General features: G+C 58.8%; 56 protein-coding genes and 1 pseudogene (1 of these 57 only partly in view). 23 read left to right on the top strand and 34 right to left on the bottom strand.

The features are described from left to right. Positions 1 to 29: 29 nt before the first annotated feature. Positions 30 to 725, bottom strand: coding sequence for an MgtC/SapB family protein (locus ACF8GB_RS03675; protein WP_058604574.1), 696 nt, complete (start codon positions 723 to 725; stop codon positions 30 to 32). A gap of 399 nt (positions 726 to 1,124) precedes the next feature. On the opposite strand from ACF8GB_RS03675, the gene ACF8GB_RS03680 reads away from it, so the two are divergent. The 10 genes from ACF8GB_RS03680 (at position 1,125) to ACF8GB_RS03725 (ending at position 9,477) form a co-directional block, all read left to right on the top strand. After that, entirely contained in the window at positions 1,125 to 1,595 is a 471-nt protein-coding gene (locus tag ACF8GB_RS03680) for a sterol desaturase family protein (protein WP_392526568.1), read from the top strand. A gap of 125 nt (positions 1,596 to 1,720) precedes the next feature. Continuing rightward, positions 1,721 to 2,608, top strand: a complete 888-nt coding sequence (locus tag ACF8GB_RS03685; RefSeq protein ID WP_392526569.1) for a Dyp-type peroxidase — start codon at positions 1,721 to 1,723, stop codon at positions 2,606 to 2,608. 81 nt (positions 2,609 to 2,689) lie between these two features. Then, positions 2,690 to 3,598: an aldo/keto reductase gene (locus ACF8GB_RS03690; RefSeq protein ID WP_392474800.1), complete on the top strand. Its 909-nt coding sequence runs from the start codon at positions 2,690 to 2,692 to the stop codon at positions 3,596 to 3,598. A gap of 4 nt (positions 3,599 to 3,602) precedes the next feature. Further along, on the top strand, positions 3,603 to 4,886 hold the full coding sequence (locus tag ACF8GB_RS03695) for an NTP/NDP exchange transporter (RefSeq protein ID WP_392515732.1): 1,284 nt from the start codon (positions 3,603 to 3,605) through the stop codon (positions 4,884 to 4,886). Between the two features lie 147 nt (positions 4,887 to 5,033). Continuing rightward, positions 5,034 to 5,201 (top strand): general stress protein, encoded by a 168-nt coding sequence (locus ACF8GB_RS03700; RefSeq protein ID WP_058604579.1) that lies wholly within the window; start codon positions 5,034 to 5,036, stop codon positions 5,199 to 5,201. A 60-nt stretch (positions 5,202 to 5,261) separates the two neighbouring features. Further along, on the top strand, positions 5,262 to 5,459 hold the full coding sequence (locus ACF8GB_RS03705) for a hypothetical protein (protein ID WP_058639267.1): 198 nt from the start codon (positions 5,262 to 5,264) through the stop codon (positions 5,457 to 5,459). Between the two features lie 21 nt (positions 5,460 to 5,480). Then, the gene (locus ACF8GB_RS03710; protein WP_392526570.1) at positions 5,481 to 6,827 is read left to right on the top strand and encodes an iron-containing redox enzyme family protein; all 1,347 of its coding nucleotides are present in this window, start codon (positions 5,481 to 5,483) and stop codon (positions 6,825 to 6,827) included. Next, entirely contained in the window at positions 6,827 to 7,780 is a 954-nt protein-coding gene (locus tag ACF8GB_RS03715) for a class I SAM-dependent methyltransferase (protein WP_196185907.1), read from the top strand. The genes ACF8GB_RS03710 and ACF8GB_RS03715 overlap by 1 nt, the downstream gene beginning before the upstream one ends. Positions 7,781 to 7,925: 145 nt before the next feature. Beyond that, on the top strand, positions 7,926 to 8,513 hold the full coding sequence (locus ACF8GB_RS03720; RefSeq protein ID WP_196185906.1) for a nucleosidase: 588 nt from the start codon (positions 7,926 to 7,928) through the stop codon (positions 8,511 to 8,513). A 103-nt stretch (positions 8,514 to 8,616) separates the two neighbouring features. Further along, positions 8,617 to 9,477, top strand: a complete 861-nt coding sequence (locus tag ACF8GB_RS03725; protein ID WP_078478626.1) for a Ku protein — start codon at positions 8,617 to 8,619, stop codon at positions 9,475 to 9,477. A 15-nt stretch (positions 9,478 to 9,492) separates the two neighbouring features. Here the strand turns inward: ACF8GB_RS03725 and ACF8GB_RS03730 are convergent, their stop codons facing one another. Genes ACF8GB_RS03730 through ligD form a run of 5 tightly spaced genes read right to left on the bottom strand, consistent with a single transcriptional unit; the run spans position 9,493 to position 15,097 of the window. Next, positions 9,493 to 10,158 carry a glycosyltransferase family 2 protein gene (locus ACF8GB_RS03730; protein ID WP_196125561.1) on the bottom strand — a complete coding sequence of 222 codons (666 nt, stop codon included), beginning with the start codon at positions 10,156 to 10,158 and terminating at the stop codon, positions 9,493 to 9,495. Then, positions 10,155 to 10,754 (bottom strand): bifunctional 2-polyprenyl-6-hydroxyphenol methylase/3-demethylubiquinol 3-O-methyltransferase UbiG, encoded by a 600-nt coding sequence (locus ACF8GB_RS03735; RefSeq protein WP_144965838.1) that lies wholly within the window; start codon positions 10,752 to 10,754, stop codon positions 10,155 to 10,157. The genes ACF8GB_RS03730 and ACF8GB_RS03735 overlap by 4 nt, the downstream gene beginning before the upstream one ends. An 11-nt stretch (positions 10,755 to 10,765) precedes the next feature. Next, positions 10,766 to 11,521 (bottom strand): PIG-L deacetylase family protein, encoded by a 756-nt coding sequence (locus ACF8GB_RS03740; protein ID WP_145254441.1) that lies wholly within the window; start codon positions 11,519 to 11,521, stop codon positions 10,766 to 10,768. Then, positions 11,518 to 12,561 (bottom strand): acyl-CoA dehydrogenase family protein, encoded by a 1,044-nt coding sequence (locus tag ACF8GB_RS03745; protein ID WP_197844470.1) that lies wholly within the window; start codon positions 12,559 to 12,561, stop codon positions 11,518 to 11,520. Before ACF8GB_RS03745 ends, ACF8GB_RS03740 begins: the two co-directional genes overlap by 4 nt. Positions 12,562 to 12,595: 34 nt before the next feature. After that, the gene (gene ligD / locus ACF8GB_RS03750; RefSeq protein ID WP_392526572.1) at positions 12,596 to 15,097 is read right to left on the bottom strand and encodes a DNA ligase D; all 2,502 of its coding nucleotides are present in this window, start codon (positions 15,095 to 15,097) and stop codon (positions 12,596 to 12,598) included. A 148-nt stretch (positions 15,098 to 15,245) separates the two neighbouring features. Between ligD and ACF8GB_RS03755 the strand changes: the two genes are divergently transcribed. Together ACF8GB_RS03755 and ACF8GB_RS03760 are read left to right on the top strand one after the other, a co-directional pair. Next, the gene (locus ACF8GB_RS03755) at positions 15,246 to 15,704 is read left to right on the top strand and encodes a phosphotransferase system, HPr-related protein (protein ID WP_392515737.1); all 459 of its coding nucleotides are present in this window, start codon (positions 15,246 to 15,248) and stop codon (positions 15,702 to 15,704) included. 2 nt (positions 15,705 to 15,706) lie between these two features. Beyond that, entirely contained in the window at positions 15,707 to 15,931 is a 225-nt protein-coding gene (locus ACF8GB_RS03760) for a metallothionein (protein WP_027915593.1), read from the top strand. Between the two features lie 172 nt (positions 15,932 to 16,103). On the opposite strand, the gene ACF8GB_RS03765 is transcribed toward ACF8GB_RS03760, so the two are convergent. Genes ACF8GB_RS03765 through ACF8GB_RS03780 form a run of 4 tightly spaced genes read right to left on the bottom strand, consistent with a single transcriptional unit; the run spans position 16,104 to position 19,955 of the window. Next, complete coding sequence (locus ACF8GB_RS03765) at positions 16,104 to 17,057, bottom strand: lysylphosphatidylglycerol synthase domain-containing protein (protein WP_078478622.1); 954 nt, start codon at positions 17,055 to 17,057, stop codon at positions 16,104 to 16,106. Beyond that, a complete protein-coding gene (gene clsB, locus ACF8GB_RS03770; protein WP_078478621.1) occupies positions 17,057 to 18,259 on the bottom strand; it encodes a cardiolipin synthase ClsB in 1,203 nt (400 codons plus the stop codon). Before clsB ends, ACF8GB_RS03765 begins: the two co-directional genes overlap by 1 nt. After that, the gene (locus ACF8GB_RS03775) at positions 18,256 to 19,041 is read right to left on the bottom strand and encodes an endonuclease/exonuclease/phosphatase family protein (protein ID WP_145254428.1); all 786 of its coding nucleotides are present in this window, start codon (positions 19,039 to 19,041) and stop codon (positions 18,256 to 18,258) included. The genes clsB and ACF8GB_RS03775 overlap by 4 nt, the downstream gene beginning before the upstream one ends. Further along, positions 19,038 to 19,955, bottom strand: coding sequence for a DUF72 domain-containing protein (locus ACF8GB_RS03780; protein WP_058639280.1), 918 nt, complete (start codon positions 19,953 to 19,955; stop codon positions 19,038 to 19,040). Before ACF8GB_RS03780 ends, ACF8GB_RS03775 begins: the two co-directional genes overlap by 4 nt. Before the next feature lie 186 nt (positions 19,956 to 20,141). Here ACF8GB_RS03780 and ACF8GB_RS03785 point away from each other — a divergent pair, with 186 nt between their 5' ends. Then, positions 20,142 to 20,693, top strand: a complete 552-nt coding sequence (locus ACF8GB_RS03785) for an ATP-dependent Clp protease proteolytic subunit (protein WP_392526574.1) — start codon at positions 20,142 to 20,144, stop codon at positions 20,691 to 20,693. Between the two features lie 43 nt (positions 20,694 to 20,736). Here ACF8GB_RS03785 and ACF8GB_RS03790 read toward each other — a convergent pair whose 3' ends face one another. After that, entirely contained in the window at positions 20,737 to 21,135 is a 399-nt protein-coding gene (locus ACF8GB_RS03790) for an NUDIX hydrolase (protein ID WP_058639282.1), read from the bottom strand. Between the two features lie 90 nt (positions 21,136 to 21,225). Continuing rightward, the gene (locus tag ACF8GB_RS03795) at positions 21,226 to 25,365 is read right to left on the bottom strand and encodes a CheR family methyltransferase (RefSeq protein ID WP_392526575.1); all 4,140 of its coding nucleotides are present in this window, start codon (positions 25,363 to 25,365) and stop codon (positions 21,226 to 21,228) included. A gap of 319 nt (positions 25,366 to 25,684) precedes the next feature. Between ACF8GB_RS03795 and ACF8GB_RS03800 the strand changes: the two are divergent. Both ACF8GB_RS03800 and ACF8GB_RS03805 read left to right on the top strand, forming a co-directional pair. Continuing rightward, positions 25,685 to 25,858 (top strand): annotated as a pseudogene (locus ACF8GB_RS03800) (general stress protein); the annotation flags it as partial. Positions 25,859 to 25,988: 130 nt separating this feature from the next. Next, positions 25,989 to 26,258, top strand: coding sequence for a DUF6555 family protein (locus ACF8GB_RS03805; RefSeq protein ID WP_058639285.1), 270 nt, complete (start codon positions 25,989 to 25,991; stop codon positions 26,256 to 26,258). Between the two features lie 25 nt (positions 26,259 to 26,283). Here the strand turns inward: ACF8GB_RS03805 and ACF8GB_RS03810 are convergent, their stop codons facing one another. Together ACF8GB_RS03810 and ACF8GB_RS03815 are read right to left on the bottom strand one after the other, a co-directional pair. Then, positions 26,284 to 26,454 (bottom strand): hypothetical protein, encoded by a 171-nt coding sequence (locus tag ACF8GB_RS03810; RefSeq protein WP_153302504.1) that lies wholly within the window; start codon positions 26,452 to 26,454, stop codon positions 26,284 to 26,286. A gap of 155 nt (positions 26,455 to 26,609) precedes the next feature. Continuing rightward, complete coding sequence (locus ACF8GB_RS03815) at positions 26,610 to 27,224, bottom strand: response regulator transcription factor (RefSeq protein ID WP_058639286.1); 615 nt, start codon at positions 27,222 to 27,224, stop codon at positions 26,610 to 26,612. A 115-nt stretch (positions 27,225 to 27,339) separates the two neighbouring features. On the opposite strand from ACF8GB_RS03815, the gene ACF8GB_RS03820 reads away from it, so the two are divergent. Next, positions 27,340 to 28,962, top strand: coding sequence for a hybrid sensor histidine kinase/response regulator (locus tag ACF8GB_RS03820; RefSeq protein WP_392526576.1), 1,623 nt, complete (start codon positions 27,340 to 27,342; stop codon positions 28,960 to 28,962). 18 nt (positions 28,963 to 28,980) lie between these two features. Here ACF8GB_RS03820 and ACF8GB_RS03825 read toward each other — a convergent pair whose 3' ends face one another. Beyond that, positions 28,981 to 29,277, bottom strand: coding sequence for a hypothetical protein (locus ACF8GB_RS03825; RefSeq protein WP_196185892.1), 297 nt, complete (start codon positions 29,275 to 29,277; stop codon positions 28,981 to 28,983). 248 nt (positions 29,278 to 29,525) lie between these two features. On the opposite strand from ACF8GB_RS03825, the gene ACF8GB_RS03830 reads away from it, so the two are divergent. Then, complete coding sequence (locus ACF8GB_RS03830; RefSeq protein WP_078478616.1) at positions 29,526 to 29,870, top strand: transcriptional regulator; 345 nt, start codon at positions 29,526 to 29,528, stop codon at positions 29,868 to 29,870. Continuing rightward, positions 29,870 to 30,106 carry a hypothetical protein gene (locus tag ACF8GB_RS03835; protein WP_230384416.1) on the top strand — a complete coding sequence of 79 codons (237 nt, stop codon included), beginning with the start codon at positions 29,870 to 29,872 and terminating at the stop codon, positions 30,104 to 30,106. The genes ACF8GB_RS03830 and ACF8GB_RS03835 overlap by 1 nt, the downstream gene beginning before the upstream one ends. Before the next feature lie 41 nt (positions 30,107 to 30,147). Here ACF8GB_RS03835 and ACF8GB_RS03840 read toward each other — a convergent pair whose 3' ends face one another. The 3 genes from ACF8GB_RS03840 to ACF8GB_RS03850 form a co-directional block, all read right to left on the bottom strand. Continuing rightward, positions 30,148 to 31,401 (bottom strand): arsenic transporter, encoded by a 1,254-nt coding sequence (locus tag ACF8GB_RS03840; RefSeq protein ID WP_326383468.1) that lies wholly within the window; start codon positions 31,399 to 31,401, stop codon positions 30,148 to 30,150. A gap of 7 nt (positions 31,402 to 31,408) precedes the next feature. Beyond that, complete coding sequence (locus tag ACF8GB_RS03845) at positions 31,409 to 32,659, bottom strand: MFS transporter (protein ID WP_392474811.1); 1,251 nt, start codon at positions 32,657 to 32,659, stop codon at positions 31,409 to 31,411. A gap of 311 nt (positions 32,660 to 32,970) precedes the next feature. Continuing rightward, on the bottom strand, positions 32,971 to 33,582 hold the full coding sequence (locus ACF8GB_RS03850; protein ID WP_058639291.1) for a trans-aconitate 2-methyltransferase: 612 nt from the start codon (positions 33,580 to 33,582) through the stop codon (positions 32,971 to 32,973). Positions 33,583 to 34,611: 1,029 nt separating this feature from the next. Here ACF8GB_RS03850 and ACF8GB_RS03855 point away from each other — a divergent pair. Next, entirely contained in the window at positions 34,612 to 34,932 is a 321-nt protein-coding gene (locus ACF8GB_RS03855) for a hypothetical protein (protein ID WP_392475260.1), read from the top strand. Next, the gene (locus tag ACF8GB_RS03860) at positions 34,925 to 35,368 is read left to right on the top strand and encodes a hypothetical protein (RefSeq protein WP_392475261.1); all 444 of its coding nucleotides are present in this window, start codon (positions 34,925 to 34,927) and stop codon (positions 35,366 to 35,368) included. The genes ACF8GB_RS03855 and ACF8GB_RS03860 overlap by 8 nt, the downstream gene beginning before the upstream one ends. 94 nt (positions 35,369 to 35,462) lie before the next feature. On the opposite strand, the gene ACF8GB_RS03865 is transcribed toward ACF8GB_RS03860, so the two are convergent. From ACF8GB_RS03865 to ACF8GB_RS03900, 8 genes are all read right to left on the bottom strand, one after another. Continuing rightward, entirely contained in the window at positions 35,463 to 36,710 is a 1,248-nt protein-coding gene (locus tag ACF8GB_RS03865) for a TerD family protein (protein WP_196185889.1), read from the bottom strand. Between the two features lie 303 nt (positions 36,711 to 37,013). Then, on the bottom strand, positions 37,014 to 38,156 hold the full coding sequence (locus ACF8GB_RS03870) for a glycerate kinase (protein WP_196185888.1): 1,143 nt from the start codon (positions 38,154 to 38,156) through the stop codon (positions 37,014 to 37,016). A gap of 885 nt (positions 38,157 to 39,041) precedes the next feature. Further along, positions 39,042 to 40,238: a hypothetical protein gene (locus ACF8GB_RS03875; protein ID WP_196185887.1), complete on the bottom strand. Its 1,197-nt coding sequence runs from the start codon at positions 40,236 to 40,238 to the stop codon at positions 39,042 to 39,044. A gap of 9 nt (positions 40,239 to 40,247) precedes the next feature. Beyond that, positions 40,248 to 41,450, bottom strand: coding sequence for a hypothetical protein (locus ACF8GB_RS03880; protein ID WP_196185886.1), 1,203 nt, complete (start codon positions 41,448 to 41,450; stop codon positions 40,248 to 40,250). Positions 41,451 to 41,458: 8 nt separating this feature from the next. Beyond that, positions 41,459 to 42,310: an SH3 domain-containing protein gene (locus tag ACF8GB_RS03885; RefSeq protein WP_196185885.1), complete on the bottom strand. Its 852-nt coding sequence runs from the start codon at positions 42,308 to 42,310 to the stop codon at positions 41,459 to 41,461. Between the two features lie 24 nt (positions 42,311 to 42,334). Next, positions 42,335 to 43,603 (bottom strand): hypothetical protein, encoded by a 1,269-nt coding sequence (locus ACF8GB_RS03890; RefSeq protein WP_196185884.1) that lies wholly within the window; start codon positions 43,601 to 43,603, stop codon positions 42,335 to 42,337. 601 nt (positions 43,604 to 44,204) lie between these two features. After that, on the bottom strand, positions 44,205 to 45,392 hold the full coding sequence (locus ACF8GB_RS03895) for a GNAT family N-acetyltransferase (RefSeq protein WP_197844479.1): 1,188 nt from the start codon (positions 45,390 to 45,392) through the stop codon (positions 44,205 to 44,207). 96 nt (positions 45,393 to 45,488) lie between these two features. Continuing rightward, entirely contained in the window at positions 45,489 to 46,022 is a 534-nt protein-coding gene (locus ACF8GB_RS03900; RefSeq protein WP_196185882.1) for a hypothetical protein, read from the bottom strand. 324 nt (positions 46,023 to 46,346) lie between these two features. Between ACF8GB_RS03900 and ACF8GB_RS03905 the strand changes: the two genes are divergently transcribed. The 3 genes from ACF8GB_RS03905 (at position 46,347) to ACF8GB_RS03915 (ending at position 49,564) form a co-directional block, all read left to right on the top strand. After that, positions 46,347 to 47,435, top strand: coding sequence for a lysozyme inhibitor LprI family protein (locus ACF8GB_RS03905; RefSeq protein ID WP_196185881.1), 1,089 nt, complete (start codon positions 46,347 to 46,349; stop codon positions 47,433 to 47,435). A gap of 206 nt (positions 47,436 to 47,641) precedes the next feature. Then, a complete protein-coding gene (locus ACF8GB_RS03910) occupies positions 47,642 to 48,190 on the top strand; it encodes a DUF1523 family protein (RefSeq protein WP_197844493.1) in 549 nt (182 codons plus the stop codon). Positions 48,191 to 48,295: 105 nt separating this feature from the next. Beyond that, positions 48,296 to 49,564 (top strand): VWA domain-containing protein, encoded by a 1,269-nt coding sequence (locus tag ACF8GB_RS03915; protein ID WP_196185879.1) that lies wholly within the window; start codon positions 48,296 to 48,298, stop codon positions 49,562 to 49,564. A 42-nt stretch (positions 49,565 to 49,606) separates the two neighbouring features. Here ACF8GB_RS03915 and ACF8GB_RS03920 read toward each other — a convergent pair whose 3' ends face one another. The 8 genes from ACF8GB_RS03920 to ACF8GB_RS03955 form a co-directional block, all read right to left on the bottom strand. Beyond that, positions 49,607 to 50,791 (bottom strand): DUF4236 domain-containing protein, encoded by a 1,185-nt coding sequence (locus ACF8GB_RS03920; RefSeq protein ID WP_196185878.1) that lies wholly within the window; start codon positions 50,789 to 50,791, stop codon positions 49,607 to 49,609. Between the two features lie 113 nt (positions 50,792 to 50,904). Further along, positions 50,905 to 51,960, bottom strand: a complete 1,056-nt coding sequence (locus ACF8GB_RS03925) for a hypothetical protein (RefSeq protein ID WP_196185877.1) — start codon at positions 51,958 to 51,960, stop codon at positions 50,905 to 50,907. A gap of 118 nt (positions 51,961 to 52,078) precedes the next feature. Next, positions 52,079 to 52,657 (bottom strand): TerD family protein, encoded by a 579-nt coding sequence (locus tag ACF8GB_RS03930; protein ID WP_197844480.1) that lies wholly within the window; start codon positions 52,655 to 52,657, stop codon positions 52,079 to 52,081. A 69-nt stretch (positions 52,658 to 52,726) separates the two neighbouring features. Next, positions 52,727 to 53,302: a TerD family protein gene (locus ACF8GB_RS03935; RefSeq protein ID WP_014753722.1), complete on the bottom strand. Its 576-nt coding sequence runs from the start codon at positions 53,300 to 53,302 to the stop codon at positions 52,727 to 52,729. A 31-nt stretch (positions 53,303 to 53,333) separates the two neighbouring features. Further along, complete coding sequence (locus ACF8GB_RS03940) at positions 53,334 to 54,368, bottom strand: TerC/Alx family metal homeostasis membrane protein (RefSeq protein ID WP_196185875.1); 1,035 nt, start codon at positions 54,366 to 54,368, stop codon at positions 53,334 to 53,336. A 10-nt stretch (positions 54,369 to 54,378) separates the two neighbouring features. After that, positions 54,379 to 54,828, bottom strand: a complete 450-nt coding sequence (locus tag ACF8GB_RS03945) for a tellurite resistance TerB family protein (RefSeq protein WP_196185874.1) — start codon at positions 54,826 to 54,828, stop codon at positions 54,379 to 54,381. 47 nt (positions 54,829 to 54,875) lie between these two features. Next, the gene (locus ACF8GB_RS03950; RefSeq protein ID WP_197844481.1) at positions 54,876 to 56,060 is read right to left on the bottom strand and encodes a TerD family protein; all 1,185 of its coding nucleotides are present in this window, start codon (positions 56,058 to 56,060) and stop codon (positions 54,876 to 54,878) included. Continuing rightward, on the bottom strand, positions 56,057 to 56,342 hold the final stretch of the coding sequence (locus ACF8GB_RS03955; protein ID WP_014753726.1) for a TerD family protein. The gene runs 308 nt beyond the window's last position; the window shows 286 of its 594 coding nt (coding positions 309-594); its start codon lies beyond the right edge, outside the window; it ends in the stop codon at positions 56,057 to 56,059. Before ACF8GB_RS03955 ends, ACF8GB_RS03950 begins: the two co-directional genes overlap by 4 nt.

Raw genomic sequence — 56,342 nt, forward strand, 5'->3', positions numbered from 1 at the left:
AGCCCGCCTAGCCCTGGCGGGCATCGACTTCATGCCTGAAGTTGCCAACGTACCGAACTGACGCCCTTCTCCAGGCTGACCCGGCTGACCAGCCGCTCCAACTGGGCGGGCGCCTGTGAGGTACCCAGCAACTGGGCACGCACTTCCAGGCGGGCCGGGTCTGGCAAGTCCTCGCTGTGCAAGGACTGCAGGCGCAGTTCAGGCTCGCCGAGGCTATGCAGCATCAAGCTGCGTACCTGAATCTCATCCTGGGCTCGACAGACAATACGCACCTCGAACTGCTGTTCTACCTCCGTGGCGGGCACCACCTCCTGGCGGTCCAGGCGTTGGGCGATATCCCTTAGCAAGATGTTGGCGCACAGCACGACCACCGCGCCCAGGGCTGCTTCGAGCAGCAGCCCCAGGCTGCACAGCACGCCGATGGCAGCGGTGCACCACAGCGTTGCCGCGGTGTTCAGCCCCCGCACATTGAAGCCGTCACGCATGATGACGCCGCCGCCCAGGAAACCGATACCCGACACCACATAGGCCGCCACCCGGGAGGCGTCGGTAGGCGCCATGCCTGGAACCGCCTGGGTCATCAGTACAAACAGACAGGCACCCGTGCTGACCAGGCCGTTGGTGCGCAGGCCAGTCAAGCGCTGACGCAATTGGCGTTCGGCGCCGATCAAAGCCCCCAGCAGCAGGGCGGTGCTGACACGCAGCAGAAATACTTTCCAATCCATTATGAACCTCTTCCACGGGCACAGGCCCGCTCTAACGCCATCACTCAAGAAAGCGCGGTGGTAAAAACCAGAGATGCGAAAGGACCACGGGGGGGGGAAGGAGGGGGCGATGCTGTGCATCGGCTGCCTCGGCAACTCGGCCAGGCAGCGTGGGAGACTGCCGGGCTAGCGCGCCGCGTGGGCCTGTCGCAAGCGACTGGGGCTAGTGTCCAATGCAGGGCTCCTATTGGTGAATGCAAAAGTGCGGCGCGGACGATAAGCCCGACCCTCGATCAGGTCAAGGGTAAAAACATGACAATGGCTTCATCCGCAAATGCCTGACAAGCCTGCCGGTACGATGGAAAAATTCACGGCCAATGGTTAACCTTTTGCCTTTTCTGAACCGTTGCGGGCTGATCCATGCTGTTCAATATCCTCGTCCTGCTTGGCACACTGGTGGCCATGGAGGGTGTCGGCACCTTGGCGCACAAGTACATCATGCATGGCTGGGGCTGGTGGCTGCATCGCTCGCACCACGAACCCCACCTGGGCGTGCTCGAAACCAACGACGTGTACCTGCTGGCACTGGCGGTGATTTCGCTGGCACTGGTGGCGGTCGGCAAAGCCGGGCATGCGCCATTGCAGTGGGTCGGAGGCGGGGTGGCGGCTTACGGCGCGCTGTACGTGATTGCGCATGATGGCTTTTTTCACCGTCACTGGCCCCGCACGGTGCGCCCGGTGGGGCGCTACCTGACGCGCCTGCACCGCGCGCATCGGCTGCACCACGCCGTCAAAGAGCGCAAGGGTAGCGTGTCGTTCGGTTTTTTCTACGCGCCCCCGTTAAAGCGGCTGGTGCGCGAGCTGCGGCGCAACAGGGGCTCTGGTCTCTGAGGTCTCAAGCGCACAGACGCCTTTGCTGATCGGGTTGCCTCCACCACCCTGCCTGCCCGGCATACATTGCACTGTCTAGACCTGCGCAGTAGCATGCGCGCTTTTCAGCCCAGGACTCGCCCTTCATGCCGTATCAGCAAGGTCTGCTTGCCACGCCCGTGCCGGTGCACGCGCGTCACCTGTTCTTCTCTATCGAGTCAACCGAGGCGGTGCCTGCGGCCCTCGATGCCTTGCTGGGCCATGTCGACGGCCTGCGTGTGACACTGGGTGTGGGCGCCCCTTTGGCAAAAGCCCTGAACGCCCAGATCCAAGGCCTGACCTCGTTCCCGCTGCTGGACGCCGTGGTCGAGAACCCCAGTACCCAGCATGCGCTGTGGCTGTGGTTGCGGGGAGACGAACGCGGGGACCTGTATCTGCAGGCCCAGGCGCTGGAGCGTCTATTGAGCCCAGCCTTTGCGCTGGTTGATCACGTCGATGGCTTCCTCCACCAAGGCGGCCGGGATCTGACGGGCTACGAAGACGGCACGGAAAACCCCAGCGGCGACGACGCCATCGAAGCCGCCATCCTGAGTGAGGGCGCGCCTGGCTTGCAGGGGTCGAGCTTCGCCGCGTTCCAGCTGTGGAAGCACGACATGCACTACTTCAAATCGCTGCCACAGCAGGTGCAGGACAACATCATCGGCCGGCGCCTGAGCGATAACGAGGAACTGGAGGATGCGCCTGAGTCCGCCCATGTGAAGCGTACTGCCCAGGAAAGCTATGCACCGGAGGCTTTCATGGTGCGTCGCTCGGTTTCCTGGGCTGATACCCGCGGTGCAGGGCTGGCGTTCGTGGCGCTGGGTACGTCTTTCACCTCGTTCGAGGTTCAGCTGCGCCGCATGAGCGGGCTGGAGGACGGTGTGATCGATGCCCTGTATCAGTTCACACGCCCGCTGACCGGGGGCTACTACTGGTGCCCGCCGATGGCGCAGGGTTCGCTGGACTTGCGCCTGTTGTTGCAGCCCGAGGCTTAAACATCCAGATACACAAGATGATCGCAAGACAGCTTCCACGAACTAGCATTGGATATTTCCGCTCTGTTACGGAGATTTCCTATGTATGGACGTCGGGATGTCCTACGTGCGGGCGCTGCGATCGGTCTGCTGGCCACCAGCCCCTGGCTGAGCGCAGCTGCAATGGCGAGCCTGCTCTCGCGGCCGATTCCGTCAACGGGTGAGCTACTGCCGGTGATCGGCGCCGGCACGTCAGGCAGCTTCGAAGTCGAGGCCGGCTCAGCGGACTACCGGCAGCTGTATCAGGTGCTTGAAGCCTTCTTCAAAGGTGGCGGTCGGGTCATCGACACCTCTCCCAACTACGGCGGCGCCGACAGCATCCTGGGTCAACTGCTCGCCGAAGGCGGGTGGCACCGCCAGTGCTTCATTGCCACCAAGATCGCCGCCAACAGCCGCGCAGATGCGCAGGCCCAATGGGACGGCACGCTGCGCAGCCTGCGCACGGACAAGGTGGACCTGCTACAAGTGCACAATTTGCGTGACTGGCAACAGCAGTTGCCCTATGCACGTGAACTCAAGCAACAGGGCAAGACACGCTATGTGGGCATCACCCACTATCTGGACTCGGGACACGACCAGGTGGCCGCGATCGTGCGCAGCCAGGCTCTGGACTTCATCCAGATCAATTACGCAGTCAATGCCCCTGGCGCTGCGCGTGAGCTTCTTCCCTTGTGCCGTGACAAGGGCGTGGCGGTGCTGATCAACCGCGCCTTCGATGACGGTCGTCTGTTCGCGGCGGTCAAGGATCGCGCCCTTCCAGAATGGGCACAGGAACAGGGCGTCGGTAGCTGGGCCCAGTTGTTCCTGAAGTTCGCACTCAGCCACCCGGCAGTCACCGCCGTGATACCGGCCACTGGCCGACTGGATCGTCAGTTGGACCAACTCAAGGCAGGGCAGGGTCCGATGCTTACCCAGGCGCAGCAGCAAGCGCTGATCAAACAGTTCGCCTGACACCATGGTGACGCGGCGACAGCGCCTACAGCAGATGCTGGACATGCGGCCCGGGGAAGCGCCAGCGGTTCTGGCAGGCAGCCTACTGTTCTTCATGCTGTTCACGGGGTATTTCATGCTCCGGCCCGTGCGAGAAACCATGGGCGTTGCCGGTGGCGTCGAAAACCTGCAATGGCTGTTCACCGGTACCTTCATCGCCACGTTGGTTTGCCTGCCTGTGTTTGGTTGGATGGCCTCCCGTGTACGGCGCCGGCACATATTGCCTTGGACCTATGGCTTCTTCATCTGCAACCTGCTCGCCTTTGCCGCGCTATTGGCACGCCATCCCGACGGGCCTTGGGTGGCGCGGGCGTTCTATATCTGGTTGTCGGTATTCAATCTGCTGAGTATCTCGTTGGCCTGGAGCGTACTTGCCGACCTGTTCAGCACCGAGCAAGGCAAGCGCCTGTTCGGCGTACTGGCAGCAGGGGCGAGTGTGGGCGGATTGTGCGGGCCGCTGCTCGGCACGCTGCTGGTTGCGCCCCTCGGACACCCCGGTTTGTTGACGCTCGCGGCCGTGTTGCTGCTGGTCAGCGTACTGGCCGCCTGGGTGTTGCAGCGTTGGCGCACGAATAATCCACTCCCGACCCGCGATCCCACTTGCGAGGGCCGCGCACTGGGCGGCAATCCGTTTTCCGGTGCAACGGCGGTAATACGCACGCCGTACCTGCTCGGTATTGCTCTGTTCGTCGTGCTGCTGGCCAGTGTCAGCACATTCCTCTATTTCGAACAGGCTCGCATTGTCAGTGAAACCTTCACCGACCGTACTCGGCAGACGCAGGTGTTCGGCGCAATAGATGCAGTCGTTCAGGCACTGGCCATTCTCACGCAGCTGTTTTTCACCGGTCGGCTCGCTCGACGCCTGGGGGTGCGGGTGTTGCTGGTGGCAGTGCCGCTGGCCATGGCTGCCGGGTTCATGTGCCTGGCCTTGTCGCCTGTCTTCGCCCTGTTCGTCATCGTGATGGTCGTACGGCGGGCCGGCGAGTATGCCCTGGTTCGGCCTGGCCGCGAGATGCTGTTCACCGTGGTCAGCGCCGAAGACAAGTACAAGGCCAAGAACTTCATCGACACCGTGGTCTACCGAGGCGGGGATGCGGTCAGCGGCTGGATAAAGCGGGCCCTGGACCTGATGGGGGATCATCCACAGGTGGCCATGCTAATCGGAGCGCTACTTGCCGTCTGCTGGGCCGCAACCGGTCATTGGCTCGGTGGCCAGCAAGGTCGACGCGACGAAAGCCATCGCCGCTGACAGGTACGCCAACTATTGGTCTGACCCTTCTTTAACGCCGTTTGTCAGAAGCCTTCTCGATAATACGAATCCTCGCGCACGGGTGTACTCCCAAGTCATGTACGGCATTGGCGCCGTGCATTCCGAAGTCATAAGAGGTTTCAGATCATGGCCACTAAAGACAACAGCCGTAGCGGTAACCAGCAGGGCAGCCAGGGCGGTAGCAAAAATTCGGGCAACTTCGCCAATGACCGTGAAAAGGCTTCCGAAGCCGGCAAAAAAGGGGGGCAAGCAAGCCACTCCAGCGAGTCGGGCCGCAAAGGCGGCAAGTCGTAAGTGAAGCCTTGCAGTGCCAGGCTAGCCTGGCACTGCGATTCTTCGAATAAGGAGCCAGCCATGCGCACATTCCCACTGATCACTCTCATGGGCGCCTTGACTCTCGTCGGCGGTTGTTTTGACCGCGACAACAATCACCCCGGCAAGGACTCCGATGCCAGCAAGCCGTCCTTGCAGATGCAAAAACCTGACGAACAAACCGCACCCCGTTCTGCGCCAGCCCCTGAGCCAATGCCAGGGCAGAAAGCCAACCAATAATACGCGCACGAGGAATACGCCATGACGGTCATGACCCGCCAGACCGCCGCGATGGTCCAAGCCCCATCTATCGCTCCCAGCCTGAAAGATCGCTATCACGCCCTGCTCGAGGGCCAGGACACCAGTAGCCGGGCCTGGCTCGATAGCCAGTTGGCTCAGGCCCGGAGCATGCCTGACGACCTGCCGGATGACCCAGCGCAACTCGACGCCTGGAGCTTGCAGCACGCTGCCGGTGTGGCCGAGGGATACAAGGCGTACCTGGAGCAGCGCAAGCAGGGCGGCCCGCGGCGCTATTTCGCCAACCGCGCCCAGGCGTTGTGGTTCCTGCAGCAAGTCGAACCCACCAAGGTTGTGGACGGCGCGTGGTTGTTCAGTGCCCTGCGTCAATGGCGAGATCCACGCTACCACGGCCTGATCCGTACCTACCTCGAGGAGCTGGGCAGCGGTGACCCTCGCTGCAACCACGTGCTGATCTACCAGCGCCTGATGAGCCGGCTCGGCTGCCTGGAGCGTCCGGACCTGGACGATTCCCGCTACCTGCAGGCGTCCTTGCAATTGGCCCTTGGCGAGTATGGCCAGGACTATTTACCTGAAGTGATCGGCTACAACCTTGGCTATGAACAACCGCCTTTGCACTTGTTGATCACAACTTACGAATTGGCTGAGCTGGGCATCGACGGATTTTACTTCCAGCTGCACGTCACCATCGACAATGCAGCCAGCGGTCATGCCCATCTGTCGCTCCAGGCCCTGCACCAGTTGTGCCCGACTGATGATGTGGCGGGTTTTTATGAGCGGGTCCGTCGGGGCTACCGTCTCAATGATCTAGGGACCAGCACCCCTGCGCTCATCGCAAGTTTCGACTTGGAAGCTGAGCTGCTTCAGGCCCTGGAGCACAAGCGCAATTTTGGGCAGTTCATGCACTCGGACCACTGCCGTCTGCAAAAACGCACCATCAACCAATGGCTGGCCGAGCCAGGCGCCATGCCGGCCTTTCTTGACGCCATGCAGGCCCAGGGTTGGATTCGCCGCGGCGAAGCTCCTGAGCAAAGCCGCTGGTGGACGCTGATCGAGGGGCCAACCGCGCCCATGTATGGTGTATTTACCGCCTACGAGAAGCAGCTGTGGCACGATTGGATCGCCGCAGGTTCACAATCTCGCATTCGCCGTGTGTTACCCGGCAGCTGGGAGGCCGCCCTGCAGTTGCAGGACCAGGCGCCGGTTACCCAGCGGCAGCGCCCTGCGCACCACGATATGGATACGTTGATCTGTGCCATGTCCGGCAATAAACATGCGACGCCCGAAGGACTGGCCGCGACTCAGGCTTACATACAGGCCACTGGCCTGCTCCAAGAAGGATCTCACTGATGCCCCTCGATTCACCTCAGACAGCCGCTGACCAGGCTCTGCTACAGCTGGGAAAGCGCCTTCGCGCTGATGGTTACCACTTTACCTGCGTGACACCGGCGACCCATGCATTGGTTAATGCGCGACCAGGCGCTGAGAAGGCTTGCACCGTCCGGGATGTATTCGGATGGAGCCGGCCATTTGCCGGCTCAATGCTTTCGGCCGATGAGCTGGGCTTGATGAAGACCGCTGGCGTGGTGAAGTCTCATCGAGACTTATTGGCCAGTACCATTCGTTGGTCGAGCCTCGACGGGCTGCTACTGGTGCACTCGGCCTACCCTACGCAGGCGAGCGATGCGGTGTTCTTCGGCCCCGACAGCTACCGGTTCGCTCATGTCATCCAGGATCACCTGCAATCGACGCCCAAGCGCATAGAGCGTGCAGTGGACATTGGCTGTGGCACAGGGGTGGGCGCACTGGTGATTGCCCGTGCTGCGCAGCATGCGCAGGTGACCGCCGTGGATATCAACCCCAAGGCACTGCGTTTCACTTCGGTCAATACAGCGCTCGCTGACATCGATAATGTGTCTGTGCAGCAAAGCGATATTCTGCAAGATGTGACAGGTGAGTTCGACCTGATCGTGGCCAATCCGCCCTACATGCTTGACGATGGGGAACGCACGTATCGTCATGGCGGAGGTTCACTTGGGGCGGAGCTTTCGCGACGCATCATCGAACAGAGCCTTGAGCGACTGAGCGTGGGCGGATCACTGTTGCTGTATACCGGCGTTGCTATCGTCGAAGGGGCAGACGCTTTGCTCGAAGGCGTTCGCGAGCAGCTGGCAGGCCCTGAATTTTCCTGGGTCTATCGAGAGATCGACCCTGACGTGTTCGGCGAGCAGTTGTTGGAGCCGGGGTATGAGCGGGTGGAACGTATCGCCGCGGTAGCGCTGACGGTTACGCGCAATCGTTGAGACCGGAGTGTTATCGACACGCCTGGACCATCGTGGCGTTAAGCGGCTGCCGTAGCAGACCTGCCTGTGCAGACACATCCTTGATCTAACCACCGGTTCAATGAGAATAGCGGGATCGACAACCGTTTCTCCAAGGACCGTAGCCATGATGCTGGCCCCGCTGTTCCCCCGTGTAGCCCTGGAAGACACGCTGTTCGTCTTTGCCCTGGAGGCAGAGGCGGGCGGTCTGTTCGGGCATCTGAATACGGTCTTCACCGGTATTGGCAAGGTGAACGCGGCCATCGCGCTCACCCGCGCTGTGACTACGCGCAGGCCCAGGCTCATTGTCAATCTCGGCTCGGCAGGCAGTCGGCTGCATGGCAAGGGCAGCCTGGTGTGCTGCACACGGTTCGTCCAGCGCGACATGGACGTCACGCCTCTGGGGTTTGCGCGTTACGAAACGCCGCTTTCCGACATCCCTGTCGTACTTGAACATGGGCTGGCCATTGCGGGGCTGCCTATCGAAACCTGTGGCACAGGCGATAATTTCGAGATCAGGCACGGTGATGCGCCCTATGACGTGGTCGACATGGAGGCCTATGCGCTGGCGCTTGTCGCACGGTCCGAGGACATCCCGTTCGTGTGCTTGAAATACATCTCCGACGATGCCGGGAGCGATGCCGCCACCGACTGGTCCGTGCAGGTGCACTTGGCGGCAGAAGCCTTCAAGCGGGTGCTCTTCAATCCTGCCTGAATATCTGCCTATGGCCGTGGGAGCCACCGGGCACTGCGGTTAAACCTTTCCTGATGTGGCGCAGTCACTTGAGGTATCAGCAGATCACTCAGGGAGCATGTCAATGGCCAGGGCAATCTGGAAAGGCGCCATCAGTTTCGGTTTGGTACACATACCCGTGGCGCTCAACTCCGCCGTCAGCAGTGAACGCGTTGATTTTGACTGGCTGGACAAGCGCAGCATGGACCCAGTGGGCTACAAGCGCATCAATAAGGTCACCGGCAAGGACATCGACAAGGAGAACATCGTCAAGGGCGTAGAGTACGAGAAGGGCCGCTATGTGGTGATCAGTGAACAGGAGATCCGCAAGGCCCGCCCGGAGGCCACTCAGACGATCGACATCTTTTCATTCGTGGACGCAGGGGAAATTCCCCTTCAACACTTCGACACCCCTTATTACCTGAGCCCTGACCGGCGCGGCGGCAAGGTCTATGCGCTGTTGCGCGAAACGCTGGCCACCACCGGCAAAGTGGCTTTGGCGACAGTCGTGCTGCACACACGCCAGCACCTTGCGCTTATCCGACCCCTGGATGAAGCCCTGGTAATGATCACGTTGCGCTGGCCCGATGAGGTACGTGGGCTCGATACCCTTGAACTGGACACGACTGTGACCAAGGCCAAAGTGGACAAACGGGAACTGGACATGGCCAAGCGTTTGGTTCAAGACATGACCGGCACCTGGTCACCGGACGAGTATCACGACGCGTTTCGGGACACAATCATGGAGTTGGTCGCGGAAAAAGCCAGCAAAGGCAAGATCGAGACGGTGGAGAAGGGCGAGGACAGCAGCGGCGAGAAGAGCGCAGACATCATCGATCTCACCGAGCTGCTCAAACGCAGCCTCGGCGGCAAAAGCACCGCGTCTCCCAAGAAGAAACCGGCTGCGGCGAAGAAGCCCGCCAAACGTACGCGCAAGGCTTCCTGAGTACACTCACACCTGCTAGGCCTGCAGGTGCTCCTGCAGGCCGGCCAGGTAATCGCCAAACCCTTCGCGTGCTCGACACTCGCGCCGGCTGCTGGTGGCCACACTGTGCGCAGCCGACCAACTGATCGGCACCCCCAGCGCTTCCAGGTCCCGCACCAGTTGAACATCCTCGTGGGCAGCCAGTGGCTGGAAACCGTCGACGCGCTGATACGCCTGGGCGCTCACACCGAGATTGGCTCCATGAATATGACGATGACCGTCACGTGCCTCGTAGCGGCTCAGGTAGAGCTTGCGCAACGCAGCGGTCTGCCAGGGCTGCCAGTGGCTCACATGGACCGTACCGCAGACGACTTCAGCGCCGCATTCGAGCTGTGACGTCAGCCAGTGGGCAGGAACCTGGCTGTCGGCGTCTGTGCAGGCGAGCCATGTGGCACCGCGCGCGAGCATCCATTCTGCGCCCGCGCGCCGAGCCATGCCGACATTACCGGCATCGATGGCGAAGGTGTGTGCACCGTGGCGCCGGGCGACGGCGGCGGTGCCGTCGGTACAGCGATCGAGCACCACCAGAATATCGACCTCATGACCGGCTACCGCAGCGTGTTGGGCGGCAGCCGAGGCAGCCTTCAGGCATCGACCCAGACGCCGGGCTTCGTTGTGGGCCGGAATGACGATGCCGATCATATGCACGTCTCGTCCAGGTCTACCACGCTGGGCTGATTCGACCAGTAAGCCATGATGAAGTCGGCTTCGTCGTGGCAGAACACCGGGTACAGCGGCAGGTGTTTGGACAGCATTCGGTGCACCTCGCGCCCGTCCTGGGGGCACCCGGCAATCGGGTGCTTCCAGTGACACGCCAGCAGGCCGCCGTCGTAGGACAAGCTGGCGACAGACTGTTCGATTACCTGCAACCAGTCGGTGGGATCAAGGTAGTAGCCCACTTCGCTGAGCACGATCAGATCGAAACGCCCGCCTGGCCAGTCGGCAGGCAGGCGCGCACGTTCGACCTGTGCGTGGCGGACATCGGCCAGGCGATCGGTGGCCAAGCCCACAGCCTTCGGGTCGAGGTCCTGGCACACCAACTCGGCACAGCGCTCGGCCAGCAGCACACTGAGTTCGCCATTGGCGCAGGCGGGCTCGAACACCCGTTCGTAACACTGCCGGGGCAGGCTTGCCATGACCAGGTCGCGTTTTCGTTTTTCATACCAGCGGGTACGAAAGGCCCAGGGGTCTTCGTTGGCGGCATACAGGTCGGCGAAATATTGGGCATCGATACTCATGGCGAATCCTTTTACAAGAAGACCAGTTCGAAGGGCTGTAGCACGCAGTCCAGCAGGTTAGGGCGTAGCACCGGCGGTGTACAACCGTCAGGCTCGAACTGGCTGGCGTGTGCAGCAATGGCTTTGCGCTTGCGTGCCACCTGGCCCTCATTGAGTTGCAAGCGGTGCGCGCGCTCCCAGGGCAGACGTGGATCGTCAGGTTGTCCCCAGTGCCATGCCCATACTGGGACTTCCACCAGCTGGGCTTTACGCGCTAGCGCTGCCTGTGCCCCGGCCCGGCCTACGGCCTCGTGATCGCAGTGGCCGTCACCTCGCCAGGTCGTCATCAGCACATCCTCAGGGCGCAGTAGCTGAGTCAGATGGCTGACCAGAAAGGCTTCCTCCCTGGCCAGTTGACTGTCCTTCAGGTGCAGGCGGCGCCAATCGATACGCTTGGGGTCCAGCCCGAGTTGCTCGATGGCCTTGCGGCTTTCTTGCGGCCGGTCGCGACGCAAACGATGCTCTGTCCAGCGGGTCGAGCTGGGATGGCTGCCTTCGCCGTCGGTCGCCGAGATCAGCACCAGGTCCTCTTCACGCCCGGCAAAATCGGTCAGCAGACCGCCTGCCATGAGAATCTCGTCATCCGGATGGGGTGCGATCAGCACCAGGCGCCGACCAGGCGGGCAGAGCTGGTGTGCATTGAGCCAGGTGGCCCGGGCCAGATGGGCCGAGTGCTGCCACGCTGACCAGGGCGTACCATCATTGGACTGGATCAGGTCTTCACTCATAGCTGCCATGCTCCGGAAGAAAGCTGTGCGGTCTGTTCGCCGAGGGCTGCAAGGTCTCGCTCGGCGTGACTTTGGCGAATGAACACCGGCAGGTCTGCGCTCAAGCGCGCAAAGTGGGCATTACGGCAAAACGGGGTTGCACCCAATGCTCGGCCTACGTGACGCATGACGTGTTCCACGGCATGTTCAACCTGAGCGCGCACGCGTTGCACGATCAGGCTGGCATCGGCGCTTGGGTTGCGATCGATCCAGGCAGCACATTCACGCAATGCCGCACCAGCGCCGCACAGGGCGGCATCTACAGCGCCCAGGTGTGCGTCTGCGTGGGGGTCTGGTTTGGGTTTGCGGCAGTGCTCGCGCAGGTATTCGGCCAGCGCCTCGGCCGCCCCATACCAGCAGGCGGCTATGCCTGCGCCGCCGTGCCAGAAGCCCGGCCTGGACAAATATTGGCCCGCCGCGCCGACCTGTACACCAGGTGTGTCGTTGAATTCGACCTCGACGCTGGCAGTGCTGGCCATGCCCACAGCCTGCCAGTGCTCGATATTGAGGCCCAAGGTTGGGTCGGCCAAGCGGATGGCAACCAGCTGTGGCTGACCGGACTCGTCCCAGGCGGTGATCAATGCCTGATCGATTTGCAAGGCGCCCGAACACCACGCTTTCTTTCCGCCGAGGCGGACACGGCCCCCGTCTTGGGAGGTGATGACGGCACGAGCATCCGGGGGCTCTGCGGCCCACACGCCCCAGATCCCCTCAGACGAAAGATGGCCAGCACCACACTCGGCCAGGATCGCCAAAGCGTCCGTATGCCCTTCATAGAGCTTGGCCAACACCAGGTCACAGCCGGCGACCCGCGACAAGGTCTGCCAACGCTCAAGCGTATTGCCGTGGCCCGGCCTGGGCAGAATATCCAGGCAATGGGCCTGCAAAGCTTTCATCAGTTCAAGTAACTGGGTGTCGACATTGAGCGGCTGCAGCCGCTCGTCATAAGTGCGCAACAAGCGGTCCAGCTGGGTGAGGTCATAGTTCTGAGGCATGCTCATGCGCGTAACTCCCTGTCGCGTTGGGCGTCGCCCATCACGTGAGCCCAAGTTGTTTGCGCATCCGCGCCGTGATGGATTGACGGGTCTTGCTCATGTCGGCCCAAGGGTCTTGGGTATCGGCCAGTCGCTCACCTATTGTGGCAAAGGTCCACTGATTGGCGCCCTTGAGCTGTGCCAGTTCTTCACGCCAGACCGGCACCGACACCGGCAAGCCCTCGCGAGCGCGCAGCGAGTAAGCACACACCGTGGTAGCACCTTTGCCATTGCGCAAGTAGTCGATGAAGATGCGGCCTACACGGTTCTTGGGGCCGGACACTGCGGTGAGCCGATCAGGGAACAGTTTTGCCAGGTAGGTGACGATGGCGTGGCTGAAATCCTTGACGTCGTCCCAGCTCGCTTTTCTCGTTAGCGGGACAACCAGATGGATACCTTTGCCCCCGCTGGTCTTGATGAACACCTTCAGACCCAGTTCGTCCAGCAGGGTCAGGGTCAGCTGGGTGGCCTCCAGCATTGCCTTCCACGGCAGGGCCGGGTCAGGGTCCAGGTCGAGTACGAAACGGTCTGGCCGGTCGAACTGCCTGTCAGTGGCATTCCAGGTGTGCAGTTCAAGCATGTTCATCTGTACGGCGCCCAGCAAGGTGTCAGGGCGGTTGATGACCATGGCGGCTTGGCCGGCTTCCTCTTTGCCGTACGTACGCACGTTTGGGATGTGCAGCTGGCCCGCGTTTTTCTGGAAAAACAGTTCCCCAGCGAGGCCGTCTGGCGCACGCACAAGCGCAACCGGCCGATTCTTGAGGTGGGGCAAGATCCATTCGCTGACCTGGGCGTAGTATTCGACGACGTCACGCTTGGTCATGCCAGAGGTAGGGTCGATCACGCGATCAGGGTGGGTCAGGCGCAGATCACCCAGCGTCTCGGTGCTCTTGGCCGCCTTGCGCTGATGGACGGTCTTGCTCGGCATGGCACGCTCCAGGTCGATATCGGTTGCCGGTTTGTCGTCGCGCAAACCGTGGAATACCGCGTGGCGTACTACGCCGTCACGGGTCATCTGGGCAAAGGCGATCTCGGCCAGCAACGTGGGCTCTAGCCAATGTATCCCTCGGGCTTCGGCGCCGGTGGGGGGGTTGGCTACAGTAGGCTGGGCGGTTTGTAGGGGTTTGAGTTGTGCGTGCAATGTGTCAAGGGTGGTGGCACTGAACCCTGTGCCCACCTTGCCGGCGTAACGCAGCATGCCTGCGTCGTCGTGCAGGGCCAATAGCAAGGCGCCGAACCCACTGCGGCTGCCCTTGGGGTCGGTATAGCCCACCACTACAAACTCCTGCCGCCGCTTGCACTTGAGCTTGATCCAGTCGGCGCTGCGCGTGCCGGAATAGCTGCTGTCGGCACGCTTGCCGATCAAGCCTTCAAGGCCCAGCTTACAGGCACTCTCGAGCAACGCTTCAACCGGCTCGTCGAAGTCCGCAGAGTACTTGAGGTTGTCCGCAGTGTTGTGCTCAAGCAAGCGCTCCAACGCGTCGCGTCGCTGCTGCAAGGGTAGGGCGCGCAGATCTTGACCGCCCAGAAACGGCAGGTCGAAGACGTAATAGGTGATTTGTTCATCATGCGCGGTATCGAATGCGTTCTGTAGGGCCTGGAAGTCTGCAACCCCCTGGTCGTCATTGACGACCATCTCGCCATCGAGCCACGCAGAGTCCACACCCAACGCGCGTAGCGTAGCGATTTGGCCCGGCATCTTCGCGCTCCAGTCATGGCCATTGCGGGTATAGAGCCGCACATCATCGCCCTCGATGCGCGCGAGGATGCGGTAACCGTCGTACTTCACCTCATACCGCCAGTCCCCCGAGGGGGGTGAGTCGACCAACGTGGCCAACTGCGGCTGCATGTGTTCTGGCAGCATAGCGGGCTTGGACTTGGCGGCTTGCTTAGTCGGGGCGGGCTTGCCTTTGCCGGGTTTGGCCGTTTTGGCGGATTGCTTGGCAACCAAAGTGCGGTCGCTGATCACGCTGTCGGGCTGGTCCTCGACAATGCTGTACTGGGCCTCGCTGCGGGCCTGGCTGTCATTCGACTTCACCAGCATCCACTGCTCTTTCTTGCCAGCCAGCCGTGTGCGGAACAGGTTCCACATACCAGCGAGCTTCTCGCCTTGCAGGCGAAAGCGCAGTTTGCCTTTTTTGTAACCCTCATGCGGGTCCCCGTCGGGTTCCCAAACCCCACGGTCCCAGACGATGACATCGCCCCCACCGTAGTGACCTTCCGGAATATGACCCTCGAATGTGGCGTAATCGAGCGGATGGTCTTCGACATGCACCGCCAGGCGTTTGACTTTCGGATCCAGGGAAGGCCCCTTTGGAATCGCCCAACTTTTGAGCGTGCCGTCCAGCTCCAGCCGGAAGTCATAGTGCAGATGGCTGGCATCATGTTTCTGGATGCAGAACTGTAACGCATGAGCCGCTTTGCTGCGGCCGGATTTGCCGCTTGGCTCGGGCGTGGCGTTGAAATCGCGCTTGCGCGCGTATTCCTCGAGTGGCTTGGCCATGGGGGGCTCCGGAACCTGCGCTGTCTTGATCTTGGGAGACGGGGAACGGCACCGGAGTTCAAAAAACCGCCACTGGCCGCGTAAAACTCTGAATCTTCCTGGCTACAAAGCAGTCGACTTTGGGTAAGCCAACTGATGGAGAGGCGTAATGTCCAGACCCGATGAACCCAAAGCCTATACCCCGACCGAGATCGATGACATCGAGGATCGTATGGGCAGTGTGCATGAGCTGAACTTCAGTGATCGCCTTGATGACCGTCAGGGGCGGGTAGGTGATGAACGACCAGAGCGTGAAGTGGAGCAGGAATTCCCGGAAGAGCGGGTGCGCCAGAGCGGCTTGACCGGCGGCGAGGCGCTGACCGACAGCCTGCATGAGGACGGTGTCACCGATGATGATCTGAGCCCTGACACGCTGCTGGACGAAACCGGCGCTCGAGATCCCCATGAGCCTGGGGACGGCGGCCCTGCCGATCAGGCGCTGACCGAAAAAGACGCGATCGAGATCGGCGGCGGTCGAGGCCTTGACGAAGCAGAACTGGCCCGCACCAACCCGCTTGACGGGAAACCGTGGACTGACGATGCAATCGAAGAAGACGAAAGGAGTTGATCATGAGCGAATTACGCTGCGCTTGCACCGAGTGTTCCTGCACGGTGAGCACCTTGCCGCAGAACGGCAAGGCCTACTGCTGCGAAGCGTGTGCGACCGGGCACCGTAACGGCGAGCCATGTCGCATGCCTGACTGCACCTGTGGCAAGGTTGAGCAGAAAAAGGAAACCAGTGTGGACAATGCGCTGGATGAGACTTTCCCAGCGAGCGATCCTATTTCGCCGTGAGGGGTATTGAGCCGGGTCTGCCTGGGCAGACCCGGCCTGTTCAACCTCTCTTAAACCGTCACAGAGAGTGAGCGAATTCCATAGAAGCGGCCTTGACGAGGCGCTCCTGCAAGGGGACTGTGCTGAGCTTGGAGCAGCCTAGTTTTGTGACTTACCCACCAACCGCCCCCCTTTATGTTGGTGCTGGCGTATCTTGCCGGCGCATGGTCTTAGCGCGCTTTTCCAGCACCAAGTAGGTGATGACCGCCAACACCAGCGGTATCAGGTAGTACAAGGTTCGATAGGCCAGTAAGGCTGCAACCAGGCTGCCTTGTGGAATCTGCCCCTGAAGCAGGCCCAGGAATACGGTCTCCAGCACCCCAAGCCCAGCCGGAATGTGAGCCACCACCCCAGCCACGCAACTGATCAGCAGAACCCCCAGGATGGAGGGATAGAACGCCTGCTCTGGCAACAGCCAGAAGATCAGCAGCGCCATCATTGCCCAGTTGCTGGCGCCTAAGGCCACCTGGCACAGTGCAAGTCGCAGTGAAGGCAGCGTCAGTTCATGCTCGCGCCAGCGCCAGGTGCGTTTTTTGGCAAAACCGCAGGCCAGCAGATAGCCGATCGAAATGGCCAGCAGCGCGAAGCCAATGAGCTGCAGCCCAGTGGTGCCGACCGCCCAGTTTGCGGGCAATTCGACCAGGCGCATGGCAAACACGCTGCCTGCCAGCAGCATGTAGCCCATCCAGTTGGTCAGTAGCCCCAAGGTGAGAATGCGTGTGATGGTGGGCGTGTCCAACCCAAGCCTGCCGTATAACCGATAGCGCAACGCAACCCCGCCCACCCAGGTGGTGAAGTTGAGGTTGAAGGCGTAGCACACGAAGGCGATCGGCAGCACTTGCCGGACCGGCAACTTGTGACCGGTATAGGTTCGGGCCAATAAGTCGTAACTGGCAAAGATCAAGAAGCTCATCAGTGCCATGACCAACCCGACGGCCAATGTGCCGGGTTTGTAGGCCAACAGCGATTCACGCACCTCGTTCCAATCCAGGTTGCGCGCCAACGTGAACAGTAACGCCGGGATCAGGATAAGGAACAGGACGGTGAACAGACGCTTGGCCCACACTTGCCAACGCTTTCGTTCCATCAGGTGTTGCCCTCGTGCAGGTTGCCTTGGGTCTCTACGGCTTGCCCAGGCGTTTTCAGGCGCTTGCGATGCGCAGGTAGCCAACCGGCAATGCGCGGGAAGTGACGTATGACGTGGAAGCTCAAGAAGATCAGTGGCGCCCGCCACCAGTAGCCGCGAATCATTCGCTCCAGGGTGACCGTCTTGCACTGTTCGCTGGCCAGCGACTGCAGGTGGTCATGTAGCTGCTGATTGAAGGCACGGCTGCGGATGAACAGGTTGGCTTCAAGGTTGAACGACAGGCTCAGCGGGTCGAGGTTGCTCGAACCGACCGTGGACCATTCGTCATCCACCAGTGCGACCTTTCCGTGCAGGGGGCGCCGGCAATACTCATGGATCCGCACACCGTCGCGAAGCAGGTAGTTGTAGAGCAGGCGAGCCAGGGTACGCACCCACCACATGTCCGGCTCACCCTGCATGATGAGGGTCACCTCAACCCCGCGACGCGCGGCGTTACGCAACTCGCGCAACAGGCGATAACCCGGGAAAAAATAGGCATTGGCTACCACGATGCGCTTGCGCGCGCCACGCAGCGCTTCGAGGTAATAGGCTTCGATAGCCGTGCTGCGCTGGCCGTTGTCCCGCTCTACCATCACGGCGGTGATGTCGCCAGTGGGGTCGGTGACAGGGCGCACCTCGCTTGGGGGCTCGAGCACCGGCGACATCAATCGGCGGCTGACGGCATGCACCTGCGCGACCACTGGCCCGGTTACCTCCACGGCGTAGTCCTGCTTGGCCATGGGGCCATAGTCGCCGAGATGATCGGCGCTGTAGTTGATGCCGCCAATGAATGCACGCTCCCCGTCGATCACGACGATCTTGCGATGCAGCCGGCGGAACAGGTTGGTGCGCAGGCCCGCCAGACGAGGCTGGGGGTCGAACAGGTGAAACCTTACTCCCGCCTCGGTCATCGCCGCGATGAACTCGGCTGACAGGTCAGCGGTGCCGTACCCGTCGGCAACCACTTCCACACGGACCCCACGTTGCGCTGCCTCGATCAGCGCACGCTGCAACTGGTGGCCTACCTTGTCTTCGTAGATGATGAATGTCTCGAGCAGGATTTCATTGCGCGCCTGGCCCATGGCCTCGAAGACCCGCGGGTAGAACGCCTCACCATTGATCAGCAGCTCGACGCTGTTGCCATCGACCCAAGGTCTTTTCACACGTTGATCTCCGCAGCCAGGGGGGCGTGGTCGGACAGGTGCGACCACGGATAATTGGATAAAACCTTTGCAGCATGGGGCATGGCATTGCGCACGTAGATCCGGTCAAGCCGAAGCAGCGGCAGGCGTGCCGGAAAACTGCGGGCTGGCGAGCCGAAACGCTCCCCGAATGCCTCTATCAAGCGCTGCGACAGCACGGCATCTGCTTTCAGACGCCAGTCGTTAAAGTCGCCGGCGATAATCACCGGCGCCTTGGCAGGCAGGCGGTCGAGCAACTCGAACAGCAGACTCACCTGCTTCTGCCGGTGTGCCTCCCGTAGGCCCAAGTGCACGCAGATTGCATGCACTTCGTCGTGGCCGGGTACTTCCAGTTGACAGTGCAGCAGGCCTCGCTGTTCATTTCCCGCCACTGAGACGTCGAGGTTTTCCGAACGCACGATCGGAAATTTGGAGAGCAAGGCGTTGCCGTGATCGCCATGGGGATAAACGGCGTTGCGACCATAGGCAAATTGCGGCCACATGCTGTCTGCCAGGAATTCGTACTGGGGCGCCTGCGGCCAGGCAGGGTGGCTGATCGCATGCTGTTGGTGGCTGCCATGCACCTCCTGGAGAAACACCAGGTCGGCGCCCGTGGCACGTACCGCATCGCGCAGCTCCGGCAGGATGAAGCGGCGGTTGAAGAAGGTGAAGCCTTTGTGCACGTTGAGCGTCAGTACGTTCAAACGGTGCACGGCGGTGACTTTGTCGATGATGCAGCTTGGCGCGGAGAGTGTAGGGTTCACAGTTCAACCTCCGGCTCGGCGCCCGGCTCTGTCATCAGCTCGTGGTCCAGGTGCATCTTTTCCAGCAATCGGCGCGCGTCGTAAGGGGCGTGGACTTTCTGGTCGTTATCGAAATAGCAGTACACATCCCGGGTTGAGCGCCGGGGGGGAGGGCCCTGTACGATCAGGTGTGCATCGTCGGCCTGACTCCCCTCACGCCACTGTTCGATCCGTTTCTTCCAGCGGCGCAGTGCGCTGACGGTATAACCGCTGCTGTAGAGTTCGACGTCGCCATGCAGGCGCATGTACATGAAATCTGCGGTGACGTCCTCCACGTAAGGCCACTTGCCCGCGCTGTCGGCAACCACCAGGGCAACGTTGTGCTGGCGCAGCAGTTCCACGAAGCGCTCGCACAGGAAACTTTCGTGACGAATTTCCACCGCATGGCGTAGCGGCGCATTGCCGCTTATCTGCGTGCCGCCGTTACCTTGCAGGCGTTGCTCGCAGCCACTGGCGCTGCGTCGGGCAGCGGCGCGGTCACGCGGCAGCGATCTCAGAAATGCATCGAATCGCTCAGCGTCGAAACGCATGTTGGCAGGGAACTGCCATAAGAATGGGCCGAGCTTGTTACCGAGAAGGAGCGGCCCGGAGGCGAAGAAATTGGCCAATGGCGTATCGATGTCCTTAAGTCTGCGGATGTGGGTGATGTATCGCGGCGCCTTGACCGCGAACACGAAGTCATCGGGTGTGGCGTCATGCCAGGCTTGATAGCGTTCGGGCGTTTGCAGGCTGTAAAACGAGCCGTTGATCTCGATGGTATTGACTGCCCTCGACGCGAAGGCCAGTTCGTCGTCCTGGCGCAGCCCCTTGGGGTAGAAGTCCTTGCGCCAGGGACCGTATCGCCATCCTGAAATGCCAATGCGTACCTCGCTCACGCTGCCTCCTATCGCATCTCCATTCCATTCATCATTGCGACCAGTGCAGCGGCAGGAGGGTTCAGGCGCAGTTGATCAGTGGTGGCGAGCAGGGCTGGAATTGAACTTTGCGGGCAGGCTTGATGCCACTTTTAGACAGGCAGGGTGGTGACCAACGCTCTGTATCGACACTTCTTGGAGGTGCACATGGCCCGACACATCATCCATTTCACCGGCCCTATCAACTCGTCTACCTGCGGCAATCTGATCAACACCTGCACCAAGGCCGTGAACCAGGGGGCCGAAGTGGTGCAGTTGAATGTCGCCACCATGGGCGGCGAGTGCAGCTACGGGTTTACCCTGTACAACTACCTGCGGACCTTGCCGGTCAGTGTGCATACCCACAACCTGGGCACGGTCGAGTCAATGGGCAACATCCTGTTCCTGGCCGGCGAGCACCGCACCGCGTGCACTCACAGCAAGTTCCTCTTCCACCCCTTTCACTGGACGCTGCACGGCTCCATCGACCACTCACGCATGGCCGAATATGTAATGAGCCTGGATTATGACTTGCGCCTTTACGCGCAGATTGTGGCGCAGCGCACCGAGGGTGCAGCACAGGCACTTGACGTGCCGCGCTACTTGATGGCGGCCCCGCGAATCCTTGGCCCACAAGAAGCCCTGGACAGCGGGATGATTCATGCAATCGACGACTTGCCGATAGAGGCGGGCGACTGCCAATGGAGCGTGCACGCTTAGAGCGGCACGCCCGTTTTTGAATTAGCAGCCAGTAAAGTGGGCGTTAGCGCACAGACGCTGCGGTAGCTGCGTCGCACTCGAGCAAAGAGCGAATCAATTTCTTGATGTCTTGCTTGAGCGTGCTGACGTGCTCGAAATGGGCGAACTGGTAGTCAGCGATCTCATGCAAGGCGCAGGGCTGCGGTGCTTCGTCGAACTCGGCCTCGAAGACATAATGCATGCGTTGTGGCGTTTCGTGGCGCATCAGCAGCGTGAAATTGTGGGCCTGCAGGCCTGTCTCTTCCAGCAGTTCGCGCTGGGCTGCCTCAAGCGGCGTCTCACCAGGTTCTACCTTGCCTCCTGGCAGCGTCCAAGGGGCATTTGGCTTGCGAACCCACAGCCATTTATGAGCGTGTTTGCCATGCCGACAGATGATGGTTGCGCGGGGCTTGGCGGATTTCATGGGTACTCCGGCGAATCACATTCCTATGAGGAGTTAGTCGCCGAGCACCGTGCAAAAGTCATAAAACTGTAACAATTGACCGACGAACGGTCAGTAGGGTACCGAACCGTGGAGGCTCTCGATGGCCTCTACCAACTCGTCGTAGCCGACAGGCTTGTTCAGATGACGATCAAAGCCAGACTGCTTCGACCGATGCTGATCAGCGCTTGCCCCATAGCCGGTAAGGGCAATGGCCGGGGTATGCTGCAGGTGCTTGATGTCTCGCAAAGCCTTTATCAGGGCATGGCCATCCATGACTGGCATGCCGATGTCCGACAGAATGACGTCATAGTCCGTTTGCCGTGCTGCTTCGAGCGCCTGGCGGGGGTCAGCGAACGCGCTCACCTGCGCACACTCCATTTCCAGGAGCTGTTGCATGACGTCGAGCACCTCGGGTGAGTCATCCACCAGCAGTACATGCAAGCCATCGAGCCGGCCCATGCGTTCAGTTTGCTGGCAGGCCAGTCGCTCGCCTTTACCGCTTTTGGACAAGGGCAGGGTGACGGTGAACGTACAGCCCTGACCAAGACCGGCGGAGTACGCGCATACGCTTCCGCCGTGGGCCTCCACCAACCGACGGACCAGCGATAGCCCAATGCCCAGGCCCTCTCGCGCCGCATGCCCGAGCGGCGAAGCCGCCTGGCTGAACAGGTCGAAAATGTGTTCCAGGCTATCTGCCTCAAGGCCAATGCCTTGGTCGATCACGCTGAGCGAAACCTGCGTGTCGTCATGGCTCAGGGACAACCGGATAGTGCCGCCGGGTGGGCTGAACTTCAGGGCGTTGTTGAGCAGGTTCCAGATCACTTGCTCCAGGCGTGTGCTATCCCCGTCGATGAACAGCGGCAAGCCGTCTGCAGGCATTTCCAGCACAACCGCCGAGTCAGGCTGCTCGCTGATGACCACCGCGTGGATACCCTCGATGATGGCAACCACGTCCACCGCTTCGGTCTTGAGCTTGAGCTTGCCGGTACGGATACGGGCCACGTCCAGCAGGTCATCGATGATGCGCGCCTGGCTGGTCACGGCTTCGCGAATGATGCCCACCGCCTTGCTCGCAGCGGCGACGTGGGCGATCGAAGGCAGACGACGCAGGATCTCGGCGTTGAGCTGTATCAGGTTAAGGGGGTGTTTGAGTTCGTGGGACATGATGGCGAAGAACTCATCCTTCATGTGGCTGCTGCTTTGCGACTCGGCCAGTTGCTTGCTCTGCTCATCGTGCAGGCGCTTGTGCCCGGTCAGGTCCCGAGCAATCTTGACGAAGCCACGCAATGAGTTGCCCTTCAAGCGCGAGATTTCACCACTGGCATAGAAGCGGCTCCCGTCCTTGCGCAGGTGCCAGCGCTCATCCTGGCTACGGCCGTTGGCGCGCGCTGTCTGTAATTCCTGCTCGGGGATGCCGTGCTGGCGGTCGTCCTGGGTGAAGATGAGCTGGTAATGCCGGCCCACGACATCGGCCTTTTCATGGCCGAAGATCAATGCAGCACCTGTATTCCAGTCAGTGATCAGGCCCTGTTCATCCAACAGGATGATGGCGAAGTCGTGGGTACTTTCAGCGACCACTCGCATGCGCTCTTCGCCAAGTCGCACCCGCTCCTCGGCCGCGCGACTCTTGCTGATGTCAATGAAGGTGAGCACGGCCCCGTCGATCTTCTGTTCGCTTGAACGGTAGGGCAGCAACCGGGCCAGGTACCAGTGGTAGGCCTGGCCTCCGATTTCCCGCTCGATGATGTGCTCGCCATTGACCACGGCGCGCGCATCATCGGCCAGGGCGGGGTAGTCCAGGCGATGAGTGATGTCGAGCAGGGAACGCCCTGTATCCACCGGCAGCATGTTGAACAGGTCGGTCGCACGTGGGGTGAACCAGCGAATGTGCAGGTTGCGGTCGACGAACACGGCGGCGATGTCGGTGCTGGCGATCAAGTTGCGCAGGTAGTCATTAACCTTGTCGGTCTCCTCAACCTTGCTCTTGAGCTCGTAATTGACAGTCAACAGTTCTTCGTTGATCGACTGCAGCTCTTCCTTGCTGGTTTCCAGTTCTTCGCTGGCCGAGCGAAGCTCTTCGTTGATTGTCTGCATCTCTTCGTTGGAGGCCGTGAGTTCTTCGCTGGATAGCTCCGACTGCTCAATGGTCTCCTGCAATTGCACGCGCATGCGCTGCAACTCTCGCTCCAGGTTGTTCAGCACCATGCTGTCGGTCTGGCGAATAGCATCGACTAACGGCAATGACAGATCGGGCGCACGCTCTTCGAACACCACCAGCAGGTATTCGCCGGCCGTTTGCTCATCCTTATGCGGTTGCACGGTAATTTCGATCTGGCAGCGCTGACCCTCCTCGCCCATGTCCACAGGGCGAGAGGTGACCGCATGGGTGCCCTGGCGCGCCTGGAACAAGGTGCTGCGAAGCGCCAGTCGCAAGCTGGGCAATACCAAGTTGAGCACGTTGCGGCTCAATTCACCGCTGCCCAATTGCATGTAGCGCCCGACACCTTCGCTCAGATGAAGGAGGGTACCCTCACCGTCGATGATCAGACTCGGCGGGGTTCGACGGGCCAGTGCACGATGGTGCACCTCAGCGTAAGAGGGCTTGCGCTGGGCTCTGCTTTTGGCGGTGGCCGGTTGCTTCAGAGCGCCCAGATCAGTCCCTTGCAACTGACGCCCCGGACGCGTGTCGGCATGGGCGACCTCGCGTGCCCGGTAGATGCGATTACGCTTGTCCACCACCGCGAACAGATCGCCAGCCAGTTCAGCCGATTCGGAAGAGCCCAGAAACAGGTAGCCACCCGGGCGCAGGGCGAAATGGAACATGCGCAGGATATCCCGCTGGATTTCACGGTCCAGGTAGATCAGCAGATTGCGACAGACGATCAAGCCCAATTGCGAGAAAGGCGGATCGGACAGCAGGTTATGCCGTGCGAACAGCACTTTCTCTCGTATTTCCTTACGCACGCGATAGTGCTGGTCTTCTTTGGCGAAAAACTGGCGCAGACGCGAGGGTGGCACATCGGTGATGATGGACTCTGGATAAAGGCCGGTGCGGGCATGGCCAATGGCACGCTCGTCGAGGTCTGTGGCAAACACCTGCACCTTGTTGGCGCGCTGGTCCAAGGCCAACTGCTCGCACGTCAGCATGGCTAGGCTGTAAGACTCCTCTCCCGTCGAACAGCCCGCGGACCAGATGCGAATTTCGGCTGGGTTATCGCCTTGGTCCGGCTCATTTGCCAGCTGGGGCATGACGATACGCTCAAGCGCCTCGAACGCCTCGCGGTCGCGGAAAAAATTAGTAACCCCGATCAGCATGTCCGCCAGCAACGCTGCCGACTCTTCCTCATGGGTCTCAAGGTAGTGCAGGTAGGCTCGAAGATCGGCCTGTCCCGTGACATGCAGACGTCGCTCGATACGCCGCAGCACAGTGGCGCGCTTGTAATGGTGGAAATCATGACCAGTGGCGCTGCGCAATTGCAGCAAGATGTCTTCCAGCACAGGTTTGCACGCCTGAGGGTCGCCGGCTCGGGTACCCAGCGCCGGCGGTAGGCTATCGTCTTCGATACGTGGCAGATTGACCTGTCGCGCGTTGTGCCACAGCTCCATCAGCTTTTGGGCAAGCTCTGCCGCCGGGAGCACCACGTCGACCAGACCCGTCTCGATGGCCGCCCGAGGCATGCTGTCAAACTGAGCATCATCCGGGCTCTGTACCAGGGTGAGGCCGCCTTGTTCCTTGACACGTGCCAGGCCTACGGCGCCGTCCGCGCCCGTACCGGAAAGGACCACGCAAAAGGCATGATCCTTATGCACGTCGGCCAGGTCGCGGAAGAACAGGTCGATGGCCACATGGTCACCGCGCCGCCTGTTGGCCGGCGCTACCCGCAGGTAACCATCATTGGTCGATAGCCGATTGGCAGGAGAGATGACGTACACATGGTTGCGTTCGATCGGCACCGGTTCCGTTACCTGGCTCACCGGCATGCTGGTTGTCTCCTGAATGATCCGATCAGCGACACTCTGATGGTCTGGAGACAGGTGCAGCACAATGACAAACGCCATGCCTGAGTCGGCGGGCATCTGCCTGAACAGGGTACAGATGGCTTCGATGCCCCCCGCTGAGGCACCAATACCCACCACAGGGAAATTGAGATGGCTAGGGCTCAGGTTCGAGGGATGCGGCGCGGCGGGCTGGTTAACGGTCGACTTCATGGCGGTGCCCTGTACAGACCTTACAGACAGCCCTTCGACACGTCGCGGGGCATGAGGAGCGCCATTATAGGCAACGCGCACGGATATTCGCGAGTGCGTTGATGCGACGCTAATGACTGGTCCGCAAGTGTTCGGACAGAGAATCTTTTCGCGCCACCGGTCTGCAATCCACGCCATGCGACTGAATAGCCTGTTATCGCAGCGGTTCGGATGAAGGGCATGGCCTCGTGTCGTGCACATTTCCAGAACCGCAAGGAGAAACGAAATGGCTCGTGATCAAAAATCGACCGGTCAACGTGGCGGCACTAAGGAAACCAATCCAGGCAACTTCGCCAACGACCGCGAAAAGGCTTCCCGCGCTGGGCAGAAAGGGGGCCAAGTTTCAGGTGGGAACTTCGCCAATGACCGCGAGCGCGCCTCGCAGGCTGGACGCAAGGGCGGTCAGAACAGCCACGGCGGCGGGCGCGATCTAACGAGCGAAGCGCGCGGCTGACCTCGTCCTGGGTGCCCGCCGAAACCGTGCTGGGCACCCATCGGGGCCAACGATGCATATCCGATTGAATCTTTAGCGCTGCGCTGCACTCCATCGCAGGGTCATCCACGCAAAAGAGGAGGGTGTAGCGATGCCTAGTCCCCAGTTGTACATCATCGATTACCGGCTCCATGGCGAGCCTCGCACCTTCATCATTCGTCTGGACCGTCTGGATAATGCCGAGGCTTGGCATTGGGCGAGCTGTGATGCCGGCATCGGCATCATCCCCAAGTTCGGGCGCGAGAAGATCCGCAAGGTCAGCCGGCCCATGGCTGAGCGCTACGGCGTCACGGATGTGACTTGGCGCCTATCAGGCAGTAAGCCCGGACAGTCTCTAGAAGACCCTGCCACCACCGCCTGATTGCGCAACCTCTTCCATTACCTGATTACACACCCGCCTCAGGGTCGCTGGCAGGTACGCCTGGACGATTTTGATCGTCATCGGTCAGGCCCGGGTCAGTGTCGGGGTCGTCGACTCTGTCATTGCGCTGCTCTTGTTCAAGCTCGGGCCAGTCGTCCTGGACATTGCCGCCACCCATCATAAGTTTCTGGATCACTGCATGCGCCTCCGTTGGTTTGGAAAAAAGGCCCGCCCCGAAGGCGGGCCAACACAGGAGTGAGAGGAACAGCCATTGCCAGACCCCTCACTTTTTCAGAGCGCCACTGCAGGGGTAGAAGTCCCTCTGCGCAGGCGCGGGTCTGACCAACGGTGCTATCCGGCCGAGTACTTGACGGCAGCCGCGGTCCGCGAGCTGACGTTGAGTGCCTTGAGCAGTGACGAGACGTGGATGCGCACCGTGAAGGGCGAGATGTCCAGGGCTTTGGCTATCTCCTTGTTGGTCTTGCCCTGTGCGATCAAACGCAACACATCCTGTTGGCGTTGAGTCAGGTGCTCGGTACCCGCGTCGGCATTGGCGATCGGCAGCAGGCCGGAAGGCAGGTAACGCACCAACACTTCCCCTGCTCGAACGGCAAGGATAGCGGCGCCCATTTGCTCGGCGCTCAGGCTTTTGCCGATGAAACCATCCACGCCGCAGGCCATGACCTGGTCGATGATGACCGGATCGTCCACCATCGAAACGACGATCAAGGTCGTACGCGACAGTTGGCGTTTCAGCTGGGCAAGGCGGCTGACGGAATCCAGGCCCGGAAAACGCAGGTCTAGGATCAGGGTATCGAGAGCCTCGCCAACGCTGGCAATCTGCAATACCTCATCCAGGCTACCGGCCTCGGCCACGCAGGCGCTTGGCAGCACACGGCAGACGGTACGTACCATGGCTTCCCTGAACAGCGGATGGTCGTCCGCCACGATTATTCGACTGGTCACACTTGGCAACTCCCTTTGGCCGCAGGTCGATCAGGCCATGTTAACGTAGCAGCCCTGGCACGTGCGCGCTGCCCCGTGATGGGAGCAAAGGCGCCTGATGATAAGGATTTCGGCCATGGTCATGGACAAAAATAACGAGCTCGATCAAGCGAACTTGCGTCTGATTGTTGGCAGTTGCGCGTTCGCCTATGTGGCGATGCTGGTATTTCTGCTGGACCGCTCTGCCGCGCTCTACGTGCCGGTGGTTGTCTACATCTTTGTCTTTCTCTTGGTATCGGTGCTTCTGCGCCAGGCCATCGCACGCTGGCCCGGGCATTATCCGTGGCGCCGGGTGCTGGGCATGGTGCACGACTACACAGGCACCTGTTTCGGCTTGGTGGTCGGCGGTGAAGCGGCGCTGCCGCTGTATGCCGTGATGGTGTGGGTCAACCTGGGCAACGGCATGCGTTTCGGCTCTCGATACCTGGCCATTGCGACCGGGCTGGCGCTGGTCGCGCTGGTAGTGGTGTACCGGCTGACGCCTTACTGGCAGGCCAACCCTTTTCTGGTGCTGATGTTGCTGACCACCAGTACCGTGATACCCGTCTATGCGCACTTGCTGCTCGAACGTACGCGCCGAGCTTCGGAGCAGGCCGCTGCAGCTAATCGCGAGAAGTCCCGCTTTCTGGCCCAGGCGAGCCACGACCTGCGCCAACCCATTCACTCTATCAGTCTGTTCACGGCGTGTTTGCGCGAGGCGCGGCTGGGCGAGGAGGAACGCAGGCTGGTGGACAGCATTGACCGATCGTTGCTGAACGTGTCCCAGCTGTTTCGGTCGATTCTGGACCTGTACACCCTGGATAACGGGCGCGTGCAGCCGCGCTATGAAACATTTGCTCTGGGCGATTTTCTCGAAGCCCTTGCACGTGAGCATGCCGAGGCTGCTCGCTGGGCGGGGGTGGAGATACGCGTGCGGCCTTGTCCCTACTGGACGCGTGCAGACCGCGGCATATTGACGACCATGGTCCAGAACGTCCTGTCCAATAGCCTTAAATACGCATCGGGACGGCCACTGTTGATAGGTGTACGGCGCTGCCGGGATGGTCTTGCCATCATGATCTGTGACCAGGGACGAGGCATCGAACCTGCACACCAGACGCTGGTGTTCGAAGAGTTCTACCGGGTCAGGCAAGTGCGCGACAAGGACGTCGAAGGCGTCGGGTTGGGCCTGTCGATTGTTCGTCGGCTTGCGCGGCTGATGAACGTGCAGGTGCACCTGCGATCTCGACCCGGTCACGGCACCACCGTGAGCCTGAAGGGGTTGCCGCAGATAACGCCTCACCCTACACGGGCAGCGCCTGAGCAAGAGCTGGCTGCTGCAGGTTTGCTCAACGGCCTGCGGGTTTGCCTGATTGAGGACGACCAGAACGTGCTCAGAGCAACGTCGGCCCTGTTGCAGCGCTGGGGATGCGAGGTAGATGGCCATAGTTCAGCTGCCGCTTCGAATGAGGACTGCGACGTCATCGTTGCCGATTATGACCTTGGCCAGGACGCCACCGGAGTCGATTGCATCGAGCGGCTGCGCAGCGAGCGGGGCTGGGCTGTACCAGGCTTGATCATGACGGGGCATGATCCGGACCGAATACAGGTCGCAGTACAGGGTCGCGGTATCGCAGTGCTGTCCAAGCCCGTGCGCCCTGCCGAATTGCGGGCCATGTTGCGCACGCTCTGTGATAACGCCACCTCGCCCCGTTATTGAAAGCGGCCATAGCGCCGGTCAAAAGCGTCCGGTCTGGCCTTCTTTCACGCAGCTGGGGGTGGGTTGATAGATGCCCATGCCGGCCGCAGCGACCAGCGCACCACTGGGCATCTGGCATTCGAATCGCCCTTTGCCAGTTGTGGCGGTGTAGTACGTGATGGTGCTGTCGCTGCGCACATCTTCCACTTTGGAGACCTTGGTATTGAGTACGAACTCGGTACGCTTCTTCAGCGTGTCATCGGAAGGCTTGACGGTTTGGCAGCCGGCCACGGCGAACAGCGCACCGGCAATGGCGATCAGCTTGAAAGGACTCATGGGAGGTTTCCTTGGCGATGAAAGCCCTGGAATATAGCGTGCGTTGAAGGGAGGAGCGATTAGGACGGATGTGCTAAATGGCACCTGGCTACTAGAGCCTTGATCAATTTATACGAGATATAGAGTCAACAAATATTGATCTTATACTATTTAGTGTTGATTATAGTCGCTTCTATGAGTCTGGTTTCTAATTTTAGAGGCAACCGACGTAAGTCTTAAGCCTCGTAAAATTGACGATGGTGAGCATTATGCAAGACTTCTTTCCCGTGGCTTGTGCCGACATGCTCGCGCGTGTAGGCATGCTGGTGAAGGCACAGCGTTTGGCGCTAGGTATTCGGCAGGCGGACATCAAGGCCGCTATTGGCATATCGCCGCACCTGTTGCGCAAGGTCGAACAGGGCTCGCCTCACGTAGACCTGCGCTCCTTCATGCTGGTGCTATGGCGGCTTGGCATCAACGATACGGTCTTCCGAACGCTCGAGGACGTTGAGCACAGCGCCCAGATGGCCCGTTTCGTTCAGCTGGAGGATGACCCTGAGCAACTTTCAGCCCGACGCGTGCGCCTTCCCAAACCCAAGCCTGAGGCGTTCTGATGCAACGTGCCTACATCTACATGGAGCATCCCGAGAGCGGCCAAGTAGTCACCCTCGGCCGCCTGAGCCTGAAGGGCAGACTGGGCGAATTCGTCTACGCACCCGAATACGTGGCGCAGGACGGATGGGTACCAGACCCGATCCACTACCCGCTGCGTGCCTGCGCTTCGCGATCACTATGCCACCTTCCTCGCGGGTGCGGACCTGGACAGCGCATGCGCAGCGGCGAGCAGTGACCGGATGCTCAGTTGATTTCGCAGCGGGGTCTTTGCGGCAATCAGACCATAAGGGCCAACAGCGCGGCGGCCAAGGCTGGCGGCATGATCAGCAGACCCAGCCGCAGGAATTGCCACGCGCTGACAGACTCGCCTTCACGTCGAATCGCCACCAGCCAGAGCAGGGTTGCAAGGGACCCGGTGATGGACAGGTTCGGACCCAGGTCGACGCCGATCAGCAAAGCGGCGGTAGTTTGCCGAGGCAGGTGGGCGATATCAACCATTGAGCCGGCAATCAGCCCAGTCGGTAGGTTGTTCATCAAGTTGCTTGCCACGGCCACACCGACCCCAGCGGTCCAGCTCGCAGCGGCCTGAGACCGCTGTTCCAGCGTCATGAGCATGTGCGCCAAGTGTTCGATCACGCCTGTCTGGGCCACAGCTTCGACCAATACGAACAAGCCCGCAACCAATGGCAGTACACTCCAGGCCACGTGTCGCATAACGGGCATCGGGCTGCGCCGTTGGCGCAAATGAATCAGCGCGGTGGTCGCGACACCAGCGCTGAAGGTAGGCAGGCCCAAGGGTATGTCCAGTGCCGAAGCACCCAATAACACGCAAGCAGTCAGCGCAATACCCCATGCACACAGACGGGCACCGGCTGAAAGAGGCTGTGTTTGCACAGTCAGGGCAAGCGGTTGGCAGACCTGGCGGCGTTGGGTAATGCGCAACATGAGATAGGTCGCCATGATGGCTGCCAACGAAGGCAAAGTGAACTGCCTGAGCCAGTCCCACAAGGGCGGCATCTGGCTGCCGAAAATCACTAGGTTGGCAGGATTGGAAATGGGCAGGACAAAGCTTGCGGCATTGGCGATGAACGCACAGATGAACAGATAGGGCAGGGGCTCAGCCTTGGCGGCCTTGCAGGCTGCATACACTGCCGGGGTAAGCACCACAGCAGTGGCATCGTTCGAGAGAAAGACGGTCACCAGAGTGCCGACCAGGAAAACCAGATTGAACAGGCGCTGGCCAGACCCCCGGGCATGTCCTACGGCGTAACGGGCTACCCAAGCGAAAAGGCCTTCCTGACGGGCCACTTCGGCCAGAACCATCATGCCGATCAGAAACAGGTAGACGTCGCCGCCCTTGGCCACGGCGGCCAAAGCGTTCATCGGCGGGATCAGCCCAAACAGAACAAGTACGATGGCGCCACCCAGCGCCCAGATAAATTCCGGCACCTTGAAGGGTCGGAGTATGACGCCGGCGGTGGCCAAGGCCGAGACGATCCAGATGATCAATGAGGTTTGGCTCAGGTGCATGAAGGGTTCAGTTTCCGGCGGCTGACGGTATTGAGGAGGAGGGCGCATCGCCCTGGCGCGGGTGGGTTTCGGGCAGGGCTACCAACACAAGCACGAAGGCGCAGGCTGCTATACCGGCCAGCGTCATGAACGCGGCATTATAGCCCGCCGCTTGGACGACGAACCCAGCCAGACCAGGGCTTAGCGCCGCACCAAGACCGAACACGGCGGTAAGCGCCCCAAGGCTGACGTTGAACCGCCCGGTGCCCTCGGTGAGGTCCTTGACGATGATCGGGAACAACGCCCCGAAAATGCCGGCGCCAATGCCGTCGAGTAATTGCACGCCTACAAGCCAGAAGGGATTGTCCGACAAGGTGTAGAGGGCGCCGCGCAGTGGGAGTATCAGGAACCCCACGAGCATGAACGGCTTGCGCCCCCATTGTTCGGCACGCGCCCCGACCAACAGCGCCATGGGTACCATGACCAGCTGGGCTGCCACGATGCAGGCCGAGGTCAGCGGCGTGGCCAGGCGCAGGTCGACCTGGGAGAGCTTCTGGCTTACCAATGGCAGCATGGCCGCATTGGCCAAGTGAAACAAAGCGCAGCAGATCGCGAAGAGCAGCAAGGTGCGGTTATGCAAAAGCAGCGCAAAGCCAGCCGGATTGTCTTGATCGTTCGGGCCATGGGCCAGGCCGCGAGCCACGTGGTGGTCGATGGCGGCGCCCGGCACGCATGCTACTGCGATGACGCTGGCCACGGTCAAGGCAGCCATCAAATAGAACACCACTACTGGGCCATAAAGGTAGGCGAGCCCACCGGCTAGTAGTGCAGAGAATGCATTGCCAGCATGGTTGAAGGTTTCATTGCGCCCTACGCGTCGCGTAAACGCCTTCGGTCCGGTCAGCCCCAGTGAGATGGCAGCGATCGCCGGCGCGAACACGGAGCCGGCCAGTGCGCTTACAGTCTGGGTTATAGCGACCCAGGTAAATGACGTGATAAAAGGCAACAGCACACAGCTCCCGGTTACCAGTACTGCCGCTATGACCACCACGGCACGCTTGGCAGGCGTACGGTCAATCAGGGCGCCGGCGGGCGTCTGGGCGAGCAGGGCAGTAACACCGGCAATCGTCATGACCAGCCCTATGCTTGCGGGCTGCCATTGATGAACGGCAAGTAGGTAGATGGCGAGGTACGGTCCAAGTCCGTCACGTACATCGGCGAGGAAGAAGTTCAACCAGTCAAGCGAGCGATACGGGGCGGATTGCCTAGGGTTTTCCAAGGACGTGCTCTCGAGAGGGCCACGCAGCCATCTCGCTGGCGTGGGCCGGGGGATGGACGGCAGGCGAGTACTGATGCTGGGGTGTCATTGGCAAAGACTGTGCTCTGCGATAATAGGTTCCAGAGGCGGATTTGAGTTGTCTGGGGTGAAGGCCAAGAATCAGTGAGGGATGAAATAACAGGCCTGGTCATCAGGGCATCATCAGATGAGAACTTGGCAAGGTAGGGCTGGATATACAACGATACGGAGTAATAAATTATAACTAAACTAAATGAATATTTAGTGTAGTTATCACCTGTAGTTATATTAGTTTAGGGCAGGAGGCGCCCTAACCATACGGTTAGTCCTCCAGATTCTGGATCTTCAACAACGTGATCGACGACCTCGAACCCGTTGATGCGCAACTGATCGGCGTATTCCTTGGCATTTAGACTCGCGTGATACAGCGTTTCGCCTTCGAATGTACCCAAGGCCTCACCGTAAGAAGGCCCACTCGTGAACATGAGCAACGCCCCTGGAGCCGCGTGACGACGGAAAACCGGGAACATCCCGCGCTGATCAGAGGGTTTGAGATGGAAGAAGCTGTTCCAAGCAATGATCGCGTCAAATTGGCGTCCCAATGCAAGCGCGCGCATGTCTGCGTGAATCCATTGCTGTTCAGGAAACTGTGCACTGCAAAGGGTCAGCATCTGGTTGGAGGAATCTACACCCACAATGCGAGCGCCGATTCCGACCAGATATCGCGCCACAGGTTGGCCAGAGCCGCAGCCCAGATCTAAAACAGTTGCTGACGGCCTCAACAAGGCCCCGAAACGCTCAATCCATTTGCGATCGGTGAAGTGATTGGCACGTTTTTGGTGCCAGGTGAATGCATGGCGATCGTAGAGGTCGATGATGTGGTCAGCTGATAGATGGTGGGACATGGGAAGATAGTTTCCGTGAGCGGTCTACAGAAGGACGCTGTATGCGGTTCGTGGGTTCGAATGTACCCCAGGGTGGTATCGAACTGGAAATACCTAGATGCGCATAATGTGTATTATGTTAAATGGTAGGTAAGCTTGTTGGACTGAGCGTGTCACCAGCCCCCGGAAACCAGTGATCCCGTCGCTAAATTATGAGAATCGCTTCGCTTCGCCCCTAACCCATTGATATTGCTGATGATTGCTCCCTTGGCGAGAGGACGACTGCGAATACATGAGAAAAAACGGGTGAATTGTTAGCCTGCAAACGGGGTGCATGGGTCATTCAGGTCCTCGGCAGAGCCTATGACTCCCGAAAATAGGCTTGCATTAAAAAGGAGAAATTCCCGCTCGAATATTTCGCTAAAGCGAGAAAAAACGCTTTGAGTCTAGCGTGCCCTTACGGAAAGCCCGTAATAGTTAGGCTTGCTCTTTGCGGCAATTATGAGAAATTCCCGGCTGGATGTTGCCTATTGATGAGAAACCCCCGACTGACACACTGGCGCTGCAAACATAGCCATAGAAAATTCCGGGAATTTCTCATAATTGAACAATAACGCATTGCCGAGCCTTTGCATTTTAGGTGTCCGTCAGTCAGTCTTGCGCCTCAGGGAGCATGTCGCTACCATCGATATAAGGAGGCTAAATTCACCTAAAAGCTTCGTACTTCCGATTACTGTCATAAGTGGAAGTCTATTGTCTTCAAAACTCTGGCTGGTATTCCATGGCGCGCGCACCCACTCCCTTGTTCTAAACCTACGATAAATTCATCGAGCAAGACTTCAGTTTGCAGGGCTCCTCACTCGCCTGCGTCGCTTCCTTTTTGGATGAGTGTGAAGCGGCTTTGCAGCCTGAGCGTGGCTACGCTGCGGTGCGTGCATTCCTGCGCGCGTTTTCCGACAACGCGCAGACGTTCAACTCGTACCGCAGTCATACGGAGCGATGGGTACTCGTGATGGCTGGATCCCTAATCCGAAATGGCATCCTTTCAACATGAAGTCTCGCAAGGCGACGGCCACAGAATTGCCCAGTGCCCAGCACTATCAAGCGGCGAATGGCACGTTAAACCAAGTGTTTACCGTCTGCAGCCGGTTCTATGAATTTCTCATTGAAGACGGCTTCGCCCAAACGAATCCGTTTCGCCTCCTCAAGAAAGGCAACCGCTTTTCTACGCAAGAACTTGAAGTTGCGTCTTCGCGGGCACTCACGCCCCTGCAATGGGACTTTGTCCTGGACACCGTTGAGGAGATGGCGAACACCGAGCCGGAACGGCATGAACGAATAAGGCAACTGGTGGTACTTCGCGGTGGGTAAAGGCAACAAGGCGGCCAAGATCGCCGTGCGGGATATCTACGAAGAGCGCTATCTAAAACGTTACCGCCGATTCCTGGGACTCTCCCAATTACCTCATCCAGGGGAAAGTACGCCGCTGATCAAAACACTCAAGGGTCGAGCAGGCTTGTCTGATCGGCAAATCCGCGCCCTCCTCCAAGCTGTTTTTGATAAAGCCGTAGACAAGATGCGCAGCGAAGGCCGCGCTCACCATGAGATGGAGAGTCTGCGCTGTGCCTCTGCGCACTGGCTGCGTCACACCTCCGCCACGTTTGACGCTCCGCTGCGCAATCCTAAGGACCTGCAGGAAGACCTGCGGCACAGCAACCTTAGTACGACCCAGAACACCTATTATCACGCGCATGACCAGGAGCGTGCGCATTCGGTGAAGCGCATCGGCATGCGCGACCGCGGTTAAGCCTGGATTGCCCAGTCGTCAACCGCCAGCTTGCCGCCCCCAAGTGAACGATGTGGCTGGCACACTCCTGATAAAGACGCGTGCCGGCCCCAACTCAAATGTACTGTTTCCTGCCGCTTCGCTCGATCGGCCGGCCCTTGAATACGTGTGGACCATCCATGGTTAACTCGACCTTTTCACCCTTACGGGTCATCCAGGGTGTGGCTTCGGATCCCGACCTTGAGGTGACGCCGCTCGGGCTTATCGTGATGGCATCACCATCGATCTCAATGATGCCAAGAACATAGGTGTACACCATGCTGCTGAAGAATCCGCTCTTGAATTCGAACGCGCACTCCACTATCTGATCGCCGTACTCCATGCGCATTTTGGGCTTCAGCGAGGCTACCGAGACAGCACCGTTGTCGACTGCAGAGTACACGCTGCAAACAAGTGCCACCCTCCCACCCATGCGATGCGAGATAGCCGGATTGATCTCAACGCTCTCTATCCCAGGGGCAGAAGAACTCGCGCTTACCACATCGCCCGTATGGAAAACGTAGGGGTCAGAATCGAACGTCCCCCGCTTGTCAGGGGCCTGGATGATTGACATGCGTCCGTCAGGACGAAGTATGCCGACACGGAGATCAAGGTCGTCATTATCCCGACCATCTCCATTGTCCACCCAGGTAGCGCTTACCTTGATCGTCTTTGGCGCTGCAGCGCCCTTCTCCAGCGAGACCTTGTGGGCAGCTCCAGGCTTGTCCAAGGTGATGACCGACTTGGTGATGTTCACCGGCTTGGACTGTGCAGCTACTGGCTCGACCAGTGCAGGTTCATCGCTGACCTCCACCCCATACATGTTGCAGAGGCCGGCCAGGCCCGAGGCGAATCCTTGCCACACAGCCCGGGCCTTCGCCTGACCATTTCGCACATAGAGTTCAAGCACAGTGATGCCCGTCTCACCCTGGAAGGCATCAGGCGTTAGCGCCAGCACCTGGTCGCCCACTACTACCTGGGCACTGAGGTCCTTGACCTGTGCAAAACCACCGCCGCTGCCGTCCTGCGTCAGGGTGATCGCGATCTTGTTGATGCCGGCCGGGAGTCGACTCAGGTCGAAACTGATGCTGTGCCGTACCACGCCTGCCTGATTGCTCGGTGGAGTGAATGTTGCTGAGCCAGAGGCGTGCACTGGGGCATTGAAGAACACCATGCCACTGTCATCCTCGACGCGCCCAGCATCTGTCAACAAGAAAGCGGTCAGGTTCACATCGAGATTTGCGCCAGCCGCATGGGTTACCTGCACAAGTCCGTTAGCTACGCTGAGCCTTGTGTTCTCACCTGGCTTGAGGGATTGAGTCAAAGTTGGTCGCCTATTCCATTGATATGCCGACGGGGGCCGCCGGGCAGCTGCATACGTCCTTGCCCATTCAAGCAATGACAGTCTGCTGGCCAGTTTAACCAGCCGGCCGTCAGAGGGAAGCCAGAATGCGGCAGGGAAATCACGAGCGGGCTGAAGCTGCCCGCGTGGGGAATAAAGGCGCCGGGCAAAAAGGGGTCTTCTAGACCAGCATTTGGCCTATGCCTTCGGTACCGCGCTTGCTAGTCGCGCACTAAGGCACGAGAGCAAGGTGGACTAAACCTGAGCAGTTAGCTCGTCGATTCCTTATGAGTTCGCATCGCCGAGAGCCCAAACATTCATCACATCAAACGCTCGATCACGAAGCAGCTCCGCGGCGTGGCTACAGGCGTGCTCGAGCGTCATAGGCCCGGCGGTGATAGAGAACGCCGCGCAGATGCCAATCTCGCGCAGGAGCTGGTAGCCCTCACCAAGGGTACCGGCAATAGCGATCGTCGGTACTCCCGCCGCTTTTGCAACAGCTGCAACACCTGCAGTGGTTTTGCCGTAGTAGGTTTGCTGATCCAATTTACCTTCCCCGGTGATTACGAGGTCGGCCCCCTTCACCCCGTCAGCCAGGCCGGACAGCTCGGCGATTAGTTGCACACCCGGGCGAAAGCTTGCGTCAAGAAATGCTTTCGCTGCGAATCCTATTCTACCCGCAGCGCCGGCTCCTGGTGAATTGCGCACGTCCTTGCCCAGTAAGTTGGCAGCGATGTCGGCATAAACGCCCAGCGCCGAATCCAGTTCTCGGACCTGGGAAGACGTTGCACCCTTCTGTGGGCCGAAGACATGCGAGGCGCCTCTCTCGCCGGTGAGCGGGTTGTCAACGTCACATGCCACTTCGAATCGGATGCCCTGCAGACGTGGGTCCATACCTGACAGATCGATGCGGGCCAGCTGCTGAAGGGGCAAACCGCCAGGCTGCAACTCGGTACCGGCATCGCACAAGAACTTGGCCCCAAGAGCCTGAAGCATCCCTACCCCACCATCGTTGGTAGCACTTCCTCCAAAACCCATGATTATCCGGTGAACCCCAGCCTGAAGTGCCGCTTGAACGAGTTGGCCAGTGCCATAGGTGGAGGTCCGCGTTGCGTCGCGCTGGCCGACAGGCCCCAGGTGGAGGCCGCTAGCTTCAGCCATCTCGATCACTGCGGTGCGCGTATTTGCAAGCCAACCCCAGCTAGCAGTGACCTCCGTACCAAGTGGCCCGTTGACCTGGGTGGATCGCAGTTCGCCTCCGGCTGCGGCGAGAACAGCTGCGACAGTACCCTCCCCGCCATCAGCCATTGGAACGGTCACAATCTCAGCGTTGGGTAAGGCCTTTCGTACCCCTTCCGCAAGGGCCGCAGCAACTGCCTCAGCTGAAAGGCTTTCTTTGAAGGAATCGGGGGCAATGACGACTTTCATCTTTGGGAATCCTTGATCAATCGGTCAGGTCTTTTTGTGTTTTCCCGATCATGAGCCTGTTCCATGGCAGGTTCTATGTTCGAGGTGACAAAAAAGGGGCTGGCGTTTGTTCAGGTCGACAAAGGGTGCGGGGCAAGGTGCCCCGGCCTAACCGTCCAATTACGGGTGCTGCTTTGGTTCATCCTTAGGAACGGAAACTGCGGGCGGGGCTGGACACGCGGCACTTGCAGGTGCCGCTGCAGGAGGAAAGATGAATGTGAATGCCCCGAATGCAATGCCAGCGATGCCTACAATGAAGCCACCAAACGTGTAAAAACGCTGCCGTCGATTTGCTGGTTCTTGGTGCTTCAGAAGGTCTCTGACATGGTTAGCCAAAGGATAAAGGTCTGATCCATTGGGGGCTAGGTGAAGTCTCAAACGATCCATCATGAACCTGGTTTGTGTAGGTAGGCCCTCAAAGGGCAACTGTTTCTGGTGTTCCTCCTGAAGGGCCTCAAGAACCGATACCTTGTCATCAAGGCCAGTCAACCTGTTGGCTACCACATCCCGGATAAGCGTCTTGATGAGAAACTCAGTGCACGACATGTTTACGTGGCGTGTGTCAGCCATGGTACAAACTTGGCTCCAGCTAGGACTGCCTTTCTTGAGAGCGTTGATTAGGTCTGTGCGAAGGCTCCTTCGGCTCATGATGCCAAAGACTACGTCAACCGTAACCATTGTCATCCAGACCACCGACCCACACGCCACAAGTATCACGACGCCCCATGCACCAACAACCAACGATTCCATTACATTCCTCTGTTTTAGTGCTGCCCATGAATCTCGTGAAAAAATGCGCGACGTGACCCTTCTGCAACCCAAGTATACCGGGCCGCAGGTGCCAGATTAATTGGTCTGGAGGTCAAATCCAGGGGTGACAAAAAGCGATGCAAACAAGGTCTTTTCAGGACGGAACGTGTAGGTTTCCTCAAACGAGCCGCTCTTCGCTAAGGCCAACGCGATTCCACACTCCGAATCGCTGTGCGTCTTACCCTTGCTACCGAAATCGCTCTGCCAAGTTGCGAGGCCTGCAGAATCACAGAACGCACCGCCCGAATTGCCAGCCTGGCTGTAAGGCACCTTGAGCGAATCGAATCCCTTATAGGTCAGTGCATAGCTCTCAACCTTGGCCTTACGAGCGAAACTGCCGGCAGCGTCAGTCAGGATGGCTTGGCTAGCGATTTTGTCGTAGGCGCCGACGATGAAGGCGGTCAGACCTGTTTTGAGCGTTTCCTGGACGGCATCCAGCTCAGGCAGGGCAGCGAACCGAGCTTCGCGAACGATCCGGCCCACCTCGTTCCCATCGATACGGTGAATGACCACAAAACTCATGGTCCCTTCTCCGTCGTCGGAGCGCGTGAATGTTAGATCCAAGTCGACCTTGGTTCCGAACTCCCCCGAGGCTGCAATCAGAAATGAACCCGTCACCGATGATCGAACTGCCATGTTGGCACCCCACGAGTACTTGGGCTTCACAACTTCCCCATGCGGCCCCACCTCATCACCAGGCTGAACCTCATCAGGTACATCGGAGACCAAGACCATTTCTGACCCTAGGCGCGACAGGTACTGGTTGCTCTGGTCCACACCCAACAGCTGGATACGAATCTTGCCGCTTTTACTATCCCCACTGTGGCTGAGCTTCAACTCATCAGCATGGATGTAAGCGCCAGCAGTGCCGCGGCCGACTGTTGATCCAACCTGGTATTTTGCCCAATCAGCCAGGCCACCTTCTGTGGTCCCATCCAGGGAGGCACCGAATAGTCCGTACAGCCCACGCAGGAACTGCTCAGCTCCATTGGTTCGGGCAGCAATTAGGCGAATCTCAGGGTTCTCGACGGTCAGGTTCCCAGAGAAAATGCTGTAGGAGATGTCACCTTCAGCGAGGACATCCTGGAGGTAGAACCGTTGCTTGAAGTCCTCGTAGTAAGCGAGGGCCTTCTTCCCGCCAGTGTTCATCATGCCGGCTATTGAAGCTCCGCCCAGCACCACCATGGAGAGAGCGCAAATCAGCTGGGCCTTTCTGTTTTTCAAGATGGTCATCGTGATGCCTTATTGGATTTGTGCGGAAGCGTTCTTCCAGGCGTTCAGGTGCTGCTGGGATACATTAGGGGTCCATCTGAAATCGATTCCAGCATCGGGAAACTCCCGGCCTAGCACCGCGCCAAATGAAACGCGCTCCGCGCAGCTCGCCTGCTTACAAGGCTCCGGCTCCTCGGCCGAGTAGATCTTGAATGTCGGGACGGCTTTAGCACCCACGAGTGGAGCGACCGGGGTCAGGTTCGCTGCCTGCAGGACGTACCATCCATTCCCGAGCTTCCGATCGGACTTCAAGCGGCCTGGGCCTGGGAAGTCGATTTGATAGTAATCACCTTCATGGCCAGTCACGTGAACCATCATCGGGCTGGCTCTCATTGAACTGCCCGGGTCCATCATGGCCAACGGGGAGCTAAATCGAGCCCTGATCCCTGCAAGCTGTGCCAGCGCCTCACTCTCGTGCCCGCTGGTCTCCTTCAGGCTGGCCTTGAGCTGCTCGTAACGCGCTAGCACCCGAGTGTGCAGGTTTGCCATGCGCTCCATCTGGCGTCGTGCTTCCTGAGCCCGTTCTTCCCCGTCCTCGACTTGTGCGAGCTGGGTGTTACTGAGCACAACCGACCGGTAGCCGTCGATAGCCACAGCATCGACAACCGCCGCGGGGATTGTGTCCCCTGTCACAGTTGCCAGCTCATCTTGTGCCCGGGCCGGTACCGGCTCTGTTGCAACACTCTGTGTTGTTGCCTCCGCCTTTGGGGAATTCACCCCTTCAGTCGACGCTTTAGTGCCAGCCGTTGTTTGAGTTCCAGCTGCGGCTTCAGGGACCACTGTTGAGGCGGCCGAGGAGAGAGCTGTGGTAGGGCCATCTTGGCGTAGTTGGGGTTGCGCCAAGGAAACGATACCCAGGTTCGCAGCGTTACCAAAACCGCTCGCATATGGCTTGCCAGATGCGTCGACGGCTTTCCACGTTACTTTAGCCGCCGGGCAATCTTTCCCGAGGACGACCGGTAGCACAGAAACCAAACGCTCAAGAGTTTGTTGGTTGTCCCACGAGGCCCTCGAGATGGTTAGTTCAATGTCCGGTTTACACCAGGTATCCGCGGTACCAGGGACCTCAACCATGACCTGGTCTTTCTTCGAAAATGCCAACTCGTGAGATAGGGCATCCGGCACAAGACCGAATGCTCCAACCACAGCCAGCGCGAGAGCGCTATATTTCATCGCTGTCCTTAGATCAGTTCCCAAGTGCCGTTGTTCTGCTTGCAGAAGGTGCTCTGCTGCTGCTCAGGCTGGCCACTTGCGGACTTTAGGCTCACAGTCACCGGACGGCAGGATGTTTCTGCCGCGATCTGCTGGGTCTGCAGAGTCTGGATAGAGTCCAGGTCGAATGCCTGGGTCTCTTTGCTCGCTTTCACGTCCATATCGTCCAGGTGGGCAGCTGGTGCCGCCCGCTGAGCTACGGCCTGCTCTTTCGGCTGTACGTAGGACTTGTGCACGTATCCGACAGTGACACCTTTCCGACCAACCAAAACCCAATCACCCGTGGAGCCTACCGCGGTGAACTCTGTGCTCGGAGCAAGTCCGCCGACCTTTCCAGCCTTCAAATTCGGGGCGGATCGTACATTCACGCTCGACTTGGTCACGTAAGGCTCGTTGATCAATCGCATCGAGGGTACGGCCTGAACCGTAGGGGCGCGCTTGACCTCGACGACTTTGGTCTGGGTGAACTCCTTGCCCTGCACAATTTCAGCAGTCGCCCCAGAATGGTCCGACGCCCAGGTGGTGGGTCGGTTGGGGGCTACAGGTTGGTTGAGGATTTCCTGGGTACGCAGCGCCAAGGCTTGCTGGTCCTTTTCATCGAGACTGGCGCCGATACGGTTACCAAGGTAGCTGCCGAGGCTGCCGGCAATGATGATTGCCACAATCTTGCCGGTGCCCTTACCCATTGCCGCCCCAGCGACAGCGCCAGCCAGGCCGCCGATGATCGTACCGGCCTGCTGTTTGTTGATTCCCAGTTGAGCGCACCCGGTCGTGCTAGCGATGGCGATAGCCAAGCAAGTGGCGACAAACTTCTTACGCACGTTGAAACTCCTTTTTACGAACAGTCACTCTGCTTTAAGCAGTGGCTTGGTGAGGTTGTAGAGCATTGCTTCAGCAGTCATTGCCCAATGAAAAACACCCGCAACCAAAGTGGGGCCGCGATCGATGCTGCGGAAGGCCTTCTTGTACCCTTCAGATTGCACCAGGGCATTGCCGGCCATTAGGGGGATAACCACGATTGCAGCGATGGAGACGGTACGCAGCAGCCACTGGCGGCCTCGAATCAGTCCTCGCCGCTCGCAGGCGGACAGGATCAGGCCAACCAGGTTGAGTGCTCCCAGAAAGAGTCCGCTCAACAGCGACCAGGGGACGAACCACATGTTTTTGAGCACATTCAATCCTTGCTCACCGCGGATGTCGGTGTGTGCAACATCGGTGGCCATGTTGCGGGCGATCTGCGGAAGGTACTTCTCGAATTGCTCGCGACTGGCAAGCACATTCATCCCCTTCACGTAAATTGGCCCTAGCGCTTGACTCGCCATGTACAGGACCTCAGGAGACTGAGCGACCTGCGGCCGACTACGCAGGCCTGGCTTGATCGCCTGGGCGTATTCAGCAACTGTTGGCTCAAACCCGAGGTCTTCGCCAGGCTTGGGCAGCCGGATGGGTTTCCACTCACTATTGCCTATGCCAGTAGCACGGAGTGCTTCTAGCTGAGCATACGCGCGGATGACATCCAGAGTGGTTGGTACCACTTCAGCTTGGAGGCGCTCGTAGAGCGCATCGCCGTTGCGGCGCGTGTAACCTTTGAAAACGGCCTCAGCAAATGCTGGGAAATTCCCGTCGATCTTCTCTACATAGGTCCCCTGCGCACTCATCAAAATCCCGAGGTTTGCAATGAATGCCTTGCCCTCGCCGTGCTCCCGGTAATCCTGATAGGGAAGCCCTGGGATTTGAATGGAATCGTAGAGCAGCCCCTTTTTAGTGACATAGGCGTAGAGGCTGGATACCCGAAGGGTGTGAGGGAATTTCTCAGCGATGAGATCTGGCGCCTCACCCTGAACCCACCATGTTGCAGGAGCGGCCACCAATGTCATTGCTCCCACGCTGTGCCAGAGGTACTTTTCTCCGCCCCAGCGGTGATGAGCCCAGATGCACACTCGCCAACCAGTCAGGCAGACGGTTACTGACGCCAGGATCTGGCTGTATATTTCGAGATCCTGCAGTTTCTTCAGCGGTATGTCCGCGCCGGCGACGTTTAGGAGCTCAGCGTTAAAAAGAAGGCCTGCTAGCAAACAGACAGCGTTGAGGCACGCGAGCAAAACTAGGAGCATCCAACGGTTCCTTGTCAGTGTTGGTGTATAGAAACGGCACCTGCAGCTCCGAAAGCCTGAAGCTACGCATTACCCAAAAGCAGTGTGCCGAATCAGGTGAGAATTAAGCGTTATCTCTGAACCTAACTGCCGATCTTCGGATTTCAAGAGGTTCCTACCCTGCAGTAGAAGCTCTCAGGCTGTCCACGACAATATCATAATGACTTCACAGCAGTGATGGGTCTGAATTACGGCCCTATGAGCGTGTCCGTCTTCGATAGCACACACGCTGCTCTGCATCATCCAGAGCCAGGACGGCGTCGAACTTCCCTAACGGGATGAGAAATGGGATGCCTTCAGGGTACGCCACGTGCGCTAGGCCGGCTGTTACGTTCTAACGCGACAAGTAACCCTCGCTGCGGTCTTAAAAGAGACCCGGAGGATACCGGCTTCAGGGCGTGTGTCATCCCAAAGTGGGCGTACAGAATTGGGTCGCGCTGTTTAGGGACTGCGGACGCACGGCCTATCCCGCCTTAGGCGGGCTTGCTACTCAGGAGGACGGACAATTTGCGGCGCAAAATGTCCGTTCGACTACACAAAGGCGGCGCGGCGCATGATGAGCTTACTCAGGAGGCAGAGCGGCTTTTTGCGATTGGGTACCGTGCTTTCGGACGAAGGCCTGCATTGCTGGCGAAAGCGGCCGCTCTATGTCGAAGTCACCATAGGCTTGCAGGAACGATGGCCACCTTGCCTCGAGAAGGCCGGCGCGCCTGTATTTTGGTGCTACCCATATCCATTGCAAGGACCACTCAGGCCCCTCAACGGCGCCGTCGCGGCGCATGAATCCGCATGCACCCGCAATCGTACCCATGTCGTATGCAGCAAAGAGCCATCCCTGCCAATCCTCCCCTGCACGCCTAGTCGAGGAACCATCCCACTGTACAAAGTCGTACTTGAACTCGCGCTTGAACTCAAAAGCTCGATCGCAGACTGCACCGTGCATCCAGAAGGGGGAGTCCTGATCAACGAGTTCCCCAGCCCGACCGAGGTTGGTCAATCGCTCTGCAAATTGCTCATCTGGCTGGGGATCAATCATCTGCTTCTTACGACTGTGCACCTCACTATGGATGCGAGTCTCCTGCGAGTTGTTCGTGTAGTACGAATGACCGCAGTACTCGCATACCGTGTGCTCCTGAGGCTCTGGCTTCCGATACCTTGGGCCCAGGACTTCAAGCCAGACTACGACGTCACCGTCCCATTTCATGGTGAAACGGTATCCTGCTTCGTCTTGGTGGGTCGTCTCGGTCCACATAGGGTGTATCGGCCCTTGAGCTGCATTCAGCACAGTGCGGCGGCGGCCGGCGTAGTGATCATAAAGGACTATTTCAAGCTCATTGCTTGTGAGCACCTCTCTGCCCTCAAGTGCCTTTGTCAGTTCTCGAACGAGCCGAGAGGGGTCTACTTGAAGGCCGAGTCGCTCCAAACCAATGATCAGGGCCGTTGCGTCGAATGCAGTGAGGGCTTGAGTGAGGGTGATATCGTCTTCAGGATCGACCGGGCGGCGGCCAACAGACTGCTGAGCAATTCCAAAAGGCATGAGCAAGTCTTCGAAAATGTATTCGATGATTGCTAAGGCTCGCGTCTCAGTTGTAATAAGGTAGTCGCCAATGTCCAAGTTCTTGGCTACACCCTCCTTCAGAACCTCACGCTCAAATCTCGTCAGCCCCTCACCACGAGGTGAGGCTTTGCGCTCTTCAACAAGGATCTCGCAGAGCTTGGTAAGCGTTTCGCTAGATACGTTGGTGGCCATGGTCTACCTAAACTAAATGGTGCCCCGCTTCTTGGAAGCCGGAGGGTGTACAGACCTTCGTGAAAATCACCTTGATCACGAGGTGCAATTCATGAGCTACGGTTGGCTAGGCTCAGTGCTGTGCATAGTGCCAAACGATCTGACTGCATTTCGGCTCACCCTTCGAATGACCTGCTTGGGCAAAAAACGCACGCCGCGGCGCTGCATCTCCAAGCTCACGCTCATCTCTCCAGCCATTTTTTGGAGTTTGGCTCTATCCTCAAGCCGTGCGGTTCGTGTCACTTCTGCAAGTAGTCGCATGGCATGGACCAGCCCTCTCGCTTTGCGAGCTTCCGAAATGGTCGCAACAGCCGGAGGTGCGGCCCGAAGATCGATGCCTGAGAAGAGGTCAGCCACCAAATCTAAGCGTGGATCATCAGCCTCCTCAAGAAACCTCAACGCCGGCGGACTGAAGCGGAAGGAAAACTGATCCCCGTCGCTCCAGTACTCGATCAGGATCGGAGCCCGACTCATAAAACCATCATGGGTGACATTGACTGTCTCAGACGACAAGTACGCAGCGTGCTTGTGAATAGCTTCATCAGACAGGGTGCCGTTTGGGCTGCCCTTCAATTCAGGTTGAAATCTCATTTGTCGCCTTACGCCGGATAAGTGGGGTCACCTGGTCTGCAGGTCTTTCATCAACCATGAGTGCGTGTGCAGGCGGCAGATCAATTGCCGCCCAGTCGGCCCATTTTAACCGCATGCCCAGGCGGGGACCGCCTAGCGTGGGTCGAAATGCATGCTCACGGCACACAAACCCAAGCCCTGTAGCCAACTCGGCTGGTTCGAGGCTCGAAGACAGTTTCTAAGGCAATAAATTGTAGTGACAAAATGCCACGATGGCTCTTTACTACGTCGCCCGCCAGCCAATAGATGGAGGGTCAGGAAAAGCTGTCTTCAAAGGAGTTCAGAATGCTTACAAAGGGCGCAATCGCACTGGCTATGGGTTTGATCGCAGGAAGCGCTTCAGCAGCAAGCTTCGACTGCACGAAAGCGTCGGGCTTTGCAGAGACTGAGATTTGCCGAGATGGCTACCTATCCGGAGTGGATGTAGTTCTCGATCGTACATACAAGAAGGCCGTCGCTGCCTCCTCAAACCCAGAGGGGCTCCGCCAATCGCAAAGGGAGTGGCTCCAAACCCGAAATCAATGCCAAGACCAGAAGTGCCTGGATAAGGCGCTTGGGACTCGAATTCAGGAACTGGAACGTATCGCAAGTGCCGAGCGCGTAAAAGCAATGCAGGCGCGAGACGAACAGGATGCGGCACAACGTAGAGCTGTGGAGGCCGAGCGCGAAAGGCAAGCCACCGCGCTGGCTAATCAGCAACGCCAGGCAGCACTAGCGACACAGCGCACACCCTCCCCAACGGCATCTTCCACGCAGGCAATACACCCGACTAGCGCCCACGCCCAGCAAGCACAGAATCCCGTGGCTTCGTGGTTCATCAATGGGCCTGGCTGGAAATACACCCTGGTGCTGGGGTTACTCCTCTCCATCTGGGCTGTTGTGCGCCACCATAGCGGGTCTGCAACCATCTACAGCGACTACACAGATGCTTTGATCACGAACCTACTACCTGCGCTCGGGATCGCTACAGGCGCGATTTGTCGCTGGCTTGAAATGCCAGGCGTCGTATCCGCTATCGCTGTGGTAGCTGGTTTCGTCCTCTCGATTGCCTACGCGATTTACTCGACTGCGAAGAACAACAGGGGTGGCTTAAGCATCTTCCTGACCTTGGTGGCGAAGCTGACTCTGATTTCAGTCTTCTATGTCGTCATCGGGTTGCTGATTGCCTCGCTGTTCAACGGTGGTGCGCGTCGTAAGGGCGAATCCCAGGCAAGAGCCGATGCCCGCAATCGACGTGAGCGAAAGGCAACCATGGCATTGATCACGGCTCTCTCTGCGGCATACACCGCCCTCACTGCATGGGTGTGCCGTAACCCTAAGTTCGCCCCTGTTAGCGAATGCCTGGAATTCAACCGAGTCCCTGCTCTGACATAAGCCCCCCTATTCCGTGCGCCACCAGGCGCACGCGACTTGCCCAGAAGGGTCAGCTGAGCATCATGGCGGGTGGAAGAATGCTAGGCCCACCCGCCCCGATATGGCAGCATCAATACTCGCCGGCCTGAAGCGGTTTGCAACAACTCTGCAGCGCAGGTGCCTCACTTTCCCTGCATATTGCCAATTTCAAAAGAGTGATCACTTTGATGCCCTGGGTAAAACGTTCGCTTGGAATCCTCAGCTTGGTGCTGGTTACGGCAATCGGTTTATGCCTCCACTTCTACTTACCGCGCCATGAGGTCGTTCATGTGACTGGTGTCGAGGTGAAGCGCATGGATGCAGATGGCGTGATCAGCGCTGAGAACCCGGCTGATGGTCCAACCCGAGATGTCTATTTCATCAACACTGTTTCAACCGACGCAAATCGTGAGGTAGCGGTCTATCGAAATGAGGATACCGGTTGGGGATTCCCGTGGTACTTCAAATTCGATAGCGCCGACCTGCAGGCTAAGGCCCAGGACTACTCGCGTGACGCGAACCAGCTCGCGGTCATCAGGTATTACGGCTGGCGCTTCCAGATCTTCTCGATGTTCCCAAACATCACCGACATCAAGGCCACAACCAGCAACATCGAGCCTTTCCCAATTTTCGTTACCCTCTTTTTCGGCGGGCTGCTCATTCTTGTGCTTGTGATCACCCTCCTCGTCCGCCGAAAGCTGCGCGCCCGGCATAGGCCAATGGTCCCGAACCAGTAGGCTTAACCTTCGCCGTTATTCCCCCGGACGTTAAGCTGTGTTGGGCACCGCCAGGGCGCTGTCCTGGCTTCTCAACCGCCGGATCTGACTTCTCAAGGACGCAGTATGCAAATCACACAGGGCCAGCGCCTGCCGCTGTCCAGCATAGGTATTTCTGACCGCCTCACGGTTGCGGTCTCCATTCAGTCAAGCAATGTGATCGACGTAGCCTGTTTCGGGCTTGATCAGCAATCGAAGCTGTCCGACGACCGCTTCATGGTGTTCTTCAACCAAACCTCCGCACCTGGTGATGCCATCCGGCTGATTGGACAAGGCCAGTTCGAAATCAACCTGGGCGCATTGCCGGCAACGATCGATCGATTGGTATTCACCGCGGCGATTGACGGTCCGGGTGCCATGAAAGACATCTCGTCCAGTCGCTTCGTTGTGAGTGGCCCTGATGCACCAAGCGCAGCCACGTGCGAGTTTGACGGGGGCACGTTCACCGTCGAGAAGGCGATCATGGTTGTCGACATTTACCGCAAGGGTGGCGAGTGGCGCATGCTTGCCAACCTGCAGGGCTTCAAAGAAGGCTTGAGCGCGCTTGTGCGCCACTTCGGCGGTGAGGTGAGCGATGAACCCGCGACCGCGCCTCCAGCACCTGCTACGCCGCCTCTTGTCCAGGCAACGGTATCTCTCGAGAAAAAGGTCGCAGCCCAAGCGCCAGCATTACTCAGCCTGGCAAAAAAAGCTCAGATCAGCCTGGAGAAAAACAACCTCACCAAGGTGAGAGCGAAGCTAGGCTTCGTGCTCGATGTGAGTGGTTCTATGAATGGCCAGTACAGCCGAGGCAGAGTGCAAGAGGCCATGAACCGGCTGATGCCACTCGCCGTAGCCTTCGATGATGACGGCGAGCTGGATGTTTTTGGGTTTGGGGCAAAACCAGTTCAGCTCTCGCCAGCCACTCTATCCAACTACAGCGACTACATCGACACTGAGCAAGGCGGTTGGCGGAAGTGGGATGTGGGCCAGCGCGTAAATGACGAACCACGCGCGATGAGGATGGTTATAGATTTCTATAACCGCTTGGGTGGATCAGAACCGGTCTACATCATTTTCCTCAGCGACGGCGGCGTGCACAAAAACCGTGAGATCACCCAGCTGATGATGGAGGCCTCAGGCAGTCCGTTCTTCTGGCAATTTGTAGGCTTAGGCGGCAACGGTTACGGCATCCTGGAGCGCCTTGACGATATGCCCGGCCGCGTTGTCGACAACTGTAGCTTCTTCGCTATGGATGACCTCCACGATCTCACCGAAGAAGCTCTGTACGAAAAATTGATGGAAGAATTCCCAGGATGGCTGATCGAGGCGCGTGCCAAAGGGATCATCACCTAGTAAGTGCTTGAAAGCTGCGGCACCACGGTGCCGCAGTTAATCTCAGCCCAAATACTTAAGGTCGAACGGTTGGATCTCCCGGAAACGCGCAGAACGGTCCAAGTCGACCCGAGCACCCCAGCTATTCAGCGCGCCGACAGGATCTATGTGCTCAATGCGGCCAAAGTCCAAAAGGTCCCAGTCTTCCCGTCGCACGACTACAGACAAGATATACGGCTCCTCTAGGCGACCGGTCGCGGGGTCATTACGCTGAACATACCCTGACACCAGGCAGCGATTGATTGCCGGCAGCAGCGCGAATACCTCGCCAACGACCCTGAACAAAGAGCCGTAACACAATCCCACAAAGTCCCGTCGCACCTGGGCATCACTTCGTGTCTTGAAGGTGAGTTTTCCATTGCCTTTTGCCTCGGCAGTACGCCGCGGGGTATCACCCTCGTCAGGTAGATCCACATCCAATGCTATCCCGGCTGCATCGTAGGTGAACTGATAGGCAACATTCGTTTCCTTGGGCCAGGCTATGCCGCTCAGCACGTAATCAAGCGCTTTCTCCATATGAGCACTGAATCCCTTCGCAGCCAGGCGAAAGGTCTTCTCAGCTTCCGAGCGCTCATTGTCATGCGCGTCACGGGCTGCCTCCCACTCCGATAGATCCTGCTGGTAGATCTGCTCGTTGGTGAGGCGGTCAGCCTCTAGCTTGCCAGACCTGAACAACCTATCAACGAAGCTAGGCTCAACTGACGTCGGCGCCGTCGGAATCGGCATCGAAAAAGGAGGCGGTAATGCCGGCATAGTACCCGGCCGAGGGGTGCCTACGTGGACGTTCAAGCAATCATTGAGATCCTGGTTCAAACTCTCTGCAGCTTTTGTGAGCAGCGCTTCAATCTCTGCAGCCTGTTCGCTCTTAACGCGCCTCACAACTCCTGCAGGAACCGGACTTCCTGCCTCATCGACAATCAATAGCGTACCGTCATCCTGCACGCTGATCTTGATCGGCCCTGAATAGCCCGCTGAACCGGAGGAGTTGGATGGGGAATGACGTGCACCATCCAAACGCTGGCGGTAGGACAACCCGGTCCCGGGTAGGCCAGCGTTTAGAAACGTGCCATTACGTCCCATTGTCATGCTTAGGCCCCTCGGACCAACTGAAGCGGACAATCCGCTGGGGGAGATATTAAGCCTTACGCCCGGCACAATCGTGATCCGCTTACTAAACCTCCACCCCATAGCCTTTTCCTTGACTCATGATTATAGAACTGGGCGCTAACCGCCATTGCACCTCTGGCACGCATGACGGCAGATACGAAGGTCTGAACGTGCGCCCGATTGAGAACTAGCGTTTAAGCGCCTGGGAGCTCGATGAACTTCTCACCACTCCACTGGAAGCGCTGAGCGTATGGCTGCGTCGGGCAGCAACGTGGATCATCATCTCCCTGAACAAGGGCGTCGATGAAGATGGTGCGACTGCCGACATCGCGCGCCTCACGAACGGCTCCACTAATTGCAGCATCGCCACCTTGAGCCTGCCAACCCTCTGGCGCGTGGTAGAACGCTGCGAGGGTGTGATAGGCAGACTGTGAGCCGCCTGAGCCTTCGATGGTATAGAGCACTGCGGCATCCAACTCACCGTCACCATTCAGGTCCACCTGAATGATTTGGCGACCTTCTGGGTACTCTACACCGCCGTCGGTATCGAGCCCCGCGATGTACGCATTGATAGCCCCAGTCAAGTCAGGGAACGACTGGGCTGCAACAGTAGATTGAGCCATCACGACTGCGGGTGGGGTGGCAATTGGGTTATTCAATTGCGGCTCGGCCGGACCTGCTGCCAAGGTATCAGCGCCGGCATTCGGCTCCGGCTCGACAGAGCTCGGGCTACCTTTGCCGTTCACGGCATCGGCAATCATTTGGTAACTCCGAAGTGCCTGATCGTCTGGCTTCAGACCAACCTTCTTCGCACGAACAGAAAACTCCTTTTGGATCTCGCCCAAAGCCCGTCCCATGTCCTCAGGGTTGAAGGTCATCACAAATCCTTTAGGAGACATCGGTTGCGAGTCACCGAAGAAGATACGCGCAAAAATGTTCGGTCGCATGTCCTCAAGGGCGTCGATGCCGGCGTCAACAAACTCGTCCGCGACATCCTTGTACAGCGACCATCCTTCATCGCCGAAAAGCTTGGTGATGTTCTCTTTGGCCACGTCATTTTTGAAGTCGGTTAGCTCCAGGGCTTTCTGGTTAAAGTCGATCGTTTGGCTCCTGCAGCTATACGTGTCATTACCGAAGCAGTTCTGCCTTAACTCGTTGAGTGCCAGGGAAAGACGTACGTCATTCGCTGCCTGGCCGCAGCCGGCCAGCATGGTGACCACAGCACTGGAAACCAAGATTCTCTCAATCACTTGAAACTCCGCAATCCATGCGCATCACGTGTGCGCGCAAAGCTAGGTGGTCAGAACGAACCACCTGACAAAAAAAAGCCCCTGCCGTGTTAGCAGGGGCTTTTCCTACAGGCTCGAATTAGCCGACGGAAACGCCATGGGCTTCAGCCAGTGGCTTCAGGCCGCCAGCGAAACCTTGACCGATCGCCTTGAACTTGAACTCGTCGTTGTGACGGTACAGCTCACCGAAGATCATCGCGGTTTCAGTCGAAGCGTCTTCGCTCAGGTCGTAGCGCGCCAGCTCTTTACCGTCTGCCTTGTTAACGACGCGGATGTAGGCGTTGCCCACCTGACCGAAGCTCTGCTTGCGTCCTTCGGCTTCGTGGATGGTGACCGCGAAAACCAGTTTTTTGACGTCTGCAGCCAGGCCGGTCAGCTTGATGTTGACCTGCTCGTCGTCGCCTTCACCAGCGCCGGAGCGGTTGTCGCCCAAGTGCTCAACAGAACCGTCTTGCGAGGTTTTGTTGTTGTAGAAGATGAAGCTGTTGTCGTTCAGGACTTTGCCATTTTCACCGGTGATGAAGATGGATGCATCGAGGTCAAACTCGGTACCGTCGGTTACACGAGGGTCCCAGCCCAGGCCAACGACCACTTCGGACAGGCCAGGAGCTTCTTTAGAAAGCGATACGTTGGAGCCTTTGGTCAGCGAGACAGCCATTGGATAATCCCTTGAAAATAGATGGAGTGGTCTTTAGCACCGTGTGGTGCTAACGACGGATAACGGACCTTAGAAATTCAGGCCGTACGAGTTGGCAAGAGCCTTCAGGCCGCCGGCGTAGCCTTGGCCAACGGCGCGGAATTTCCACTCGCCGTTGTTACGGTACAGCTCAGCGAAGATCATCGCGGTTTCAGTCGAAGCATCTTCGGCCAGGTCGTAACGAACGACCTCAGCACCAGTCACATCGTTGGCGATACGGATGAACGAACCGCCGACCTGACCGAAGTTCTGCTTGCGAACATCGGCGTCATGGATGGTAACGGTGAACGCGATCTTGTCGATGTCCGCTGGCACGCGGCTCAGGTCGACCTTCAGTACTTCGTCATCGCCGTCGCCAGCGCCAGTACGGTTGTCGCCGGTGTGCTCGATCGAACCGTCTTGGCTCTTCAGCTGGTTGTAGAAGATGAAGTCTGCTTCACCGCGAACCTTGCCATTGGCAGCCAGCAGGAATGCACTGGCGTCGAGGTCGAACTCGGTGCCATCGGTCGAACGCGGGTCCCAGCCCAGGCCGACGATGATCTTGGTCAGCGACGGGTCAGTTTTGGTCAGGGACAGGTTGCCGCCTTTCTGCAGGGTCAAAGCCATTTCTTAAACTCCTTGTTAGGGTACGAGTGATTCAGTTGGATTCTGCTTGAGTGTCTTCCTTTTCGGGGAAGATCACACTTGCAACGATGCCGATTACCAACACCACCATCACGATGAGGAGGCTGGTATTTGGATCGATCTTGAAGCCGTGGTGGAACATATGGTCTGTGGCGTTGAGGCCCAGTTTTACCGCGATGAAGAACAGCAGTGCAATGACAGCTTTCTCCAGGTGTACCAGGTAGCGCTTCAGGGCCTCGAGTACGAAGTACATCGTACGCAAGCCCAGAATGGCGAACAGCATAGCGGAGTAAACGATGAGAGGCTCACGGCTCACCGCGATCACAGCCGGCACGGAGTCGAAGGCAAACAGCACATCCGATACTTCAGCGACAACCAAGCACAGGAACAGCGGGGTAGCAAACAAACCACCTTTGGCCGCCAGGCTCATGCCTTTGTTCTCAGGTTTCAGCAACTCGCCCTCGAGAACCTTGCGGCTAACGAAGAACTGGTTGCCGTGCAGCCTTGGCCAGACCGGGAACAGTTTCTTGGCGAATCGATAGGCGATGTGCTTGGAGTAGTCTTCCTCCTCCTCATCATCACCGCCGCTACGAAGCATCATGACGGCGGTCCAGGCCACGATCAGTGCGAATACGATTTCTACCCAAGGGCCGAACGCCAGAAGGCCGGTACCGATCGCAACGAAAATGCCGCGGAAAACGATAGCGCCGATGATGCCCCAGTAGAGCACGCGGTGGCGCAGGCCATCAGGAACTTTGAACCAGGCAAAGATTGCCATGAACACGAAAAGGTTATCGACGCTGAGAACCTTCTCAAGGGCGTAACCGGTGACGAACAGGCTGGCGACTTCAGGCCCGTGCTGAACGTACAGGAATCCTGCAAACGCGAGGGATATGGCAATCCAGAACACGGACCAGACAGACGCTTTTGCCAGCGAGACCGGCTTATCGCCGCGATGCGTAACCATGTCGAGCAGCAGAGCGCCTAAGGCGATGCCGACGAAAACCATCATGGTCAACGGGGGGAAACCGATATGGGTAACTTCCACGGGTCAGTCCTTAAAGTTCGAAATCAGCTGGGGAGAGGCCCAGCTCCATGCAGATCAGACGGCATGCCGCCTTTTCCTTTTCATCAAAGTCACCATCGGATGCGCCGACGGAGCAGGTAACGCGTACGAGAAGGCGCGCAGCCCCTTCGTTGTCTTTGATTCTGCCGATGACCTTCAACGCTTCTGCTTGACCGATCTGCGGGTCAAATTCGAACTTGCTCATCGCGTCGTTGAACACGGCGAGTACGTCGGTCAGGCTGAACACCTTCAACTCTGGGGAGTTGTTGATGAAGCCGATCATCTTTTGCTTTTCTTCAGGACCTGAGCCATTGCTCGCTACAGCTACCATGGCGCAGCCGTTGGCGGTTGCTTCCATGAACTTGCGATTCTTGTGCTTGCCTACTTCGGCAGTCAGGGCCTCGCGTGCTTGCGCACCTTTTGCTTTCAACCAACTGAGCATTGTTCGTACCTCAAAGTGGCGGGACCGAAACCCCGCCCGAAAGTGGATTACTTGGAACCAACGCTCCAGCGCAGACCCCAACGGTAGGCCTTATCCATGGGCTCTTGGTTTCTATGGAAGTCGACCCTACGAGACACCTTAACGGCGCCGTTGTCGTTTTCAAGGAGAGCAATGGCGCAACAACCGAGACTTCCACCCTCCTCGTTCAAACGGACTTCAATCTCTGGCTGGCCAGGGATGAAAATGGTGACCACACCATCAGTCTGCCCCCAGTTCGGTGCACCGTCGTAGATGAAGGCGTAAACCAGGATTCGCTTGATCTCACTCCACTTCTTCCCATTGATGTAAATCCACTCGCCGCCGGATACGGAGCCAGTTCGGTCATCACCCATGAGTTGAATGTAAGGCTCGTGCTCAAGGGCGCCGAATGCGTTGCCAAGGGCTTGGACCACGCCCTTGTGGCCATCCTGCAACTCAAACAAGCAGCCAACATCGAGGTCAATAGACTTACTACGATTGAAGAAGCCGCCGGACTTTCCTTGGTTCCAGTTCAGGTTCACCCGGATTTCACCGAACCCAGCAGCTGTCTTTTCCAGGCTGATCGAGGAACGAGTCTTGTCGAGGGTCACCTTACTCAGGCTGATAGTCGACTTTGGAGCAGGGGCCGGTGCTGGGGTAGGCGCTGGAGCAGGTGCCGGCGCAGCACTTGGAGCTGGCGTCGGGGCCGGGGCCGCAATGTCGACACCAAAGTGGGTTGCCAGTGGTGCAAGGCCACCGGCAAAGCCCTGAGCGACACATCGGAATTTCCACGCACCCTGGCGACGGTAGAACTCGCCAAGAATCAGCGCGGTTTCCTTCATACCCGAAGTCGGGATCTGGGTCTCAATGCCGCCAGACACAGTGACCACAAGCATGGGTACACGGTCGAAGCTGGCTTTGTTCTCGTAGATGGTCGCCGTCAGCGCTACCTTTTCGATAGCTGCGTCCAGCCGGCTGAGGTCAATGGTGAACACGGCGCGGCCAGCAGCCGTATCAACCAGCTGCACCGACCCACCCAATACACTGGGCTGGCCGTAGAAGCACATGTCATTGTCGCCACGGACCTTTCCAGTTGCGGTCAGGGCAAATGCAGACACATCAATGTCTGCACCTGGAATGGGCGAATAGCCCACCTCCACCCGCAGGCTCCCGGTCGCTACCGGTGCGTTACCACCAGGGACCAAGGTTGTCATGCGCGCACCGCCTGAACGGCCAGGTTCACCAAGTCGTCAGCAGTACGGCCATGGGTAGTCTTACCGATAGCTTTGAACTCCCAGCCAGAAGCGCCGCGCGACAGGTTGGCCATGACCACTCCAGTGTGCTCACCCTGGTCACTGAGGTTGAAACGCGCCAATTCCTGTTTATTGCCGTCATTGACGATGCGGCAGTACGCATTTTGGATGCGAGAGAAGTTCTGCCCAGTGAAGCTGTTAGTCGTAAACACCAGGTGCTTGACCGATGCAGGAACGTTGCTC

Origin of the sequence: Pseudomonas sp. xss_4 (assembly GCF_043104125.1) — a bacterium.
Taxonomy (GTDB): domain Bacteria; phylum Pseudomonadota; class Gammaproteobacteria; order Pseudomonadales; family Pseudomonadaceae; genus Aquipseudomonas; species Aquipseudomonas parafulva_B.

Bases quoted from the DNA above. Each gene is read 5' to 3' on its own strand.
- ACF8GB_RS03760 (WP_027915593.1), top strand. From the start codon at position 15,707: ATGAGCGAATTACGCTGCGCTTGCACCGAGTGTTCCTGCACGGTGAGC.
- ACF8GB_RS03755 (WP_392515737.1), top strand. From the start codon at position 15,246: ATGTCCAGACCCGATGAACCCAAAGCCTATACCCCGACCGAGATCGAT.
- ACF8GB_RS03900 (WP_196185882.1), bottom strand. From the start codon at position 46,022: ATGAGATTTCAACCTGAATTGAAGGGCAGCCCAAACGGCACCCTGTCT.
- ACF8GB_RS03855 (WP_392475260.1), top strand. From the start codon at position 34,612: ATGAAGTCTCGCAAGGCGACGGCCACAGAATTGCCCAGTGCCCAGCAC.
- ACF8GB_RS03890 (WP_196185884.1), bottom strand. From the start codon at position 43,603: ATGCTCCTAGTTTTGCTCGCGTGCCTCAACGCTGTCTGTTTGCTAGCA.
- ACF8GB_RS03945 (WP_196185874.1), bottom strand. From the start codon at position 54,828: ATGCTCAGTTGGTTGAAAGCAAAAGGTGCGCAAGCACGCGAGGCCCTG.
- ACF8GB_RS03675 (WP_058604574.1), bottom strand. From the start codon at position 725: ATGGATTGGAAAGTATTTCTGCTGCGTGTCAGCACCGCCCTGCTGCTG.
- ACF8GB_RS03720 (WP_196185906.1), top strand. From the start codon at position 7,926: ATGATGCTGGCCCCGCTGTTCCCCCGTGTAGCCCTGGAAGACACGCTG.
- ACF8GB_RS03725 (WP_078478626.1), top strand. From the start codon at position 8,617: ATGGCCAGGGCAATCTGGAAAGGCGCCATCAGTTTCGGTTTGGTACAC.
- ACF8GB_RS03905 (WP_196185881.1), top strand. From the start codon at position 46,347: ATGCTTACAAAGGGCGCAATCGCACTGGCTATGGGTTTGATCGCAGGA.
- ACF8GB_RS03795 (WP_392526575.1), bottom strand. From the start codon at position 25,365: ATGAAGTCGACCGTTAACCAGCCCGCCGCGCCGCATCCCTCGAACCTG.
- ACF8GB_RS03875 (WP_196185887.1), bottom strand. From the start codon at position 40,238: ATGACCATCTTGAAAAACAGAAAGGCCCAGCTGATTTGCGCTCTCTCC.
- ACF8GB_RS03850 (WP_058639291.1), bottom strand. From the start codon at position 33,582: ATGTCCCACCATCTATCAGCTGACCACATCATCGACCTCTACGATCGC.
- ACF8GB_RS03730 (WP_196125561.1), bottom strand. From the start codon at position 10,158: ATGATCGGCATCGTCATTCCGGCCCACAACGAAGCCCGGCGTCTGGGT.
- ACF8GB_RS03805 (WP_058639285.1), top strand. From the start codon at position 25,989: ATGCCTAGTCCCCAGTTGTACATCATCGATTACCGGCTCCATGGCGAG.
- ACF8GB_RS03895 (WP_197844479.1), bottom strand. From the start codon at position 45,392: ATGGCCACCAACGTATCTAGCGAAACGCTTACCAAGCTCTGCGAGATC.
- ACF8GB_RS03935 (WP_014753722.1), bottom strand. From the start codon at position 53,302: ATGGCTTTGACCCTGCAGAAAGGCGGCAACCTGTCCCTGACCAAAACT.
- ACF8GB_RS03680 (WP_392526568.1), top strand. From the start codon at position 1,125: ATGCTGTTCAATATCCTCGTCCTGCTTGGCACACTGGTGGCCATGGAG.
- ACF8GB_RS03825 (WP_196185892.1), bottom strand. From the start codon at position 29,277: ATGAGTCCTTTCAAGCTGATCGCCATTGCCGGTGCGCTGTTCGCCGTG.
- ACF8GB_RS03700 (WP_058604579.1), top strand. From the start codon at position 5,034: ATGGCCACTAAAGACAACAGCCGTAGCGGTAACCAGCAGGGCAGCCAG.
- ACF8GB_RS03705 (WP_058639267.1), top strand. From the start codon at position 5,262: ATGCGCACATTCCCACTGATCACTCTCATGGGCGCCTTGACTCTCGTC.
- ACF8GB_RS03950 (WP_197844481.1), bottom strand. From the start codon at position 56,060: ATGACAACCTTGGTCCCTGGTGGTAACGCACCGGTAGCGACCGGGAGC.
- ACF8GB_RS03695 (WP_392515732.1), top strand. From the start codon at position 3,603: ATGGTGACGCGGCGACAGCGCCTACAGCAGATGCTGGACATGCGGCCC.
- ACF8GB_RS03715 (WP_196185907.1), top strand. From the start codon at position 6,827: ATGCCCCTCGATTCACCTCAGACAGCCGCTGACCAGGCTCTGCTACAG.
- ACF8GB_RS03790 (WP_058639282.1), bottom strand. From the start codon at position 21,135: ATGAAATCCGCCAAGCCCCGCGCAACCATCATCTGTCGGCATGGCAAA.
- ACF8GB_RS03735 (WP_144965838.1), bottom strand. From the start codon at position 10,754: ATGAGTATCGATGCCCAATATTTCGCCGACCTGTATGCCGCCAACGAA.
- ACF8GB_RS03915 (WP_196185879.1), top strand. From the start codon at position 48,296: ATGCAAATCACACAGGGCCAGCGCCTGCCGCTGTCCAGCATAGGTATT.
- ACF8GB_RS03880 (WP_196185886.1), bottom strand. From the start codon at position 41,450: ATGAAATATAGCGCTCTCGCGCTGGCTGTGGTTGGAGCATTCGGTCTT.
- ACF8GB_RS03740 (WP_145254441.1), bottom strand. From the start codon at position 11,521: ATGAGTGAAGACCTGATCCAGTCCAATGATGGTACGCCCTGGTCAGCG.
- ACF8GB_RS03840 (WP_326383468.1), bottom strand. From the start codon at position 31,401: ATGCACCTGAGCCAAACCTCATTGATCATCTGGATCGTCTCGGCCTTG.
- ACF8GB_RS03820 (WP_392526576.1), top strand. From the start codon at position 27,340: ATGGTCATGGACAAAAATAACGAGCTCGATCAAGCGAACTTGCGTCTG.
- ACF8GB_RS03685 (WP_392526569.1), top strand. From the start codon at position 1,721: ATGCCGTATCAGCAAGGTCTGCTTGCCACGCCCGTGCCGGTGCACGCG.
- ACF8GB_RS03870 (WP_196185888.1), bottom strand. From the start codon at position 38,156: ATGAAAGTCGTCATTGCCCCCGATTCCTTCAAAGAAAGCCTTTCAGCT.
- ACF8GB_RS03785 (WP_392526574.1), top strand. From the start codon at position 20,142: ATGGCCCGACACATCATCCATTTCACCGGCCCTATCAACTCGTCTACC.
- ACF8GB_RS03835 (WP_230384416.1), top strand. From the start codon at position 29,870: ATGCAACGTGCCTACATCTACATGGAGCATCCCGAGAGCGGCCAAGTA.
- ACF8GB_RS03930 (WP_197844480.1), bottom strand. From the start codon at position 52,657: ATGGCTGTCTCGCTGACCAAAGGCTCCAACGTATCGCTTTCTAAAGAA.
- ACF8GB_RS03910 (WP_197844493.1), top strand. From the start codon at position 47,642: ATGCCCTGGGTAAAACGTTCGCTTGGAATCCTCAGCTTGGTGCTGGTT.
- ACF8GB_RS03690 (WP_392474800.1), top strand. From the start codon at position 2,690: ATGTATGGACGTCGGGATGTCCTACGTGCGGGCGCTGCGATCGGTCTG.
- ligD (WP_392526572.1), bottom strand. From the start codon at position 15,097: ATGGCCAAGCCACTCGAGGAATACGCGCGCAAGCGCGATTTCAACGCC.
- ACF8GB_RS03765 (WP_078478622.1), bottom strand. From the start codon at position 17,057: ATGGAACGAAAGCGTTGGCAAGTGTGGGCCAAGCGTCTGTTCACCGTC.
- ACF8GB_RS03830 (WP_078478616.1), top strand. From the start codon at position 29,526: ATGCAAGACTTCTTTCCCGTGGCTTGTGCCGACATGCTCGCGCGTGTA.
- ACF8GB_RS03745 (WP_197844470.1), bottom strand. From the start codon at position 12,561: ATGAGCATGCCTCAGAACTATGACCTCACCCAGCTGGACCGCTTGTTG.
- ACF8GB_RS03920 (WP_196185878.1), bottom strand. From the start codon at position 50,791: ATGGGGTGGAGGTTTAGTAAGCGGATCACGATTGTGCCGGGCGTAAGG.
- ACF8GB_RS03710 (WP_392526570.1), top strand. From the start codon at position 5,481: ATGACGGTCATGACCCGCCAGACCGCCGCGATGGTCCAAGCCCCATCT.